We start from the raw sequence: 57003 nt of genomic DNA on the forward strand, positions 1-57003 counted from the left end.
GCACGTGGCGCAATGCCAAATACCCCGCGGATCGCGCCAAACTCGTCGCCGGCGCCGCTACGGCCCCTGCCGCCTCTTCCCGCCGCGACCGCGCCGCTTCGACGGGTCATATCCCCCGCCTCCCGGCCCCATCGGCTCCGGTCCACGGCCTCGCCTGGGACGCATCAATGCGCTCGCCATCGGCGGCGGCGGCAGACCCAGGTCCAACGCCTCCAGCCGCTTGATCTCGTCGCGGAACCGCGCCGCCTGCTCGAACTCGAGGTTGGAAGCCGCGGCACGCATCTCTTTCTCCAGGCGGGCTATCGCCGCCTTGAGGTCCTTGCCGACGAACTCAGTGGTGGCCGCGTCCTTGACCGGCGCCACGGTGACGTAGTCCTGCTCGAACACGCTCTCCAGCACCTTGCCGATGTGCCGCCGGATCGAAATCGGCGTAATGCCGTGGGCTTCATTCCAGCTCCGCTGCTTGTTGCGCCGCCGCTCGGTCTCCTCGATGGCGGTGCGCAGGGAGTTGGTCATCACGTCGGCATACATCACCACCCGGCCATCGACATTGCGCGCCGCGCGGCCGATCGTCTGGATCAACGAGGTCTGTGAGCGCAGGAAGCCTTCCTTGTCCGCATCCAGGATCGCCACTAGCGCGCATTCCGGGATGTCCAGGCCTTCGCGCAATAGATTGATGCCGACCAGTACATCGAATACACCCAGCCGCAGATCGCGGACGATCTCGATCCGCTCCAGTGTGTCCACCTCGGAGTGCAGATAGCGCACCTTTATCGACTGCTCGGTCAGGTAGTCGGTCAGCTCCTCCGCCATCCGCTTGGTCAGCGTGGTGACCAGTATGCGGCCGCCGGCGGCGGTCACCGTCTTGCATTCGTGCAGCAGATCGTCGACCTGGTATTCCACCGGGCGAACCTCGGTGGCCGGATCGATCAGTCCGGTCGGGCGGATCACCTGTTCGGCAAACACGCCGGCGGTGCGCTCCATCTCCCATGGTCCGGGGGTGGCCGAAACGAACACCGACAACGGCCGGAACCGTTCCCATTCCTCGAACTTCAGCGGCCGGTTATCGACGCACGACGGTAGCCGAAACCCGAACTCGGACAGCACCGTCTTGCGGTTGAAGTCGCCGCGGTACATGCCGCCGATCTGCGGCACCGTGACATGGCTTTCGTCCACGAACAGGAACGCGTTCTCCGGCAGATACTCGAACAAGGTCGGTGGCGGATCGCCCGGTTCACGCCCGGTCAGATAGCGGGAGTAGTTCTCGATCCCCTTGCACGACCCGGTCGTCTCCATCATTTCGATATCCCACAGCGTGCGCTGTTCCAGGCGCTGCAGTTCCAGCAACTTGCCCTGTTCGTTCAGTTCCGAAAGGCGCTGCTTCAGCTCCACCTTGATGTCGCGGACTGCCTGGGTCAGCGTCGGCCGCGGGGTGACGTAGTGGCTATTGGCATACACCGTGACCTCGGTCAGGTCGGCGGTCTTCTCCCCGGTCAGCGGGTCGAATTCGTGTACTGACTCGATTTCGTCGCCGAACAGCGCGATCCGCCAGGCACGATCTTCATGATGGCTGGGGAAAATATCGACGATCTCACCGCGCAGTCGGAACGAACCGCGGGTAAAGGCAGTGTCGTTGCGACGGTATTGCAGATCGACCAGGGCCTTGGCCAGATGGTCGCGGTCGACCCGGCCGCCCACCTCCAGCTTCGCCACCATCTTCGAGTAGGTCTCGACCGAGCCGATGCCGTATATGCAGGACACCGAGGCGACCACAATGACGTCGTTGCGCTCCAGCAGGGCCTGGGTGGCGGCGTGGCGCATCCGGTCGATCTGCTCGTTGATCTGGGCGTCTTTTTCTATATAGGTATCGGTGCGAGGCACATACGCCTCAGGCTGGTAATAGTCGTAGTAGCTGACGAAATATTCGACTGCATTCTCCGGGAAGAAGCTCTTCATCTCGCCATACAACTGCGCGGCGAGGGTCTTGTTCGGCGCCAGCACCAGGGTCGGCTTCTGCACCGCCTCGATCACTTTTGCCATGGTGAAGGTCTTGCCCGAACCGGTGACGCCGAGCAGCACCTGGTCGCGCTCGCCGGCCTCGACACCGCGCACCAGTTCGCTGATCGCATTCGGTTGGTCGCCCGCCGGCTGATATTCCGACACCACCTTCAGCGGCCGGGTCATCGACTTCGCCGGCTGTTTCTGCGGCATGAACAGAGGCCGCGGCGGACGGAGCAGGGTCTGGGACATAAGGCGAACTCCTCGACGCGATACAAATGGCGCGTCTAGGTCTCAACGTCGAGGGGGCTCGACTTCGAGATGGCTTCGACGTCGGGGGGCTTCGACGTCGCGGGCTCGACGTCGAAAAGCTCGTTTGGCGGGCTTGCGCGGAACGTTTGTTGGGCTGCGGGAGTTTAGGGAACTTGCCCATTATCGCCGTGCGACAGAAAACGCGGCAGTCGGCTGCTAGTCCGTCAGCACAAGGTTGCGCACAGCCCGGGCCGCCCGCCGGATATCGAACAACAGCGTTCGCACGCTGGTCACCCGCATCCGTGTGCGCTGACGCCACAGATGCACCAGCAGCCCGCCATTTCTACGCCACGCCATCTCCCGTTGCGCCCGAGCGGTACGGTGTTCCGCGCGCCAGGGAAATTCACGCGCCGCGCGGGCAGGCGTCGGCACCCGATCGAAGATCAGCACGTAGGCCATCCGCTCACCATCCGAGAGGTTGGGCCCGGCACCGTGCAACGTCCGTCCGGTATGGATCACACACCATCCCGCCGGGACCGGACACGCAACGGTGTCCCGCATGTCGAAGCCGCCGACGCATTCCAGCGCGTGGATTCTGGAATCACCCCCGGGGAAGCCGTGCGGCAGCACCGGCCCGTGGTGCGATCCGGGCAAGTAGGCCATGCAACTATTAGTCTTATCGACCGGCTGCAGTGCAAGCCAGAAGCTGACCTCGTCATAGTCGAACCGCGGATCCTGGAACGCCTCGTCTTGGTGCCAGGGCGTCGCCTCACCAATCCGTGCCGGCTTCATCAACGAGATGTCTGCCTTGAACCGCACCTCGCTGCCCAGAAGCTGTTCGGCGATAGCGCGGGCCACATGATAAAAACGATGACCGATCAGTTCCGGAGCGAACGACCGTGGATGCAGGATCTGCGGAAACCGAGCCGGTGCCGACCCATCATCCACGCCCATCGCATCGAACAGCGCGCCTTCCTCGAACCCCACGTTCTCGTTGTGAAGCCCCATTAGCGTGCTTCGCAGCGCCGCGATGTCGCTCGCCGGCAATCCGGTGTCGAACGGCAGAAATCCGTCGGCTCGAAACCGATCGACCATGGCCGCATCAAGACGGTTCATCGCAGTTTTCAGCCCTTGTAATACTGGATGCAGTTCTGACGGACCGTTTGCCCGAAAGCACAATGAAACTATCAATTCATGGCGCCCCCAGTCCAATCACGAACCAGCGCTCCCGAAGCCGCAATGCCTAATTTGCGACGATTATCCTCTTTCGAGCGGCAAAAACCTTTGCGGATTTGCAATCCATGAATGTGTCGCAACCACGGGCTAGGCGCACCATGCCCGGCAATACGCTCGGGTCTTCAGCGAATTCAGTTCCTAATGTTCACGTTCCGGTTGTATAACTTCGGGACCGACACGCTGCGCGAGTCAGGATCGAGATCAGAAATGCTTAGGCTCTCAAAAACCACTACCGGGACCATCCTGTTTGGACTCGACCTGATATTGATCCTGGCGGTCTGGCCCGTGGTGCTGTGGCTCAGCCGGCCAGATTTCGCGGCGCTGTTTACTTTGCCCTGGGACTGTCGTGACCTCGGCTACCCCGCCTTCGACCTGCTCTTGCTGTTCGCCATGGGACTATACCAGCGCGAGGCCATCCTCGAGACCGGGCGTTCGCTGACCCGCGTACCGCTGGTCGTCGGGATGGCAGCCGGCCTGACCATCCTGCTCTCCCAGGCGCAGTCTCGGCTGATCGTCGACGTGGCCGGCCCCGGCGGCCGCGACCAGATGATGCTGTTCGGCCTCGCTGTGGTCAGCTTTACCCTGTGCGCCTTCCTGTCCCGCCTGGTGATCGACGTGCTGCTGCGCCAGCACGTGCTGCGGCGACGCCTGCTGATCGTCGGCGTCGGCCGGCGCGCCTGGGACCTGCTGCACATGCTGGGCCGAGAGGGCGGCAGCCTGCATGACGACGTCGCCCTGGTGCAGCACGACCGGGAGGAGGTCGATCCCCGCCTGCTGGCCGAACGCTCCGACCGGATATTCTGCCCCAGCGACTTCAACGTTGCCGCCGTCGCCAAACGGCTGGACGCCGACCTGATCATCGTCGCACCGGATGAACGACGCGGCATGGATCTTGGCCGGCTGCTGGAATGCAAGAAGGCCGGCTTCCCGGTGATCCAATACCTGACATTCGTCGAGCGAGAGATCCGCCGTGTCGACCTGAAGCGCATGGAACTGAGCTGGCTGATCTACGGCGGCGGCTTCAGCTTCGGCGCCCTGGATCGCTTCCTGAAGCGCGGCTTCGACCTCGCGGTCAGTTGCCTGGTGCTGTCGCTGACCGCGCCGCTGATCGCTGCCGGAATGCTGGCGATCCGCTGCGAAGGTCGCGGCCCGCTGCTGTACCGCCAGGAGCGGGTGACCGTGGACGGCAGGATCTTCTCGATCCTGAAGCTGCGCACCATGCGGGTGAACGCCGAGGCGCAAGGCGCGGTCTGGGCACAGGAACGTGACAACCGCATCACCCGCGTCGGCAATTTCCTGCGCCGCATGCGGATCGATGAGTTGCCGCAGTTGGCCAATATCCTGCGCGGCGACATGTCGTTCGTCGGGCCGCGCCCGGAGCGGCCGATGTTCGTCAAGCAACTGGCAGAGAAGATCCCGTTATATAACGAGCGCCATCTGGTGAAGGCCGGCCTGACCGGCTGGGCGCAGATCAACTATCCATACGGTGCCTCGGTCGATGACGCCCGGTCCAAGCTGAGCTACGACCTGTACTATGTGAAAAACTTCTCTATCCTGTTCGACTTCGTTATTCTGCTGCAGACCCTGCGGGTGGTGCTGTGGCCGACCGGGGTGCGATAAGCGGGGACCGGAACAGCAGGAACACAGCGATCAGGAAGTTCAGCGCGTTCCACGCCACGCCATTGGCAAACGCTTCGCGATACGACCCGCTCAGGTCGAAGATCACCCCCGACATCCAGCCGCCCAGCGCCATGCCGAGGATCATCATCATCAGGATCACCCCGACCCGTCCACCGGCCTGCTGCGGCGGAAAGCTTTCACGCACGATGATCGCGTAGCTCGGCACCAGGCCGCCCTGGAACAGGCCAAACAGGGCGGAGATCACATAGAGCGAGGTCAGCCCGTCGGCCATCAGATACAGCGTTAGCGCGACCATCTGCGCGAACGACCCAATCAGCAGCGTTGCCAGGCCACCCAGCCGGTCAGCCAGGAACCCGGACCCGATCCGGCTGACGATGCCGCAACCCAGCATCAGCGACAGCATCTCGGCACCTTTTGCCGGCCCGTATCCCAGATCGCCGCAATAGGCGACGATGTGCACCTGCGGCATCGACATCGCCACGCAGCAGGCCAGTCCGGCGACCGCCAGCAAGCCCTGCAGCACGTTCGGCGGCAGCCGGATCTGGTGGCGCGAAGGCGAGGGCAGCGCCGCCCCGGCGCCGCGAACCGGGGCGCGGCTGCGCAACAGCAGCGCCAGTGGCGGCATCACCAGCAGGCAGAACACCCCCACCGCCAGATGCGCGGCACGCCAGCCCTGGGTCCGGATCACCGCCTCGATCAGCGTCGGCCAAACCGCGCCCGAGACGTAGTTGCCCGAAGCACACAGCGCGATGGCGATGCCGCGGCGGCGTTCGAACCAGAATGAGATGTCGGCCATCAGCGGCACGAACGTGGCGGCGGTGCCGAATGTGCCGATCAGCAGGTAGGCGGCGGCGAACCACTCCAGGCTGGTGGACAGCGAGGCCAGGATGTAGCCGGCGCCCAACGTGGCGGCGCCGATCATCACCGGCAGGACAACGCCCCGGCGGTCCGCCAGCTTGCCCATGATCACTCCGCCGACGCCGAAACCGATCATGGCCAGGGTGAACGGCAATGAGGCAGCGCCGCGGTCGGCGTGGAAATCAGCCTGCACGGCGGGCAGCGCAACCACCACGGACCACATGCCCACGCCGCCGATTGCGGACAGCAGAACCGATACCGCCAGGCGGAACCAGGCGTAGGGCGAATCGATCTCGCGGTGGATCATGATTGTGTCAGTGCGTTTCCGGCGGCCCGTGTTTCGGGTCTTGTCGAGTGTCAGCTCTTTTCGAAGTCGATCCTCTCGACCACCGGCAGCGCTTGCAGGAACCGGCGCAGACAATCCAGTGCCAATTCGACCGCGCCCAGTCGGACCCATTCGCGTCCACCCAAGATTCGGGACCGGCGAAACTCGGCCCGGCTGGCGGTCGCGATTGCCATCCAGATGGAGCCGCCGAAGTCGATTCGATCGGCGCCTTCATCCAGTTCGATCAGCACCGCCAGGGCGTGGGATGCCCCGGTCTGTCGGCGCGCCGCATCGGCAACGGCTTCGGTGGTGAATTGGTCCAGTTGCGGCGGCAGTCGGACGCCGAACAGTTCATCCAGCCGGCGCGTTACGGTGCCGTGCCGAAACACCGTCTCGGCGCCGGGTAGGTGGGCGATGCGGGCGGCGATCTGGCCGGCGGTGAAGCTTTCCACCAGCGTCAGCGTGGCGCCTTCGGCGACCAGCGCCGCCAAGGTGACGCCTTCCAGCGTCTGGTCGTCCTCGGCAAAGATGAAATTGCCGAGACGCTGTTTCACCTCGGCGGTGACCGGGGCCAGCTTGCGGCGGACGTCGTCCATGTCGGTGCCGCGCACCGTCAGCTTGGTTTCAAGCTGCGGGTAATGCGCGCGGAAGCCAAGCTTGACGCCGCCGTCGGGGTCGAGCGCCTCGACCCCGGTCAGCAATTGATCGACGTGCGACTCGCCCAGGCCATAGGTATGAAAACGCTTCAGGTAAATCGACGCCGGTGCGCCGGAGCGAGCCAGGATGCGTGGGATCACCTGCTCTTCCAGCATGCGCCGCAGTTCTCGCGGCACGCCGGGCGTGAAGAAGAAGCGTGCGCCGCCGATGTCGAGGGCGAAGCCACAGGCGGTGCCGACCGGGTTGTCCAACATCTCGGCGGTCGCCGGCAGCATCGCCTGCTTGACGTTGTTCGGCGGCATGGAGCGCATCCGGCGGGTAAAGAACGACTCCATGCGGTCGAGCCATTCCTGGTGCAGCACGAGATCGACGCCGGCGGCCTGCGCGGCGATCTCCTGCGACAGATCATCGACGGTGGGACCAAGACCGCCATTGACGATCACCGCATCGGCCCGGCCGGCGGCCAACTGGAAGGCGATCAGCAACGAGTCGCGGTCATCGCCGACGGTGGTGCCCCAGTGCACCGAAAGGCCGACATCCTCCAGCTTCTGCGCCATGTAGGAGAAGTTGGTGTTGGTGATCTTGCCGGTCAGCACCTCGTCGCCGGTGCAAATGATCTCGATGCGCATGCGTCACCCCCTGGTGCGAGAAGATTACGGGATGTGGGGGCGCGGGCAAGCGCGGGCGGCGGCCCGAATGTCCGGCCAGCGGCATTCGCGGTAGCCGCCAGGAAGGGTCCCGACCCGGCTCGGAGTCGCGAGTTGCCTGTGGCAAGCGGCGAGGCTCGTGGCTTCGGCGGCGACGCGGCTTTCCGGCATTATCCGAACCCACGCAATACGCGCGCCGGATGGTGCTTCATTTATCAGCGGCTTCCCGGCTATACCTCGTGCGCCGAAGCAAGCAGGTGATACACGAAAAATGGCCGCACGATCATCGATTGGGGAACCCCGCAAGTTCGCCTCACCCGCTGTCCGGGCATTGATGAAGGAACGCAGCGCCGAGTTTGGCGGCCTGCTGCTTGGCGTCCTCGGCCTGGCGATCCTTGTGGCCCTGGCGACCTACGATCCACGCGATCCGTCGCTCAATACCGCGACCAGCCGCCCTGTCAGCAACTTGGCCGGACCAGTGGGCGCGGTGCTGGCCGACGCGCTGCTGCAGGGCTTCGGCATTTTCGGAGCATTGCCTGGGGTTGCGATGCTGACCTGGTGCTGGCGCATCGCCTCGCATCGCGGCCTAGGCAGCTTCAGCGGACGGCTGGCGTCGCTGCTAGCGGCGATGCCGCTGCTGGCGGCGGCGGTGTCGGTGGTGCCGTCGCGGCACGCCATCGCCTGGCCGGTGATGGCTGGCCTCGGCGGCTCGATCGGGCAGATTGTTGCCCACGCTGAACTGAATGCCGGGCAGGCCTCGCTCGGGATCGTCGGCGCTGCCTCGATCTGGCTGCTGAGTGCGGCGTTGGCGATTGTCCTGGGCCTGCTGGCGCTGGGGTTGTCGCGATCCGAATGGCGCACGGCGGGCCATGCCGCCGGCATCGCCGCGCGTTACTCGGTGTCCGGTGGTCGCGGCGCTGTCGGGGCGCTGTCGCGCGGTGCCGGCGGCGCGGCCTCGGCCTCCGGCTGGCTGGTCAATCTGGTCAACCGCGGTCCCGGATTAGCACCCGATGATCCGCCACCCGAACCGACCAGCCGGTCGCGCCCGGTGGTGCGGCAGGCGGCGGCCGATCCAGCGTCGGAGCCGAACGCGGTTGATCCGGACAATGGTCCGCTGGGTATCCCGCCGGTGCGTGGGGTAAAGTCGGCGCCGCGTCGGCCGCAGCAGCAAAACCTGCCGCTGCAGGAAGCGGGCTGGAAATTTCCCTCGCCGGATTTGCTGAAAAGCCCACCCCCGCGCGCCAGCACCGGCCCAAGCGAGGAATCGCTGCAGGCCAATGCCAGGTTGCTGGAAACCGTGCTGTCTGACTACGGCGTGCAAGGCGAGATCGTCGAGATCCGTCCCGGCCCGGTGGTCACGCTGTATGAACTGGTGCCGGCTCCAGGCATTCGCAGTGCCCGCGTCATCGGCCTGGCCGACGACGTGGCACGCAGCCTGTCGGTCACCGCGGTGCGCATTGCCACCGTGCCGGGCCGCAACGTGATCGGCATCGAGGTGCCGAACAGCAAACGGGAAACGGTGTTCCTGAGCGAGATCCTGTGCAGCGACGAGGTGCAGAAGTCTCCCGGCCGGCTGTCTCTGGCCTTGGGCAAGGATATCAGCGGCAAGGCGATCGTCGCCGATCTGTCGCGGATGCCGCATTTGATGATCGCCGGCACCACCGGATCGGGCAAATCGGTCGGCGTCAACGCGATGATCCTGTCGCTGCTATACCGGATGTCGCCCGACCAGTGCCGACTGATCTTGATCGACCCCAAAATGCTGGAATTGTCCACCTATGAGGGCATCCCACATTTGATGGCGCCGGTGGTGACCGAACCCGCCAAAGCGGTGACCGCGCTGAAATGGACGGTGCGGGAGATGGAGCGGCGGTATCGCGCGATGTCGCAACTCGGCGTCCGTAACGTCGGTGGCTTCAACGACCGGGTCGCCGATGCAAGGGCCAAGGGCGAAGTGCTGACCCGCCGGGTGCAGACCGGATTCGACCCCGATACCGGGCGCCCCACCTTCGAGGAGCAGCCGCTGGCGCTGGAGCCGCTGCCGTTCATCGTGGTCGTGGTCGACGAGATGGCCGACCTGATGATGGTCGCCGGCAAGGAGATCGAGCAGGCGGTGCAGCGCTTGGCCCAGATGGCCCGCGCCGCCGGGATTCACGTCATCATGGCCACTCAGCGGCCGTCGGTGGACGTGATCACCGGCACCATCAAGGCGAATTTCCCGACCCGGATCAGCTTCCAGGTGATCAGCAAATTCGACAGCCGCACCATCCTGGGCGAGCAGGGGGCGGAACAGTTGCTGGGCATGGGCGACATGCTGTTCATGCAGGGCGGCGGCCGCATCACCCGGGTACACGGTCCGTTCGTGTCCGACGAGGAAGTGGAGAAGGTGGTCGCCTTCCTGCGCGAACAGGGCGAGCCGGCTTATCTGGACGATGTCACCGAAGCGGTGGAGGGCTCAGGTGGCAGCGACGCCGATCCGCTGCTGTCCGGCATCGCCGGCGCCGGCGACAGCGACAAGAGCCTGTTCGATCAGGCGGTCGCGGTGGTGGCGCGCGAAGGCAAGGCGTCCACCTCGTTCATCCAGCGTCACCTGAACATCGGCTACAACAAGGCGGCCAAGTTGATCGAGCAGATGGAAAAGGAGGGCATCGTGGGGGTGGCGAACCATGTCGGCAAACGCGAGATCCTGGTGCGGCGGACGCACGACGACGACATGGATTGCTGAGACCGCGGTGCGCCTGGAGGTGCTGAACCCAGGTGCCGGGGATCGCCTCGGCATCCGGCGCGACGATCGGTCGCGGCAGCGTCGGAGGCAGCACAGTCGCTCGATGATCGCAAGTCTTCGGCCGCGGTGAAGCAAACTTATTACTTCGCCAACTTGTAGCCGGCCGGGATGGTAAACAGCGTCCTGGGCTGTGCGTCAAACACGACGTGCGTCAAGAACTCCAGGTGGTGGACATTGCGGCCGTAGACTCCTGCGTCATATTCACGCCGCATCATGACCCCGGTCCTGGTTAGCCAGTAGGAGCCAGCCGCCGCCAGCGCACCGTCGTCGCCGAACGCATATTTCGTCGTCGCCTGACCCTCGATGGTTTCGGTTCCCACCTTCTTCGCATCCGTCGCGTCCAGCGAACGGGCGATGTAGCGACGGTACAGTTCGTCATCCATTGGCGTAATCAGGTAGGTGTGGTTCACCATCAAGAGGCACTGCGTCTGCGTCGTCAGGTCCAGGATCGTTGAGCTGAAGCCGTTGCCGCGATCGATCCGCAGTTTGCCGTCGGCGTAATGAATCGTCTCGCGAGTTTCGGCCGCACCTTCCTGCTGCACCGCGACCGCGGAAAATGCGACGCTGGGCAGCACAAGACCGTCATAGGCCCAAGCCCAGTTCGCGCAGACCGGGGCGCCCACGATCACCGCCAGGATCAACAGGACATAGCGCATCGACCCCACACCGTAACTCGACCCAATGTTCACGACGATCCTGTCGCTATGTCAACGAAATCGAGCATTGTTGATCCGCCGTCAAGCACCTGATCCGACACCCGACGTGAACCAACGGATACGAGCGATTTCCCCAGCCGCCATCATCCCCTATCATCGCCTGACAGCCAAACGGGGGAATCGTCGCAATGCCAGCCGTCACCGTCGAACATCGCGGCGCTATCGCCATCATCCGCATCAACCGACCGGAACGCCTAAATGCCATCAGCCAGGCCGTCGCGGTCGAGATGCAGCAGGCGTTCCAACAGTTCGACGTCGATCCGGACAGGCGGGTCGCCGTCTTGTCCGCCAGCGGCAACCGATCCTTCTCCTCCGGTGCCGATGTCAACGACCTGCCGGAACTGTGGCGCGCCATCCCCAACGTCGGATACCACACCGATAAGCCGATCATCGCCGCCACCTCCGGCTGGGTAGTCGGCGGTGCCATCGTCATGGTCATGATGTGCGACCTGCTGGTCTCCACCCAGGACACCCAGTTCTATTACCCCGAGGCCAAGCTCGGGACCACCGCGGGCGGCATTAGCTCATTGGCCGCTCGCATGCCGCATCATCTGGCGATGGAGATCATGCTGCTGGGCTCCAAGATCCCCGCCCAGCGCGCTTACGACGTCGGCTTCGTCAACCGCGTCGTGGCGAACGGCGAACACGAGACAGCGGCTCTCGGCATGGCGGAACAACTGCTCGACTCCGCCCCGCTGGTGATCGCGGCACTGAAACGTCTGGTTAATGAAGTCATCCCGACCGGTCCGATCGAGCGTATGGTGGCGATCAGCCAGACTGTCGCCAAGGTGCGCCAATCCGACGATCTGCAGGAGGGTATTCGTGCCTACAAGGAAAACCGCAAACCCCGCTTCACCGGCAAGTAATCCGCGCTCCATGCGGGCGTAATGGACCTGTTTGACCGGCTGCACTGCCCGCAATGCAAGGGGCGCCTGCAGCCCGCCTCGGATGATGTGCTGGTGTGTTCGCTCTGCGACCGGACGGTCCCTGTGGTCGATGGAATCGGAGATTTTGCGGCCGTTGCAACGCCAACCGCCGCTACCGACCGCTACCACGGCGACCCCCGCCGCCACAATGACGGCGCGGCCGATCTGCTCAATCGGATCCAGGCCGCCGCCGGCGATCGCTGGCCGGCGTCGCTGGGCGAGATGATCGAGTTCGGCTGCGGCCGCGGCGAAACCACCCATTCAATCGTCGCCGCGCAGCAATTCCGCCGCCTGCTGGTGCTCGATAGCGATCTCGAAATGCTGCAGGCCTGTCGGTCCCGTATCGATGGCCTCGGCGATCGGCCGATCGCCTACGCAACGCTCAGCGGCGCCCAGGACGCGCTCCGCGACGCGGTGGCAGATACCATACTCGGCACCGGGCTACTGTGCGGCATCGGCGACATCCGCGGCTTCCTGACCATGGTCTTCCGCGTGCTCAGGCCCGGCGGCCGAGGTGGGTTCGTGGTGCCGAATCGGCGCTATTACCAGGCGATGTGCCTGGCGATGGCCGAAGCCCTGGTGCAGCGCCATGCCCGGGACGGCGCCTGGCCCGACGGCCAGCAGATCGCCCTCGAACTGCTGGCGCAGACCCGGCGACTGCTGATCCACCGCGGCGACACCGGCTTCCTGTCCAATCTGGCGGTGAAGCATCTGTTCGACACCGAGGCCTTGCAGGATCTCGGTGCCCAGATCGGCTTCGCCACAGCCGACACGATCCCGCTCGACCCCGACCCAGTCGGCGCCGAGACGACGCGCCGAATCTGCCGGGGCGCCGGCGCCCCGGCCAGTTTCGTCGAAACCTTCGGCACGCTCGCCGCCGCCGTAGGACAACCGTTCTTCAGCCTGCTGAGCCACAATGACTGTTCGGCATCGACGCTGCTGTGGTTGACCAAGCCATCCGGGCCGGCCCTGCGCATCTTCCGTCACCAGCCGCCGCCACCGGCCGACCGACCAAGACCTGACGCGGCGCTGGGCGGCGTCGCACCGCGCTGGTCGGTCGAACTGCTGGCCCGCGACACCGCGGACGGCATCGTGGTCTCGGTTGGCGGGTGGTGCCTGTGCAACACCGACGTCCACTGGGTCCGCCTGACCCTCGCGGACACCGCCCGTCACGCCCCGGTTTGGCGCCCGCGTCCCGACGTGCACGAGGTGCTCAATCGCCACGGGCTGTATCATCCGCTGAACACGCTTTGCAGCGGGATCGCCAACGACCTGCTGTTCGAGGACATCCATCCGGACGCCAACGGTCACCCGTTCAGGCTCGATATCATGCTGGCCAACGGTGTCATCGTGTCCGGCCCAGCCCCAGAGCCGCTGCTGATGGATGAGCCGATGGTGATCGCCCATTAGCACGGCATCATTCCCCACCGCGATGCGCTTGCGACTGGCGGCACGCCGGGCCCGAGTGCGCCGCCTGACCCACACGCTGGCGCTCGCGGTCGCCCTGGCGCCAGCGGTGCTGCTCGCCGCCCCGCCACGCGAGGACGAGACCCGTCAGAACCTGCGCGACGCCGAACGACAGAACAGCGAGCAACTCGCTGCCCGCAAGGATGCCGCCAACCGGGCCGCCGGCGCCGCCGCTGAGGCCCTGCTTCTGGCGCAGCAAAGGGTCAGGGCGGCTGCCCGGCTGGGCGAGGCGGAAACCGCAACCGCCGACGTCGCCACCCGGATCGATGCCCTGGCACAGCGGCGGCGCGACGCCGAACGACGGGTCGAGGCTCGCGCCAAGGCGATCCAGCCGCTGCTGCCGCTGATCGAACGACTCTCACTCTACCCCGCCGAGACGCTGCTGGCGGTGCCGGCTCCCCCCGACGCGGCGCTGCGCGGCGTGCTTGTGCTGCAGGCGATGTCCCGCCAACTTGAAGTCGAAACCGAGGCGCTGCGCCGTGACCAGGCAGAGTCAGACAACGCCGCCGAAGCGCTGCGCCAGGAGGCCCCGCGCCTGGCCGATGCCGAGGCCGCGCAGAAGCGTGAAGCAGACGCGCTCGATCAGCAGATCGCCGCCGCCCACGCCGCACAGGCAACTGCCGAAGCAGAGGCCGACAAGGCCGCCAGCCAGGCCGCCGAGGCGGCTTCGCGCGCCGATACGCTGCGCGCCGCATTGACCGCGCTGGACGCTCAGCGACGTGCCGACGCAGCCAAGGCGCGGGAGGAAGCGGCCCGGGCCGAACGGCAGAAGCACCTGGCCACGGCGCAGGCGGCGAAACAGCGTGAAGCGGTCGCCACCACGCCGACCGGCGCCGGCACCATCGGCGCCAGCGCCGGCCCACACGGCCAGCTACAGCCGCCGGTGATCGGCGTCGTGGTGAAGGGCTGGGGCGAACAAACCGATGGCGGTCCGGCGAGGGGCGTGTCCTACCATGCTCCACCGGGGGCACACGTGATTTCCCCGTGCGGCGGCCGGGTCGTGTTCGCCGCCAGCTTCCGCAGCTACGGCCTCTTGCTGATCCTCGACTGCGGCGGCGGCTATCACGTCGTGCTGGCTGGCTTCGACCACCTTGACGTCAAGCTCGGCCAGAGCCTCGTCGCCGGCGAACCAGTCGGGGTAATGCCAACCTGGGAACCCGGATCGGAGGCCCATCGCCCGGCACTGTACGTCGAGTTGCGCCACGACGGCGCACCGGTGAACCCGGCACCCTGGCTTCGGCCTAGTAGCTGACGAAGGTCACCGCCGAACTGAAAAACCTGCCAAATCAACTTCGCCGAAAGAATCCCGGCGAAATCAACACTAGACGCCCGCCAACGCCTTGCGCCACAACGCCGCGATTGAGTTTGCTCGCTTGCAACCGGCTTTCCGTTTATAAGGTAGTTTGACGCGCCGCGCGTGGTCCGCTGGCGCCAAAGGAAAGAAAGCATGAACTTCCGCGCGCGGCATTGGCGCTATGGGTTGTTGATCGGAACAGCATTCGTGGCCGGCGCCGCCGTCGGTCCAAGCCTGGGCTCTCTGGGCAGCGCTTTCGCCCAGGACAGCAGCCGCACCGACATGTACCAGATGCTGAAGGTGTTTGGCGACGTGATGCAGCGGGTCCGCGCCGAATACGTCGATCCGGTCAACGACAAGGACCTGATCGAAAATGCGATCAACGGCATGCTCACCGGGCTCGATCCGCACAGCTCGTACATGAATGCCAAAGCCTTCCGCGACATGCAGATCCAGACCAAGGGCGAATTCGGCGGCCTCGGCATCGAGGTCAACGAAGACAAGGGCATCATCAAGGTGGTCTCGCCGATCGACGACACTCCGGCCGCCCGCGCCGGCATCAAACCCGGCGACATCATCACTGCGCTGGACGGCAAGACGCTGATCGGCGCCACGCTGAACGATGCCGTGGACAAGATGCGCGGGCCGCCAAACTCGAAAATCATGCTGACCCTGAAGCGGCAGAACATCGACAAGCCTATCGAGGTGTCGCTGACCCGCGAGATCATCCATATCCAGGTGGTGAAATCGCGCATGGAACCGCACGATATTGGCTATGTGCGGCTGTCGCAGTTTACCGAACAGGCCGACGCCGGCATCAAGCAGGCGGTGAAAAATCTGCGGGCGCAGAACGGCGGCAAGCTGCGCGGCCTGATCCTGGATCTGCGCAACAACCCCGGCGGCCTGTTGGATCAAGCTGTTTCGGTGTCGTCCGATTTCATCGACCAGGGTGAAATCGTCTCAACCCGCGCCCGCCACCCCGAAGATAGCCAGCGTTGGGACGCCAAGGGCGATGACATCCTGCGCGGCGCGCCGCTGGTGGTGCTGATCAACGGCGGATCCGCCTCGGCGTCGGAAATCGTCTCCGGCGCGCTGCAGGACCATCACCGCGCCGTCCTGTTGGGCACCCGCAGCTTCGGCAAGGGATCGGTGCAGACCGTGATTCCGCTGCCGGGTGACGGCGCCATGCGGCTGACCACGGCGCGCTACTACACACCCTCGGGCCGATCGATCCAGGCGCTCGGGATCACCCCGGACGTTCCGGTGCAGGAAACCGCCGAGGCCCGTCCAAACTTTGGCGGCGAGCGTGAGTCGGATTACAACAAGATACTCAGCAACCAGGGTGGCACCGGTCCTCAGGCGGTGCCGCCGCGCAACGACCTGCCGCCGATCGCCAAGCAGATCCCGGACAAGCCGGGCGCCAATTTCCCGAAATTCGACCCGGCGAAGCCCGATGACACCGACTTCCAACTGCAGGAGGCGATGTTTCTGGCGCAGGCCATGGCGGCGCAGAAAAGCGCCTCGGCGAACTGAACCTGACCGCCGTGGCGGCCCGTTTGCCAGCAGCCCGGCGTCTCGGCGCCGCGCTGGCGGGCTGGCCCGGTCTGCGGCGGTTCTGGATCGGCCTACTGGCCGTACTTGCGATCGGCGCCGGCGTACTGCAGGCGCTCGGGCCGCCGCCGGGTCCGGCTAACTCCGCCACCGCCCAGCGAACGCCAGCCGAATCGCTCCCGTCTCAGCCCGGACCCAGCGCAGCAAAGCCGTCCTCGCAGCCGACGCAACTGCAAGCCGCCCAGCAGACATCACGCCCGCCACCCGTCGGCCGCACCACACCCGGTCCTGTCGCCGATCCCGATCCGTCCCTGCTGGAAGCCGACCCCGGCGATCCGAACCGCAAGCTGCCGCGCGTCTCCGCTGACGGCCGGGCGCCGATGGCCGCCTATGCCGCCGGGTTCGATCCGACCAGCGTGCGGCCGCGCGTCGGCATGCTGATCGCCGGCATCGGCATGAGCGAGACCGACAGCCTGGCGGCGATCAAGACCCTGCCGGGTGGTGTCACGCTCGCCCTCTCGCCCTACGGCGGAAACCTCGAACATCTTCTGGCTGCCGCCCGTCTGAACGAACACGAATACCTCGTCTCGGTCCCGATGGAGCCGAACGGCTACCCGGTGAACGACCCCGATGACCGCCGCGCCCTGATGACGTCGCTGCCCAGCAGCGAAAACCTCACGCGCCTGAACTGGGTGTTGTCCCGCCTGACCGGCTATGTCGGCGTGACCGATGCGTTCGGTCAAATGCACGGCGACCGGCTGGCCGGCGTGCCAGACCAGTTCTCCCCGGTGCTGGAGGACGTTGCCCATCGCGGCCTGTTGTTCGTTGATGCCCGCCCCGGCCAGCCGGCGTTGCCGTATGCCTGGAGCCGATCGGTGGACGTCGTGATCGACACCGACCCAATGGATGCGAGGCTGCTGGACCAGCGACTGAACCAACTGACGCAGAGCGCCCTGGACAAGGGCTCCGCCCTGGGGTTGGTTCAGGTTCCACGACCGGTAACGCTGGCGCGTATCGCGGCCTGGACCACCACCTTGGCAGCCAAGGGACTGGCACTGGCTCCGGTCAGCGCGCTGGTGTTGCGTCCGGCCAAGCAGGAAGCGGAAAAGTGACTGATCTACCCTATCGGCCCAACGTGGGGGCGGTGCTGTTCAACCAAGACGGCCTGGTCTTCGTCGCCCGCCGCGCCGACATGCCAAACGCCGAGGGACCCGCCGGCGGCTGGCAGTTGCCGCAAGGCGGCATCGACGAGGGTGAACACCCAAGGACCGCCGTGCTGCGCGAACTGGAGGAAGAGATCGGCACCCGCAAAGCCGAGGTGATCGCCGAGCACCCGGACTGGCTGACCTACGACCTGCCCCCCGATCTGCTGGGCATCGCCTGGCGCGGCCGCTACCGAGGCCAGCGGCAACGCTGGTTCGCCATGCGCTTCACCGGCCAGGACAGCGATATCCGTCTCGACCTCGATCCCCACCCGGAGTTCGACGACTGGCGCTGGGTGAAGCTGTCGGCGCTGCCGTCACTGGCAGTTCCGTTCAAGCTCACGATCTACCAGGTGCTGACGCAATCCTTCGCTCGCTACGCCAGCCCATAGCACGCGATCCGAAGTCGTGCGGCTGACGGTGCGCATCGGTTTTTAGCTCGCCAGCACGGTCGGCTCCCGCACCAGATAACGGCGCAGCACCTCCATGTCGGGATCGCGCCCAAGCCCGGGACCGGACGGGACCACGACCTTGCCGCCTCTTGCCTCGACCAGCTCGTGATACGGGCTGGCCTCCAGGTCGACAAACAACCGCTCGAACGGCGCCTCCGGCGACACCGCGGCATTGACATGCAGCGAAGCCAGGTAGCCGGCGCCGAAATACGCATTGTGCGGCACCAGTCTGACCGCGAACGCCTTCGCCAAGGTCGCCACCTCCAGCATCGCCGAAGGACCGCCGATCTTGGTGACACTGGGCTGCGCGATGTCCTGCGCCCCCGCCTCGAACGCCGCCCGAAAGTCGTGCAGGCCGGCGGCGTTTTCCCCGGCGGCGATCGGGAGACCGCCTTCCGCCCGGACCCGCGCAAGCCCGTCGTGGTCGCCCGGCGGCCAGACCGGTTCCTCCAGCCAGGTCAGGTCCAGCTCCTCCAGCTCGCGAGCCATCTCCAGCGCTTGCCATACAGTCCATGGGCAGTTCACATCCACCATCAGTCTGGCGTTGTCGCCCAGCGCGTCCCGCGCCGCGCTGATTTCGGATGTGCTGATCTCGTGCAGCTTGACGTCGCGGTAACCGCGCGCGGCGGCGCGCTCGCAGGCAGCATTCACCGCCGCCGCCTCGCCATAGCGCAGCAGGCTGGCGTAGCAAGTCAGCGTCTCCACCGGTGACCCGCCCAGCAGCCGCCACAGTGGCAAGTTAGCGTGCTTGCCGGCGATATCCCATAACGCGATGTCGAGCGCCGATAGCGCGAAAAGGTGCGGCCCGTTTTGCCCGTACAAGTGGAATGCGTTGCCCAGCCTGTGCCGCAAACCGGCGATGTCGCGCGCATCCTGACCCAGCACGGCGGGCGCCAATTGCGTTTCCAGGACAGCCATCACGGCGGCCGAACTGCCGTGGCCGAAAGCTTCCCCCCAGCCGTCGATCCCGGCATCGGTCCGGATCCGCAGCCAAACCGTGTTCATGCTGCCCCAGTTCAAGCCTGCCATGACCATGGGCTTGCCGCCCATGTCGAACGGCGTTTGCGTCCAGTAACTCTCGACACTGGTGATCTTCATGCGGTTCTTCCTCCTTCGCCGAGTCTGCGCCACGACCGAGCGCAGCACCAGCCGAACAGCCATCTTTCGACAACCCAACGTCACCAGCGACCGACGGCCCAGGATCGCCCGGGCAAACACTACAGTTTGATGGCACGTGCATTGCCACAGCTCGCGACCCGTGCGTCTCTCGCGAAAGTAATATTCGCGCCCGCAGCATCAGCAGGAGCATCAGTCGATGGCGGCACAAGGTCTCATGGCACGTAAATCGGTCGCCGACATCATGTCCAGCGGCGAAGCCGAAGGCCATCGCTTATCGAAAACCCTCGGCCCGTTCAGCATCATCGCCATGGGCATCGGCGCAATCATCGGCGCCGGCATCTTCGTGCTGACCGGAACCGCCGCCGCACGCTACGCCGGGCCGGCCATCATGCTGTCCTTCGTGCTCGGGGGCATCGTATGTTCATTTGTCGGACTCTGCTATGCCGAGCTGGCGGCGATGTTGCCGGTCTGTGGCAGTACATACACCTATACATACGCGACGCTTGGCGAGCTGGTCGCCTGGATCATCGGTTGGGACCTGATCCTGGAATACGCCATGGGCGCCGCCACCGTCGCGGTCGGCTGGTCCGGCTACATGACCAGTCTGCTGCACAACCTCGGCGTCAGTATCCCTCCCGCCCTCGCGGCCGCCCCCGGCACGGCGATCAAACTGCCCGACGGCAGCACCGTCACCGGCATCCTTAATCTGCCGGCCGCCGTCATTGTCGCGATCCTGACCACGATGCTGATCATGGGCACCAAGGAATCGGCCCGCCTCAACAACGTCATGGTGGCGATCAAGCTCGTCGTCGTGCTGGCATTCATCGCGCTGGGCGCCAGATACGTCAATCCGGCTAACTGGCACCCGTTCATCCCCGACAACACCGGCACGTTCGGCAGCTTCGGGCTCAGCGGCGTGCTGCGCGGTTCCTCTGTCGTATTTTTCGCCTTCATCGGCTTCGACGCGGTCTCCACATCGGCGCAAGAGGCCAAGCTGCCACAGCGGGACATGCCGATCGGCATCCTGGGATCGTTGGTAGTCTGCACGGTGCTTTATCTCGCGGTGGCGGCGGTGCTGACCGGTCTCGTGCCATACGCGCAACTGAACGTTGCGGACCCGATCGCCAAGGGCGTCAACGTGATCGGCCTGAACTGGTTCTCGGTGCTGATCAAGATCGGCGCGCTGACCGGTCTGACCACCGTCATCCTGGTATTGCTCTACGGCCAGAGCCGCATTCTTTACACCATCGCCGATGACGGCCTGTTGCCCGGCCTGTTCGCCCGTCTGCATCCGCGGCTGCAAACCCCTTATCTAAGCCAAATGCTGATCGGCCTGATCGTCGCCGTCACCGCTGCCCTGGTCCCGATCGACGTGCTTGGTGAACTGGTCAGTATCGGCACACTGTTCGCCTTCGTGCTGGTCTGCGGCGCGGTGATCTATCTGCGCCGCAGTGCTTCCGAGACATTCCGCCCATTCAGCGTTCCCGGCGTCCCGGTCGTACCGGTCCTTGGCATCCTGTTCTGCCTGCTGCTGATGGCAGGTCTGCCGCTGATGACCTGGCTGCGCCTGGTGGTCTGGCTGGCGATCGGCATGGTGATCTATCTGTCCTACGGAAGAACCCACTCCCGGCTGCGCGGCCGCCCCGCTACCGCGCCGCTGACCTGACAGCATGACAATCAGAACTGTTTGTAAACAATCTCCGGCGACGACAGGTTCAGCACCAACGCCGCGATCACCAGGGCCAGGAACATCGCCGAGGCAAACGCCGTGCGGGTATAGCGCGACCGCAGCACCGCGAGCATCCGCCCGGTCGACGCTCCATGCAGATCTGCCACCGACAGCACCAGGCTCGCGGCAAGTACCGTCCCGACTAACGCCGCGACCGACCCCGCGACCCCCAGTTGGCCGGCGAGCGCGCCGATCTGGCCCCATCGCGCCCAGAACCAAAGCAACGTGAACGTGAACCACGTGAACGTCAGGCCGCGGCAGATCGCGCGATAAATCGGGTTTTCGCCCAACGCGCCATATCCCGCCGCGGTCAGTCGCCGCGCCATGCCCAACTGATAGGCCCGGTTTCCCGCCACCCCGCCGCCCTGCAGCAGCCCGAAGAACAGAAACTCCGAGGTCTGCCCGTGCCACGCGCCGACCAGGAAAAAGGTGATGAAAAACGCCGCCACGGCGGGGTATTGCTTGCCCCGAGCCGAACGATACCGCCGCATCCAACCCAGCAGAAGCGGATTGAATACGTAGCTGCGCAGCCATTGCGACAAACTGATGTGCCACCGGCTCCAGAACTCGATGAAGTTCACCGCGCCGAACGGCCGGTCGAAATTCTCCGGCAGCCGCAGCCGGAACAGCCGAGCCGCGCCGATGACGAAATCGGTATAGCCCGAGAAGTTTGCATATAGGAAAAGCGGATACATCACGACCACCAGCGCGCCGATCAGCACTCGCCAGCCGAACGACAAGCCTGGCGTCTGGGCCGCGATCAGACTCGCCTGCCAAGTGTGCAGCACGTCCGACACGATCAGCACCTTGAAGCCGCCCAACACGATCCGCCAGGCCGCAAGCCCGATGTCCGGCGCCGTCAGAGGCAGCGACGAGTTTGCCTCATAGTCCTCGCGTCGTTGAATCGGTCCAGAAACGAACGCCGGGAAGTTCAGCGTGAAATTCAAAAACCCCACCACCCCGATCGGCTCGGTGTCCCCCTGCGCCGCATCGATCACCAGATGCATGACGCGGAAGAAAATATACGACAGGCCGATCAGCATCGCCCCAGGCGGCAACAGCGCGGCCTGCGGAATGAAGCTGTACCGCTTCAGCCAGACGAACGCCGCCAGCACCAGCACGATCGCCACCGGCCCCGCGCGTCTCCGCCGCGCCGCTTGGGCGCCAAAATAGCCCAACGCCAGAAAACCCGCCAACGGCAAAAGCGGCCCGACAGCATGGGAAAAACTCCAGACGAACACTAGGTTCAGCACCAGCCAAACCGATTGGCGCCACCATCCGGCGGCGCTCGCATTGAACGCCGCCGCTCCAGCCAGAACGAACGCCAGGAACTGCCACGAGGGAACCGTCATCAGGGGTTGGCCGGGCGGCAACGCGCGAATGCCGGAACATCCGCCAACAATGCCTGTTCGACGACGCTCGCCAGAACCGCATGGCCGGCCGCCGCCAGATGGCCATCCGACAGGTAGTACAGCGACTGGAAATCCGCCGCTCCCGCCAGCGCCTCGGTGGTATCAAGAAATCGCACCCCGGCGCGCTCCGCCACTTGCTTCAGCGCCGCGCCAAGAACCAGCGGATCAAGCCCAGGCTGCTTCGTTCCCAGCCGTTCCATCGCAACCGGTGCGCGTCCAGGAACGTAGAACAACAGCACCGGAATATGCCGCGTCTGCCGGGTGATCCGGCCCAGAAGATCGCCGAAATTCTTGACCCGCTGCTGCCACGCCGCACTCAAGGGCCGGCGCACCGCATCCGCTGGGTCGCCATCAAGCAGAAACGCCTTCACCTGAAACGACGGGTCGCGATAAAGTTCATATTGCATCAACTGAAACAATCGGCTGTCCCGCAGCAGTTGCAACGCCCCTCGCGGATTGAAGCCCTCACCTTCCTGAGGCGCCATAGTATCTTTCAGATGTGCGATGTCGAACGGCCCGACCATCATGACGATCGCCGATGGGTGCAGCGCCAAAGCCTCCGGCACCCGCAAGTCGGTGCGATCGACGTCGGCGGCTTCGGTTGCCAAATTCTGGAAATCCACCATACCGTCGCAGCGACTCGACAGCGCCGCCGTGGCCAGCGCCGAGAACGATTGGTCGAAGTTGACCAGCGCGCCCCGAGAGGTAGAGGACCCGAAGACCACCACCCGCAAAGACCCCGCCGGCAGTTGCTTGCACGATGTGGCGGACGGATAACCGCAGGCAGAAAAATGCTGCGTCGTCCACGGCCCTTCCCAAACCTTGGAGCGCGACACGCACATCGGATGAAAGCGATATCCGGCGGGCGTCAAGAATTCGCACGGTTCCGAATCATCATCCTGTACAAAAATCCACCTGGCCGACACTTCGCCCGCAACCAGCAGAACCAACATCGTCGAGACGAAAATCAGCGGCAGCAACAGATAATCCCGCCGCGGCATCCGCCACTGGACTTCAGGGCTGGTCGGTGCCTGGTTCATCGTGTCGCCGGGACCTCGCGGTTGCCGAAAGCGCAATAGCCGATCGCACGTCGCCACGGCGACCACAACCGCGCGATCTTCGGCCCTGTCATCAAACCATGCGATCAGTTATCAAGGTCGCGGAAAAATCGCCACACAGGACCGCTCCGATGGCCAAACCCGCCCATGCCTCCACCTCCGCAACCGAATGGGACCGTGACGCCGCGCTGACCGCCGCACGCATCCTGCTGGAGATCAAGGCCGTCAACTTCCGCCCCGAGGAACCCTATACCTTCACCTCCGGTTGGAAATCCCCAGTCTACATCGATTGCCGCCGCATCATCTATTTCCCCCGCGCCCGGGCTAAAATCTGCGACCTGGCGGTGGAGAAGATCGACCGCCACGCTGGCTTTGAAAACATCGAAACCGTCGCCGGCGGCGAAACCGCCGGCATCCCGTTTGCCGCCTGGATCGCCGACCGCATGGCCGTGCCGATGTCCTACGTGCGCAAGAAGCCGAAAGGCTTCGGCCAGAACGCCCTGATCGAGGGCGACGTCCCGGCCGGCAAGCGCACCCTGCTGGTCGAGGACCTGACCACCGACGGACAATCAAAGATCCGCTTCGCCAACGCCCTGCGCGATGCCGGCGCGATCGTCAATCATGCCTTCGTCGTTTTTTTCTACGGCGTCTTCCCCGGTGCGTTCGAGACCTTGGCCAATATGGATATCACTCTGCACAGCCTCTGCACCTGGTGGGACGTCCTGGAGGCCTGCAAGGACCGGCCATACTTCTCCGATGCCGCGCTGTCGGAAGTGCGCCGCTTTCTGGAAAACCCGGTCGCCTGGTCAGCCGCCCACGGCGGCATCGCCTCGGCCGAGGAAGCCAGCGCGCGCAAGGCCGCCGCTGAGGCCTGAAACCAGGCATGGTTTCGGGACCCGCCTAAGCTGCCTTAAGCTATCCCCGACGCTACGGGAGGTCCGTCATGAAGGTCGGTCTGTTCATCAACACACAGTTCCCCGAAGGCTTCAATATCCCGGAACGAATTTTGGATATCGTCGAACAAGTCAGCGCCGCGCGAGACGCCGGCTTCAGTTCGCTCTGGTTTCCGCATCACTGGCTCACCTACCCGATGCAAATGCTGCAGATCACCCCGATGATGGGTTACGTCGCTGCCCACGCCAAGGGCATGACCATTGGCTCCAACATCCTGATCCTGCCACCGCTGAACCCGGTGCACGTCGCCGAGGAAGCCGCCACGCTAGACGTGCTCACCGGCGGCAACTTCATCCTTGGCGTGGGCCAAGGCTACCGCCAACCAGAGTTCGATGCGTTCCGCATGCCACTATCGGAACGAGCCCCGCGCTTCACCGAAGGCATCGCCCTGATCCAACAACTTTGGACCGAGCGCCGCGTCACTCACCAGGGCCGTTTCTATACGGTGAACGACGCCGGCATCGGTCTGGCACCGCAACGTCTAGGCGGCCCGCCGATCTATATCGCAGCCCAGGCGACCGCCTCGGTCAAACGCGCCGCCCGTATCGGCGACGCATGGCTGATCGTCAACAGCGGCGGCCTGGGCAAGACGGAGCCGCTGATGCGGACCTACCGTTCGGCGCTGGCCGAATATGGTCGCACCGCAAGCGAATTTCCCATCACGATCGAATGCCACATCGGCGACCAGCATGCCGCCGCCTACGAGGAGTGCCGCGGCCCGCTGGAATATAAATACAACGCCTACGCCTCCTGGGGTCTATCTGACCGCCGTAACGAAACCAGTTTCGAGGACTTCGCCCGCGACAAATTCATCATTGGCGACAAAGTTGCGGTCAAGGAAGAAATTGCCCGCTACCAGGAACTGCTCGGTGTCGACCACTTCATCATGCGCTGCAACTGGCCCGGACTGCCGCAACATCGGACCATGGCCACGATCAAGCGCCTGGGCCAGATCTTCCGCTGAAAGCAGACGCCGATGGCGCAGCACAAGGGGACGCAACATGGGCCACGGTTCCGGTATTCGCCAAGTCGGCTGGATCGACATCCCCGGCGGCGGCCAGGTCGTGCTCGACGGCAACCACGCCTATATCGGCCACATGGACCCGCCGTACGGCACATCGGTGCTTGACGTATCGGATCCGGCATGTCCCCGTGTCGTTGCCTCGATCGACATCCCACCCGGACTGCACTCCCACAAGGTGCGCGTCCACAACGGCATCATGCTGGCCAACCGCGAGCGCACCCGCGGCGACAAGCCCACCGACGACTTCGTCGGCCTGCGCATCTTCGACGTCAGTACGCCATCCAGCCCACGTGACATCTGCCACTGGAAATGCGCCGGCATGGGCACGCACCGGTTCACCTTCGACGGCCGCTACGCCTACATCTCCGCCGAGCTGGATGGCTATGTCGGGACCATCGTCATGATCCTGGATCTGAAGGATCCGACCCGCCCCGAAGAGGTCGGCCGCTGGTGGATGCCGGGCCAATGGACCGCCGGCGGCGAGACCCCCGACTGGAAGGGCCGCGATCACCGCTGCCACCATCCGATCCGCCGCGGCGACCGACTCTATGTCAGCTATTGGTACGGCGGCGGCGTCATCCTCGACATCAGCGACATGACCAGGCCGCGCATGATCTCCAGCCTCGACTGGAGCCCACCGTTCGGCTGGCCGACCCACAGCCTGGTGCCGATCGATAAGCCGATCGCCGGCCACCGCTGGATGCTGGTCGCTGACGAACACGTCCAGCCGCTACATCCGGACCTGTCGCCCGAACTGCCGGCCATGGTGTGGATGGTCAACATCACCGACGAAACCCGCCCGATCCCGGTCAGTTGCTTTCAGTTGCCTGAACTGGTTGGAATCAAGACCCCGCTGATGACCGCCTGTCATCAACCGGTTGAAACTATAACCAGCAACGAGGTCCCGGCTGCGTGGTTCGCCAGCGGTCTGCGGGTGATCGACATTGCCAACCCGTTGTCGATGAAGCAGGCCGCTTGGTGGATGCCCGACGTGCCGCCAGGCGCGTCGCGCGTCTGCAGCAACGACGTCTACGTCGACCATCGCGGCCTGATCTACCTGATCGACCGCAACCGCGGCCTGTCGATCCTCGAGCGGGTCTGAAATCTACCGGAGCGCAATCATGCCCAGCATCCCGAAAACCCTGCAGCCGCACATCAACGCCGCCTTCCCCAACGACGTCTGCCTGATCGGCACCGTGCTGCCGAATGACTTCGCCCAGATTACCCCGCGCGGCAGCGCGCTGGTATTCGACGACACGCATTTCTCGCTGTGGGAGCGTGGCAAGGGATCAACCGCGGACAACTTCTCCGACGGCACCAAGGTCACGGTATACTTTCGCAAGCCGCAACTGCGCAGCGACGGCACCCTGCCGAAAGGCGGCATCGCCCGCTTCTACGGCACCGCCCGGCTGCACAGATCCGGCCCGATCTATGAAGAAGTATGGACCCGACTGATCCAGCCGGAGAAGGACCGTGACCCCGACAAGAAGGGTTTCGCGGTGCTGATCGAAGTCGAGCGTGCCGAGGAACTCGACGGCACCCCGCTGGCACTCGATTGACCCGGCTAAATACCCGCGCTCAAGACTTCGCCACAGCCTGCAAACCTGCCACCGGGCGGCGGTCGCTGATCGCCATGACGGCAATGAGCACCGCCGCGATCAGGCTGGACCCGGCCAGCCGGAACAGGCTTCCGGTAAACAACCCGGTGCGGTCGCGCACCATGCCGATCACGTAGGGTCCAATGAAACCGCTCAGGTTGCCCACCGAGATCAGCGCGATGGCGCCGACGGCGGCATGCCGGTCAGGAATGTGGTCGGCTGGGTCCAGAAGATCGCGATCGCGGACCACGACCCCAGTATGATTGCAGTCATGCCCGTCAGCGCCAGGGCGGCCGAAAACGTTGGATCAGGCCGAATCCGATCCGACAGGATATCTCATATAAAACGAAACCGGTCAGTGTCTCGGCTTTCACTTCGACGCGCCCGATCTCGGCGACCCGCGGTGCCGTACTACCCGCGCGGAACCACTCGCAACCAACTCAACCCGGTCGCCACCAAGGCGAACCCCGCCGCCATCCCAAGCGAAATATGCGTCGCACGCACGATCGCGTCGGGACCGCCATGGGTCAGCCCCAGCACCACCGCCACTAGCGCACTCCCCGTGGTCTGCCCCACCAGCCGAGAGGTCGACAGCATCCCGCTTCCCGCCCCCGCCCGATCCGCCGGAGCACTGCTGATCAGCAGCCGGTTGTTGGGTGACTGGAACAGCCCGAACCCGGCGCCGCACAGCGCCAACCGCCAGGCCACATCCGGCCACGACGCCGTTGCCGGCATCAGCATCGTCAGCACCAGGCCACCCACCATCACCGCCATCCCGATCCCGCCGAGGATGCCGGCGGAATAGCGGTCGGCCAGCCGCCCGGCGATCGGCGCCACCACGATCACCACCGCCGGCCAGGGCGTCATCAGCACCCCGGTATCGAATGGGGATAATCCGCCAGCGTACTGAAAATAGAACGGCAGCACCACCAGAGCGATGATCTGTGCCGCGTGGCAACACACCGCGGTTGCCACCGACAACGCGAACACCGGCCGCTGGATCAGCAGATCGACCGGCAGCAGCGGCGGCCGCAGCCGCAGTTGCCGCCGCACGAAAACCCAGCCCATCACCACGCTGCCGGCCAGTTCCGCTACTACCAGCGGCCACCGCTCGCCGTGCCCGATCCCATCCAGCCCGATGATGAACAACCCCAAAGTCACCGCGTTCATCACCGCACTGACCACGTCGAACGCATGGGCCGTCAGCGGTGACCGCGGCAAGAACCGCATCGACAGCAGCAACGACACCACCCCGAACGGCACCTGGATCCAGAACAGAAACGGCCACGACGCCACCGCCATGATCGCCGCCGCCACCGAGGGTCCGGACGCCGACGACGTTGCCACCACCAGTACGTTGTAGCCGATCCCTCGACCCAACTGAGACCGCGGAAAGATGAACCGGATCAGCGCCCCGTTGACGCTCATGATCCCGGCGCCTCCAAATCCCTGCATCACCCGCCCGGTGACCAGTTCCGGCAGCGTCGTCGCCAATGCGCAGCCAACCGAGGCCAGCGTATAGAGCACCAGCCCGCAACAGAAGATTCGCCGATGTCCATGCACATCGCCCAGCGACGCCAGCGGCAGCAGGCTGATCGTCACCGCCAACTGATAGGAATTCACCACCCAGATCGATCCCGCCGGCGTCGCGTGCAATTCCCTCGCGATCGTTGGCAGCGCCACATTGGCGATCGACCCGTCCAGCACCGCCATCGCCACCGCCACCCCCAGCGACACCATGGCGAGCAAGCGCCGGCCTGACGGCAGCCCGTCGGCCGCCTCGGTCGTCGTCGGTCGGCCCATTCGCGGGAAAGCATCCTTAGGCATGCGGCGTAACCAAAATGTACCGCCCCAGGGCTTGCGGCAAGTCAGCCGGTGCCCGACGCTGATCGCCTGGCGTGCGGCGCCGCGTCCGGCCGATCCGCCGCCGGGTTGCCAACCGCCGGACATGTGGCAGGGTGCGGCAGGCAGATGCGAAGGCCGCCTGGATCGACGACAACGGAGGGTCACGAAATGCAGATCGGCGTGGTTGGACTGGGCCGCATGGGTGCGAACATCTCACGGCGACTGATGAAGGCGGGGCACGCCTCGGTCGTCTGGGACGCCAATAAAGCCACCGTCGACGCGCTCGGCAAGGACGGTGCCGTGACCGCATCCGGTCTGAAGGATCTGGTCGGCAAGCTGACCGAAGCGCCCAAGGCGATCTGGGTCATGCTGCCGCACGGCAAGATCACCGACGATACGATAGATTCGCTGTCCGGCCTGCTGAACAAAGGCGACATCATCATCGACGGCGGCAACACCTTCTACAAGGATGATATCCGACGCGGTAAGGCGCTCGCCACCAAGGGCCTGCGCTACATCGACGTCGGCACCTCGGGCGGCGTCTGGGGCCTCGCCCGCGGCTACTGCCTGATGATCGGCGGCGACACCGACGCGGTGAAACACCTCGACCCGATCTTCGCCACCCTTGCTCCCGGCATCGGCGACATCGACCGCACCCCCGGCCGCGAAGGCCGCGACCAACGCGCCGAAAAAGGCTACATTCACACCGGCCCGATCGGCGCCGGCCACTTCGTCAAGATGGTGCATAATGGTATCGAATACGGCATGATGCAGGCCATGGCGGAAGGCTTCGATATCCTGCGCAACAAATCCTCCACCGACCTACCGCAGGATGAACGCTACGATCTCAACATGGGCGACATCGCCGAGGTATGGCGCCGCGGTAGCGTCATTTCCTCCTGGCTGCTCGACCTCGCCTCCGACGCACTGGCCACGGACGACAAGCTGGAAGCCTTCTCAGGCGAGGTCGAGGACTCCGGTGAAGGCCGATGGACCATCGAGGCCGCGATCGAGGAAGCGGTGCCGGCCGACGTGCTTTCCGCGTCACTGTTCGCCCGCTTCCGCTCGCGCAAGCAGCACACCTTCGCCGAGAAAATGCTCTCCGCAATGCGCTTCGGCTTCGGCGGCCACGTCGAACCGACCAAGAAATGAACCTGCCGCGATGACAATCGCCGTGGTGATCGGCGTGTCAGGCAGCGGCAAGACCACGATCGCCCGTGCCCTGGCCGAGCGGGAAGGCTGGATCCTGCTGGAAGGTGACCGGTTCCACCCTGCTGCCAACATCGCCAAGATGCAGGCCGGAACCCCGCTCAGCGACGACGATCGCTGGCCCTGGCTGCGCGCCATCGCCGCCCGACAGGACGAACTGCGTGCCGCCGGCCAGTCCGCCGTGATCGCCTGTTCGGCGCTGAAGCGCGCCTACCGCGATATCCTGATCGGCGGCCGCGGCGACACTCTGCTGATCTACCTCCGCGGCTCGAAGCCGCTGATCGCCGAACGCATGAGGGCCCGTACGGACCATTTCATGCCGCCTGCCCTGCTGGACAGCCAATTCGCCGATCTGCAGGAACCCACCGCCGACGAACAACCGATCGTCGTGGACATCGGCGCGCCGGTCGAGGCGGTGATCCGCGACGCGGTGCGCCAAATAAGGGATCATATCCGATGACCGACAACTTCGCGCCCTATCCCAGCCTGCGCGACCGCGTGGTGCTGGTCACCGGCGGCGCGAGCGGCATCGGCGCCGAACATGTCACCCAGTTCACCCGCCAGGGTGCCAAAGTCGCCTTCCTCGACATCGCCGATACCGAAGCCGACGCGCTGACCCAGACCCTGGCCGCCGCACACCTGCCGCCGCCGCTCTATCTCCGATGCGACCTGAAAAACATCGCCGCCCTGCAATCCGCCATCGCCGAAGCGGCCAATCGGCTCGGCCCGATCACCGTCCTGGTCAACAACGCCGCCAACGATCAGCGCCACGGCTACGAAGACGTCACCGTCGAGTTCTGGGACGAGCGCATGGCGACCAACCTGCGCCACCAGTTCTTCGCCATCCAGGCGGTGGCGCCGATGATGCGCGGCGCCGGCGGCGGCTCGATCATCAATTTCGGCTCGATCTCCTGGCACGCCAGCCAAGGCGGCATGCCCGCCTATACCACCGCCAAGGCGGCGGTCGAGGGCCTTACGAAGGGCATGGCTCGCGACCTTGGGCCGCATGGCATCAGGGTCAACTGCATCATCCCCGGCTGGATCATGACCCAGCGGCAGATCGACCTCTGGCTAACCCCAGAGGCCGAGACCAAGCTGCTAGCGGCGCAATGTCTGAAGACCAAGCTGATGCCGGCGGATGTCGCCCGCATGGTGCTTTGGCTGGCCTCTGATGACAGCCGTATGTGCAGCAGCCAACTTTGGGTGGTTGACGGCGGCCGGCTCTAGCCCAGGTTGCGGGATCGCCCCAGATCCAAGTAATGTGCGCGGCTGCTCGCCTGGGGAGAGGCAAGTGCAAAGCAAGCCGGCATCAACGGTTGCACCACCCGAGCGCCGGTTTGCGGCGATCCTGGCGGCTGGCATCGACGGCTCCGCGTTCGATCCAGGCCGTCCTGAACATCGTCGGGTCGACCAGGAAGTCGACCGACTGCGTTCGGCAATCCGAACCGCATCTGGAACTATATTTTCCTTCGCCCGCAATGCATTGATGGCCGAATTCGCCAACGCCGCCCAAGCGCTGAGCTGCGCCATAATGATCCAGGCCGCGTCCGCTCGTCGGATGTCCGGCGCAGCCAAGCCGATCCGCTTTCGCATGGCGGTCAACTCTGGCGAGATCCTTGCCGGGAACCGCCACGTCGGCGGCAGCGCCATCAGCGTCGCAGCCCGGTTGCAGCGCATCGCTCCACCTGGCGGCATCATTCTGCCCGCCACCCTGCACGACCAGCTTCGCCACGCCGTCGCGATACCGGCGGCAACGGTAAACCAGCACGAAACACCCTATCAGGCCGAACCGATCGCGGTCGTCGCCATCACCGCCGATACCTGTCAGGCGTGGAGCAACCGGACCGGCCCAATGCCCAGGTCGGCCCCGATCCGCTCCATGGTCGATCCCCGAGCCGCATTGGCCATCATCCCGTTCGCCGGCCGTGGCGATCTAGCGTCGTTCGCCAACGCCGCCACCGACAGCGTCATTCGGGCGCTCGGCGGGATGGCGACATGGATCGCGGTCAGCCGTGTGCCGCCCGGCACGTCGCATGTGCCGACCGATCTTCGCCATGTCGGCCAAGCCACCGGCGCCCGCTATGTCCTGCAAGGCTCAGCCGACGCCGAAGCCAACATGCTGCGCCTGACGGTGGAATTGAACGAGGCGGACACCGGCCGTGTGATGTGGTCGGACCGGTTCGACCATCTACGCGACCATCAGGTCGAATTGCGTGACGACGCCGCCGCGCGCATCGCCCGGGCCGCCCCAGCGTTCCTGCTGCAACGAGAGCTTGATCGGGCGGCTCTTGTCCCGGCCGATATGCTGACCGCGCACGACCTCGCGCTGCGTGCTTTTGCCGCGATCATGCAACCCCAGCGAAACAGCTTCGCCGACGCCGCCCTGATGCTGCGCCATGCCCAACAGCGCCCCGGGCCCCACGCCAGCACGCGGTTCGCCCAAGTGTGGTGGCACTTCATGGCGATCAGCCAGGGCTGGAGCCCCGATCCCGCCGCCGAGGCGCACGCAGCGGCCGAAGTCGCTGGTCGCATGGACCGCAACGATCCCGCCGCGATGGCGCTGCTGGCATTCATGCACTCGGTGCTGCATCGCGACCACGTACTGGCGTCCGCCATGCTGGACCGGGTCATCGACAGCACACCATGCTGCGGCCTGGCCGAGAGCCTGAAAGGACTGACCTCAAGTTGGCAAGGCGACCCGCGCACCGCGATCCTTCACACCGAACGGGCCGACGCCCGGCCAGCACTGGCAATCGAAAGCGCCTGGCGCGCGCACGTTGCCGCCGGCGCGCATTACATCGCCGGCCGCTATGGCGACGCCGCGCGATGGAGTCGGGTGTCGGCGATGCACCATCCCGGCCTGGCCGCCAACGCCCGCATCCTCGCCGCCAGCCTCGCTGTTCTCGGCCGCCTGGACGAGGCGCAGCAAGCGGCGCGGCAATTGCTGGCGATCGATCCGGATTTCCGCATTGACCACTGGCGGCGACGCGCGATGCTGCCAGAGGATAGCCGCGAGACACTTGCCCAGCGCATGCGGCTCGCGGGCCTGCCGGTATAGCTAGGATCGGGTTTCGGCGTCGGTCCGCCATGACTGGGCTGCAAGGGCCAGGTTCACATCCCCCGGCGGCTATGGATTGCATATTCGGCGCGCCAACTATCGGTCGGCGTTGTTCTGGCGGTCGCGGCCTACGGCGCAGCGGCAGTTCGCCAAGTCACCGAAGCCTGATCGGGAAGACGTCGAAACAACCGAAGATGGCCGCATTCCAGCAACCCAGCAGATAGACAGAACCGAGGCGCCGAGGCAGGATCTTCGATCTTGCAACGATCTGATGACCGAAACGTTGCTAGTCGCCCCGTTGAGCGTAGCAACGCTGCGGCAGAGTCAATAGCCCGGCGGCGGCCGACGATCATAATCCGGCGGCGGATAGCGGCGGTCGTAGTCACGCGGCGGCGGGGGCGGCGGACGGCCGTATTCCACCACCGGCGGCGGCGGCGGCCGGCGCGGCGGCCCCTCGAAAACACAGCCGGTCAGCCCAATCGCTGACGCCAGGATCAACACGAAGCCGGGAAAACGCATGCGGTGGTCCTTGAGCTTGGGTTTGGCGCAAGATCGCGCCCGAGCATGATCGCGGTCTGCGCGGAACGACTTCTGCCGACACTGCTACCGACAACGCGTTTCAGCACATCGGGGTTTCGTTCCAGGACCCGTTTGCCGTGACTGCGCTATCGAAGCATCGCCCTGGCGTCCTGCCAAAGGTCCCGGACCAGGTCAGCCGCTGGCCGCGCCTGCGCCAACGCACCCGACTGGCCGCACCATGCCTGCATCCGGTCGATGTCGCCGGCTCTGGACGCGGCGTCGCGCATCGGCTGCGTCAGGGCGCGCTGCACCGGGTAAGGCGCCGGTGGCGGAGCGCCGGGCGCGGCCGCCGCCCGCGCGTAAGCCGTCGCCACACTGCGGCCAGCACGGCCGGAGAACGCCCGGCTGACCAGGGTCGCCTCCGGCCGGCTGCGCGAGATCGCATCGGCCCAGACCGGCTGAAGTTTCGCTTCCGGAGTGCGCAGCAAGCCGGTGCCGATCTGCACCGCGGACGCACCGAGGATCAGCGCCGCGGCGACACCGCGGCCGTCGGCGATGCCCCCGGTGGCGATCACCGGAATCTGCACGGCATCGACGACCGCGGGCAGCAGCGAGAACAGCCCGACCATGCTGGCCTCGGCTCTCGCTGCCTCGAATGCACCACGGTGGCCGCCGGCCTCCATGCCCTGCGCAACAACAGCGTCGGCACCGGCGGCCTCGGCTTCCAGCGCCTCCTGCACGGTGGTGACCGCGGCGAACCACCGGATGCCCCGGGATTTCATCCGGCTAACGAACTCCGCCGGATAGACACCCATGATCGACGAGATCACCGCTGGTCCGGCCTGAAGCAACGCCTCGCACTGGGCGGCGAAATCCATCGGCGCCACATCGCCGGCCGCGGCTTCGACCGCTGGGCCCCAGCGGCCGAGGAAGCCCCGAACCGCGGCCTCGACTGTCTCGTCGCGTGTTGGCGGCGGGTCGGGAATCCATAGATTGATCTGGAAACCGCCATTGGTGGCGGCGCGGACCTCGGACACCCACTTCGCTATCGCCGCCGGTTTCAGCAACAATGCGCCGCACGCGCCCAGGCCACCGGCGTTGGCGACGGCAATCGACAATGACGCCGGACAGGCGCCCGCCATCGGCGCGAGTAAGATCGGCACACGGAGGTCATAGGCCTGGCAAAATGCTTCGGTGCGCGCAAAGGCAGTGTGGTGCGAAATCGGCACAGCGATCGTCTCCTTCCGTGGGAGCCCGACGAACGCGATCTAACGTTCGCGCAGGAAATCCTCGGTATATTCGCCGCGAGAGACCTTGACCGTGATGCCGTCCTGGGTGCCGCAATCCAATGACTCGGACCCTGCGACACGCCCCGGGTCGGCCAGATCATCCAAGCGATCGGCAAAGCCCGCGGCCGACTCGGGCTGAACCCGCCAGATGAAGGCGTGATCCTCGCAGCGCACGCCGGACGGACCCGCCGCCGCGGTCAGCAGGACATCGGTGCCGACGACCTGACAGAACCCCAGATCGGCAAACGCAACGTCCTGCCCGTCGCGGGCGAAGCGGCGCAGCACCCCGCCAAGCGCTCGGCAGTCCTCTGCTTCGCCCAGCATCAACACCATCGGGTTGAAGTCGCTGGCCAGGAAGCCGACGCGCATCATGCCAGGTCCTGCACATCGGTGGCGTGGCACAGCTCCTCGACGCCGGTGTCGGCGCCGGACAGGATGCGGACGCGCAGCCATTCGCCGTCGCCAAGGTTCTCGATCACCTCGGCGGTCAGGCCACCGGCGAGCAGCAGTTTCCGCCCGGGTGCGATGTCGTTGACTGCCAGCACGTCCCGCGCTCCCTCAGAACAGAATGCTCAGGTTCTTCGCCAGCAAGACGTTCTGCTCAAGCAGCAATTCCCGTTTGGCGATCAGCCACGAGTCTCCATTTCGGCGCAGCGTGTCGGTGCGCCGCCCGACAAACGTGTTACTCTCGTATTCGACACGATTCTGATACACCAGAAAGCGGCATCCGACCACGACATCGGTCGGTTGTTCCACCGACGGGGCCACCTCCTGCAGGCGGATATTGCTGACCATGTGGGTGACGCGCGACAGCGGTTCCTCGGCGTAGTGAACCCCGGTCAGGATTTGCTCCACCCGCTTGCCCAGCGTCCACTTATCCTCATCGAACCAGGATATGCCCTCGCCCTGGCGGGTATTTTCCTTCTCGGCGTGCTGGCCGAATTTCACGTTGCGGCGGATCGGCATGAAGTACACGATATCCTCGGCCAGCAGGTCGAGCCATTCGTGGAACCGCCGCTGATCCAGCAGGTCGGCCTCGGTGTAGAGGAAATCCTCGATTTCCTGCTTCAGCGCGAACCAGGCCGGCCCGCGCGCGACCGGCTTGTCAGCGACCGCGGTCATTCTGCCGCCTGCCGCACCGAGTTATCGCTGCCGAGCAGGGACTCCCAGCCGTCTCCCTTCAGGTAGCGGGTATAGGCACGGTAGTAGTTACGCGCGTTCTGTTCGGTCATCTGCAGGCTGACATCGCCCGGAACCGGTTCGTTGTGCTTGTACACACCCAGCGACTGCTGATAGTTGAACGGATACTGGCGCGCGATGGTGCCGGTGCTGGCCTTGGTTGCATACAGCCAGTTTTCCATGTCATCCTGCTCGGTCATCCCCGCCGGGCCAGAGTAGCGCATGTAGAAGTGGCGTAGCACATCCTTAACCTCGGCGGGCGCATCGGCATCAACCAGGAAGAAGCGCCAGGCTTCGGTTTCGGTCGGGCCATGCGGATGCCAAACGCACAAGGCACGCGGCTGGCGACCGTGGTACGAGGTGTTGGGGAACAGGTTGCCGGTGAGCGGCATCAGCCTTGCCTTCTCTCCCAGCCGCTGCTTGCGCTGCTCGAAGCAGTGGCGGAAGTATTCGTCGACGATCGGATATTGCGCGTAGGAAGGCTGGTATTCGAATGCCTGCGGCATGTGAACGCTGTGCATGCCGTGGCCCTGGGGAAAACTGACCCAGACGTGCTGGCCGTTGTTATACTCGTTGTCTCGCCGCCCGCTTTGCCCGGTGCGAGCGCTGGGGCCGATGCCGATCATATCGACCGATCGATGCGACGGATTGTGGTAGCTGTCGCCGCAGAAGTTTTCTGCCGCAAACTTCCAGTTGGAGGGCAGGATCCATTTATGGACGCCGATCACCTCCGACCCTCCCGGCCGGCCATCGCGGCAGTCCAGCACCTGGTCCAGATGATCCACCGCGTCGCCGAGGTAGCGCATGAAGTCCGGCGCGTCGGCGTCCCATGACGCCCATACGGTGCCTTTATACTGGTGCAGCCTGGGGACTTCGATCAGCGACCATTCGGCGCGGTCCAGATGACCTTCGTACAACGCACGATAGAGCGGCACGCCCTGCAACTTGCCATCCGTGGTATAGCTCCACGAATGGTATGGGCAGACGAACAGCGAGGTATTTCCCGATTCGTAGCGGCAAACCTTCATGCCGCGATGGCGGCAGGAATTCAGGAACACGTGCACCGCGCCGCGGGTGTCGCGGCAAAAGATGACGGATTCTTCGCCCATCCTCGAAATGAAAAAGTCGCCTTGGTTGGGGATTTGGCTTTCATGGCCGACGAAGAGCCACGCTCGGGTAAACAGACGTTCAAGTTCCTGCTGATGGAATTCCGGCGCAACAAAGATTTCCCGGCTGATCCGGCCGCGGCTGATGTCGATCATTTCGTCGATCGGTTGTTGCATTGTCATCCGCCTCTCCTGCGTTGATTGCGTCCGGTCAACCCCAGCGGGATGCCGCCGCTTCATCATCATCACGCGCTTCGACCCAGGCACCACCGCCGTCGGCAAAGTCCTCGCGCTTCCAGAACGGAGCCTTGGTCTTCAACCAGTCGATCAGGAATCCGGTGGCGTCGAGCGCGGCCTGGCGATGCGCCGAGGTGGCGATCACCAATACGATGTTTTCACCGGGGCGCAGCGGTCCGACACGGTGGATCACGGTGCAGCCCAGCAACGGCCAGCGCTGGGCCGCCTGATCGGCGATCCGGGCAATGGCGCGTTCGGTCATGCCGGGGTAGTGTTCCAGGGTCATGCCGACGACAGGGGGGCCAGCCGTCCCGACGTCGGCCCGGACAGTACCGACGAAACACCCGATGCCGCCGATATTGGTGCGCCCGGCTGTCAACGCGGCGATCTCCGCGCCGACATCGAAATCCTCGGTCTGAACCTTTATGTGGGCCATGGCGATTGAACGCTAGACCGGCCCGGACAGTTTGTCATGCGGCACGGCGCGAGCTTCAGGGCTGGAACCGCCGTGGCGTCCTACCCACTGTGACCAATGCGCGGTAGAACCCGCCCAAACAGCGAAGCGACCGATCATGGCCAGTTACCAATACGTCTACGTGATGAAGGATTTGACCAAGGCCTTCCCTGGTGGGCGGGAGGTGTTCAAGGGGATCACGTTATCCTTCCTGCCCGGCGTCAAGATCGGCGTGCTGGGCGTGAACGGCGCCGGCAAATCGACGCTGATGAAGATCATGGCCGGGATCGAGACCGAGTATGGCGGCGAGGCTTGGGCGGCGCCAGGCTCGACGGTCGGCTATCTGGCGCAGGAGCCGCCGCTCGATCCTGACAAGACGGTGGGGGAAAACGTCGAGGAGGCGTTCGCCGAGCTGAAGGCGGCGCTGACCCGGTTCAACGAGATTTCCGCGCGGTTCGCTGAACCAATGAGCGACGATGAGATGAACGCGCTGCTGGTCGAACAGGGCGACCTGCAGGAGAAGATCGACTCGCAGGACGGCTGGGAGCTGGATCGCAAGGTCGATATCGCGCTGGACGCGCTGCGCTGCCCGCCGGCGGAGTCGGCGGTGACGATGCTGTCCGGCGGCGAGAAGCGACGCGTCGCGCTGTGCCGGCTGCTGCTGGAGAAGCCCGACCTGCTGCTGCTAGACGAGCCGACCAACCACCTGGACGCCGAAAGCGTCGCCTGGCTGGAGCACACGCTGCACGATTACGCCGGCACCGTGATGGTGGTCACCCACGACCGCTACTTCCTGGACAACGTCACCGGCTGGATGTTGGAGCTGGAACGCGGCCGCGGCTATCCGTTCGAGGGCAATTACTCATCCTGGTTGCAGCAGAAGCGCAAGCGGCTGCAGCAGGAGGAGAAAGAGGAATCCGCCCGGCAGCGGGCGTTGGCCGCTGAGTCGGAGTGGATCGCGGCGTCGCCTCGGGCGCGGCAGACCAAGAGCCGAGCACGGATCTCGAAGTATGAGGAGATGCTGCAGAAGTCGCAGGAACTGGCGACCGGCGTCGCCGAAATCGTCATTCCGCCGGGGCCGCGGCTGGGGCAGATCGTCATCGAGGCGGAGGATCTGCGAAAGGGCTACGGCAACAACGTCCTGATCGACGGGCTGGACTTCAAGCTGCCGCCGGGCGGCATCGTTGGCGTGATCGGGCCGAACGGTGCGGGCAAGACCACACTGTTCCGGATGATCACCGGCCAGGAGCAGCCCGACGCTGGGTCGTTGCGGATCGGCGAGACCGTGAAGTTGGGGTATGTGGATCAGTCGCGTGACAGCCTGGACCCTGACAAGACGGTCTGGCAGGAAGTCAGCGGCGGCGAGGAGGTGATCTACCTCGGCAAGCGCGGGGTGCAGTCACGGGCCTATGTAGCGGCATTCAACTTCAAGGGCGCGGATCAGCAGAAGAAGGTGGGCATCCTGTCTGGCGGCGAGCGCAACCGGGTCCATTTGGCCAAGATGCTCAGGGTCGAGCACAACGTGCTGCTGCTGGACGAACCGACCAACGATCTGGACGTTGATACCTTGCGGGCACTGGAGGAGGCGCTGACCGAGTTTGCCGGGTGCGCGGTTATCATCAGCCATGACCGGTGGTTTCTCGATCGGCTGGCGACTCACATCCTGGCGTTCGAAGGCGACAGTCACGTCGAATGGTTCGAGGGCAACTTCCAGGCCTATGAGGAAGACAAGCGGCGGCGGCTTGGGGCGGAAGCAACCGAACCGCACCGGATCAAGTATCGGCCGTTGGCGCGGTAGCCGCCGTTTGCGTGGCGCCACACAGTATGGAAAAATAACCGCAATCATTACTAAGTCGCATCGCCGAGGCGCTGGAACGGCTTGCGCCGCTCCCGGCAGCCGCGGCCGACCTGACGCAGGCTGACGCTCTTGTCTCGCTTGCCTCGCCGACTAGGCTTGCCCCGGTGCCCAAGGATGCAGGGGTCGATTAACCCGCTCAAGGGTGGAGCGGCAGGTGGCGATTCTGGTCGGCGTGCCCCTGGCCGAAAGGCCGACGGGTTGACCTGGAGGACGTGATGTTCGCCGTCATCCCGAGACGTAGTCCCGGACACGTCAGGGGCTAAGTCAGATTGATGCCCCAGTCCAACGATGCTGCCCAGTTTGGCGTGAAGTCCGGCACGGACCATCTCGATTCGTTACGTGATGGCCGCGCCGTCTACCTGGACGGCGAACGCGTGCGGGACGTGACCGAACACCAGGCGTATCGCAACGCGGTTGCTTCGGCGAGCGGGCTCTACGACTACCAGGGCCCGCCGGATACGATCGAGCGAATGACCTTCGATATCGGCGGCGGCCGGCGAGTCAACCGCTGCTGGCAGTTGCCGCGCGGCTATGGCGAACTGGTGCAGCGCCGCCATGCACTGGTTGCCTGGGCGGAGCAGACCTGCGGCTTCATGGGCCGCTCACCCGATCACGTCGCCTCGGCGCTGGCTGGCCAGGTGATGAGTATCGAGGTGTTCCAGGCCTACGATCCGGCACGCGCCCGCACGTTGCTGGATTATTTCGATTATACTCGCCGTAACGATCTGTTCCTGACCTACGTCATCAACAACGTCCAGGGTGACCGGTCGAAAGCGTTCGCCGATCAGGGCGAGGGGACCGACGCCTGATTGCCCATATCGTCGACGAGGATGCCACCGGCATCACCATCCGCGGCGCCAAGCTGTTCGCCACCAGCGCGATCATGGCGAACGAAATCTACGTCAGTTCCGGCCAGCCGCTGAAGCCTGGCGAGGAGCATCTGGCATTTTCCTGCGCGCTGCCGATGAATGCACCGGGGCTGCGCATCCTGTCGCGCAAATCGTATGAGGCACATGCGGTCAGCGAGTTCGACAACCCGCTGTCCTCGCGGTTCGATGAAAACGATGCGCTAATTTTTTTCGACGACGTTAAGGTCCCGTGGGAGCGGGTTTTCGTCTATCGCAGCACCGAGATGTGCCGAGCGCAGTTTCATGACACGCCGGGTCATATCTTGCAGAACTACCAGGCGCAGATACGCCTGTCGGTGAAGCTGCGGTTCCTGGTCGGGCTCGCCCGCGGCGTGGCCGATACAATCGGCACAACGGCGTTTCCGCAGGTGCGAGAGACGCTGGGCAGACTGGCGTCACAGGCGGCGATGATTTCGTCGATGGTCTACGGCATGGAGGCGGCCGGGGGGATGCGCGGGGCCTACTTCCTGCCCGACCGGCATCTGCTATACGCGGCGCAGGTTCAAGCGCAGGAAATCTATCCGCAAATCATCCAAACGATCCGCGAGTTGGCCGGAGGGGCGCTGCTCATGCTGCCGTCCTCGGTGTGCGATTTCGCCGATCCCGATCTGGCTCGGATCATTCGCAGCACACAGGTCTCACCGGCGATGAGCGGGATGCAGCGGGTCAAATTGCTAAAGCTGGTGTGGGACGCGGTGGGATCGGAGTTCGCTTCGCGGCATGTGCAATACGAATCGTTTTATGCGGGGGCGCAGTTCGTGACGCGCGGGCACAGTTTCCGGACCTATGACTGGGATGCCGCGGGGGCGATGGTTCGCACGGTGATGGGCCGCTATCCGGCGCCTGACGGATCGGGAAAGGCGTAGACGTTCAGCCTCCGCATTTCGGACACCCGCCCCGGTGGCACGCTCGGCAGAACGCTCGGCCGCACCCGGTGCAGGGTGCGAGTCCGGCCGGCACCACCAGGTGCAGCGCCTCGTCGCACAACAGTCGGGGCCGTTCGATCCCGGCGGTTGCGTCGCAGGCTGGCGGCTCCAGCCGGCGCGCCAACGGGTTCCAGTCCAGCGCGATGGTGCGGTCGGCCTTGCGCCGACGGATCTGTACGGACAGCCGATGCACCGTCATCACCACGTCCTGTGTCTGCACCCATTCGACCGTCACCCGGGTCGCGTATTGTCGAGCAAGGTCGTCGAGCTTGGCGCGGTATTCGCGGCCGATCGCGGCAGCTCGATGTTCTTCGCGCAGCCGCTTCGGATCACCCTCAGGCAGCACTACCGCGCGGCGCATCGCCTCGTGATGCAGATCGTTATGGTAACGATGCAGCCGGTCCTGATCTCGAACCAAGCGGCGCCGCAGCCCCCTGACGAAAGGGTCCAACGCCACCTCGAGCCTGAGCGGCAATGCCTGCCCGACCAGTCCGACCACGCGCTCATGGTCCCACATCGCCGGTAGGTCAGCATCGAGCGGCATTGCCGCGGCCTCGTCGTTTCGGTCAAGATACGGATCAAGCGCCATCACGACCGCATCCGACAGTGCCCCGGTCGCCAGGTTGACGCCCAGTCGGGTGATGAAGTCGCGTTTGTCGTCGGACACCGCCGAGGCGCGGAAGTCCATGATCAGATAGCGCGTCCAGGCGGGCGTCACGCCCAGCAGCCGGAACGTCGCGTTATCGAGCACCAGTTCGTGCCCCAGCACGCGTTCCGGATCGCCCGGCATCCGCACATCCGCTGCCAGCACCCGCCGCGTCCAGCGGCCCCGCGCGCCCAACAGCCGGCCGAAGCGGTCGAGCCAGTCGCCCTCCATCCCCACCCGCACAGCACTGGACGGCAACGTCGCGCCAAAACCCAGCCGGGACAGTTCGCCGATCCCCAGCGCCTGCTGCATGCCAGCCGGCGCCAGCACCTCCAGGCCCTCCGGCTCGATCGGCTCCACCAATGCGGCCTCGTGGCGCAGCAGATCGGCGACGAAACTCTGCAGCCGGCTGGCTTGCGGGGCTTCAAGCAGCATCGAGTTCATTCCCGAACAGCGCCTCGTCGAGCTGTTTCACTCCCTCGTAGTCGCTGCGGGCAGCGAGCAACTGGCTCTCCAACCCGGCGAAGGCGTCGGCACGGCCCTGTTCGGTGCCTTGCAGCCAGGCGTCGAGCACCAGCGTGGAGAAATCCTGCTGCTCATCGATCTCTCCCAGGATGGCACCAACCTCGCCCACCACCAGTTCAAACATGTTGATCTTCTCGTCGAGGATGCGCAGCACCTGGTCCTCGATCGTGCCGGCAGTGACCAGATTGAAGATGAACACCTCGCGGGTTTGCCCAATCCGGTCGATGCGGCCGATACGCTGCTCGATAGCCATCGGATTCCACGGGATGTCGAAGTTGATCAGCGTGTTGCAAAATTGCAGGTTGCGACCCTCGCCGCCAGATTCGCTGCACAGCAGGATGCCGACGTGGTCGCGGAAGGCCTCGACCGCCGCGTCTTTCTGCGGCCCGGACATGTCGCCCGAAAACAGCGCGAACGGCGTCCTCTGCTGACGCAACCGCTCGGCCAGATGGGTCAGGCTGTCGCGATGGTGGACGAAGACCAGTTTCTTCTCCGCCGGGTTCTGCGCCAGCAGCCGCAGCAGCGCCGCCTCCTTCGCCCCAGCGGCGATCGCCAGGGTGCGCGCCTGGAGTTCGGTCCAGCGTTTGTCCCGTGGGCGGCATTCGGCGAAGCGGGCGATGGCAGCCGCGGCAGCGGCTGGAGAAGAACCAGCGGCGGCCAGCAGATGCTGCAGCGACAGGCGGTGCGCGCCTTCCCCACCGGTCGCCGCCTCGCGAACCAGCGCCGTGAGGTCCTCGTAGCAGGTGGCTTCGACGGGATCGGGGACCGCGCGTAGCGTCGATGCTTGCCGCCTGGGCATCCGCAGCGCCGGCAGCGCTCTCGTATTGCGCACCATGACGCCGCGCATCAGGTCGCGCAGACGTTCGCGGTTAGCCGGCTCACGCGGCTTGCCCGGCACCATGTAGACCGAGCGGAATTCCTTCTGGGTCTTGAAGATGCCGGGCTGCAGCAGGGTCAGCAGATTGTATAGCTCCAGCAGGCTGTTCTGCACCGGCGTTGCCGACAGCAACAGCAGGAAGCGCTTCTGCAGCCGGTTCACCAACTGATAGCTCGCGCTGGACTGATCGCGTAGATGATGCGCCTGATCGACCACCACGACGTCGTAATCCAGGCCCGCCAGCAGCTCGGCGTGCTCCTTGCGACGCGCCGATGCGATCGAGGCGATCACCAGCGGCTGCGCCCAGAACGCCGCCGGGTCCGTGCGCAGCAACGAATCGTGGCTGGTGGCACACGCGATGCCGAACTTGGCCGCCATTTCGTCGCGCCATTGTCCAACCAGCGAGGCTGGTGTCAGGAACAGGATGCGTTCGGCCATCCCGCGCAGGATATACTCCTTCAGCACCATGCCCGCCTCGACGGTCTTGCCGAGGCCGACCTCGTCGGCCAGCAGCACCCGGCCGCGATACTGCTTCAACACCTTGCGCACGGTCTCGACCTGATACCAATGCGCCTCCACCCCCTGCAGCGCCGGCAAGCAAAGCAGTTCGTCGAACCCCTCGAAAAGGCTCAGCCGCACCAGTTCGCCGCGCAGCCGAAAGGCCGCGGCGCCCGGTTCGGCGGCCGAGGTCGCGATCGCGTCCGGATTGGCGATTTCGAACGCCATGTCGAAGCGCGCCTCCAGCTTCGGCAGATCGGCGATCACTGGCAGCGCCGGGAGGCTGGGCGCCGGGCGGGCGGGTTGGGATTTCGCCGCGGGGTTTTGCGCCACGGGCTTCGGTGCGATCTTGGCTCGCGGTTGGCGTAGCGCGGCGTTGCCCATCAGCCGTATTGTGGCCAGGCGGGCGCGCAGCCATTCGCCCATCACTTCGTCGCCGACGAAGTGCCGCAACGCCGCCCGATCGCTCTCCAGTCCCTCGGCCCGCAGCACGGCAAGCGCCACGGCATACTGGTCCTGGGCGCCAAGCGCGAGCGCGCTCAGCAGCGTGGACTCCTTGTTTGGAACGTATCGCTTGGCGTAACGCTTCAACAGCGCCAAGCCGCGCTCCGGGCGACCAGAGGCGATCGCGGTCAGCGCTCCAAGCAGCAGCAATTCAGGATCGAGTGGGCAGCTACGCAGGGACTGTTCGGCGATAACGAGCGACCGGGGGGAGCGCTGCACCAAGGCTTCGCGAATGCCACGACGCCAGAATTCGCCGTCATCCACGACAGGGGCGCGGCTTGCGGGCGCTGGTTCGAGATCGGCAAACAGCGCTGGTTCGGTGGCGCGCTTCGATGCCTGGCGGCCACCGCGCAACGGCGTTGCCTGCGCAGCGAATCGGGTGTCTGTGATCGTCATTCGGAAACGTCGCTCAATCGGACATCAGTACCAAGAGACTTCACAAGAAATCGATCGAAACCCCTCACCCAGCAGCGATGCTCAATTGAGTCGCTCGACAAACGCCGCCAAGCCGTTCAGCCGGGCGGTTGAATGGCGCGCCGCGTGCAACACGGCGCGGACCGATTCGGTAGCCGCGTGAAGCTCCTCGTTCACCACGACGTGATCAAATTCGACCCAATGGCGGATTTCGTCCTGGGCGACCCGCATCCGGCGCTCGATTTCGTCGCCGCGATCGCCGGCACGTCCCACCAAGCGGGCGCGCAGCGCCATCAGGTTGGGCGGCAGAACGAACACACTGACCACATCGGCCGGGAGTCTTTCGCGCAACTGCGCATGGCCCTGCCAGTCGATGTCGAACACCACGTCGCGGCCGGCGGCCAGCGCGCGTTCCACCGGGACACGCGGGGTGCCGTAGGCGTGCGAGCCCTGCAGCACCCGCGCCCATTCCAGCAGCGCATTATCGCGCAGCGCCTGCTGGAACCCATCCTCGGTAAGGAAATTGTAGTGCACACCGTCGATTTCCGCCGGCCGGCGGGCGCGGGTGGTGACGCTGATCGAGCGCTCCAGTCGCGGCTCGCTGGCCAGCAGGGCATCGGCGATCGCGGTCTTGCCGGCCCCGGATGGCGCCGACAAAACCAAACAGACGCCGCGGCGCGCGATTTCGATCATTCGATGTTCTGCACCTGCTCCCGCAACTGTTCGATGGCGGCTTTCAACTTCAGGCCGGTGGCGGTCAGGCCGGGCGAGGCGGACTTGCTGCACAGCGTATTGGCTTCGCGGTTGAACTCCTGGATCAGGAAGTCGAGCTTGCGCCCGATGTTCACCGCCTCGCGCAGCAGATCGTGGGCAGCGGCGATGTGGCTGGACAGCCGGTCCAACTCTTCGCGCACGTCGGAGCGGCTGGCCAGCAAGGCGACTTCCTGCGCGATGCGTTCTTCGGGCAGGTTTGGCGTCTCGCGCAACAACGTCTGCAGGTTTTCCAGCATCCTGGCGCGCTGGGCGGCCGGCTGGCCGACGGCCTGGGTAGCGGCCGTTTCGCAAAGCGCTGCGATTTCATCCAGTTGACGGCGCAGGACAGTCGCCAGCCGACTGCCCTCGGCTTGGCGGGAAGCGACCAGGTCAGTCAGCGCTGAGGTGAATCCCGTCTGCACATCGGCCGCGGCGGCCGCTCGTTCCTGTTGCTGGTCCGCTTGCGCCTGACGTAGCACGCTCGGCAGCGCCAGCAGCGCCTCGGGTGACGGCGGCGAGCTTCCGGGAATGCGGTGATGCAGATCAGTGGCGATTTTCAGCACCTGTTCCAACGCCGCCGGGTCGAGTTCCAGGCGGCTCTCGGATTGACGCTTGATAGTCAGGTTGGCGGTGACGTTACCACGCTTAAGCGCCTGCCCGGCGAGCTCGCGCCAGCCGGCCTCAAGGCTGTCCCAACCGTTCGGCAAGCGGAATCGCAGTTCCAGAGTGCGACCGTTGACGCTGCGCAGTTCCCATGCCCAGGCCGTGCCGGCATCGCCCATGATACCGTCGGGGCTGGTGATGGTGCCCTCGGCGCGGGCGAATCCGGTCATGGAGGCGATCGCGGCCATGCGCGGCTTCTACCAGCGCCGGGGGCGGATGCGAAGCATGTTGTCCGATACGCCGGTGGCGAAGCACGGCCACTGCCAAGCGTTCGCTTCCACGACTCGGCAAAGTTTTGGTAATGACCGGCAATGCCCAGTCTGGAAATGGAACTGGCTGCCGGAGGGCGGGTTGCGGGTGTCGATGAGGCTGGTCGCGGGCCGCTGGCCGGTCCGGTGGTCGCGGCCGCGGTGATCCTACCAACTGATACCCTATCCGAACTGGCCGCCTTACTGGACGATTCCAAGAAGCTGACCGCTGAGCAGCGACTGGCGGCGTTCCTGGCTCTGCGGGCCTCGAACGCGGAGATCGGCGTCGGCGCCGCCTCGGTCGGCGAAATCCTTCGGCTCAATATCCTTCACGCCTCGATGTTGGCGATGCGCCGAGCGGTGACCCGATTGGGCCTGACGCCGGACCTGGCGCTGGTGGACGGCAACTATCCGCCGAAGCTCGGATGCTCGGTACGCTGCGTAGTAGGCGGGGACGCGTTGTGCCTGTCGATTGCCGCTGCCTCCATCGTTGCCAAGGTGGTCCGCGACCGCGCGATGGCACGCCTGGCGGCACGGTTCCCCGGCTATGGCTGGGAGGCGAACGCGGGCTACGCGACGCGGCCGCACCGCGAAGCACTGCTGCGGCTGGGCCCGACCCGACACCACCGCGAGGCGTTCGGCAGCGTTGCTCACCTGCGGCTGGAACTGACGATTGCAGGTTGACGCACCCTCGAATGGACCGTCACGATGCGGCAAAGATATTGATAAAGTTGGAAACCGAGCTTGGACCTGTATCACGAGTTGCCGCTGGACCAGATCTTGCGGGGCGACTGCCTGCCGTTGATGCGGATGTTACCCTCCGCCTCAGTGGACTGCGTGTTCGCTGACCCGCCGTACAACCTGCAACTGCGGGGGGAGTTGCGGCGTCCGGACGATAGCCTGGTTGATGGCGTGGACGATGACTGGGACCGGTTCAACGATTTCGCCTCGTACGACGGGTTCACCCGGGAATGGTTGACCGAGTGCCGCCGACTGTTGCGCAAGGACGGCACGCTGTGGGTAATTGGCGCCTACCACAACATCTTTCGGATCGGTGCCATCCTGCAGGACCTCGGGTTCTGGATCCTGAACGACGTGATCTGGCGCAAGTCGAACCCGATGCCGAACTTCCGGGGCCGGCGCTTCACCAACGCCCATGAAACGCTGATCTGGGCGGCTCGGGGGCGGGATTCGCGGTATCGGTTCAACTATCAGGCGATGAAGTCGCTGAACGACGATATCCAGATGCGCAGCGACTGGTTTATCCCGCTGTGCACCGGGCCTGAGCGGCTGCGCAACGAGCACGGGTTGAAGCTGCACCCAACCCAGAAGCCCGAGGCGCTGTTGCACCGCGTGTTGCTGGCCAGCACCAATCAGGACGATATCGTCCTGGACCCATTCGCCGGCACCGGGACCACAGCGGCGGTGGCGAAGCGGCTGCGGCGGCACTTTATCGGTATCGAACGCCACCCCGCCTACGCCGAGGCCGCGATCGGGCGGGTCCGGCGGACCAAGGCGATCTCGGTCGAGGGCGCCACGTCGCACGCAACCAAGCGGGAGGCACCGCGGATCCCTTTCGGCAGCCTGGTCGAACAGGGTCTGATCGCGCCCGGCACCGCGGTGTTCGATCGCCGACGGCGGGTCAGCGCGACCGTCGGGCCGGACGGGTCATTGAGTGCGGGGGAGATCCGCGGTTCGATCCACCAGGTTGGAGCCCTGCTGCAGAACGCGCCTAGTTGCAACGGCTGGACATTCTGGCATTTCGAGCGGGATGGCGCCCTGCTGCAACTGGATACGTTGCGCACTCGGTTGGCAGCGCAGCCGGGGGATACCGATCCGTTGCCGGCGTGACGAGGTGCGCCGGATCGGCAAACGGTGTCTGACCCGCGTTCGTTCGGCGAAACCGGATAAGCGATTGGTCTGAGGGATGTGCTATTTGACTCGAAGACGTCGGACCAGCGCGCGGATGCTCTGCGGCAACGGCGGTCGCGCGCTGGACTGTACTTGGCCGGCGTGAGTCGAAGCTGCGCGATGCGGTCACCGCCGGACAAGCCGCGTCGTGCGTGATCGCCGACGTTACCGACACGGCCGCCACCGTCGCGGCCTTGGCCCAGGCTGGCGCCTCGTCGGGTCCCATCCTGCTCCTGGTCAACGCCGCCGGCGCCGCCGAGACCGCCACGTTCCAGAAGACCAACCTGGCGATGTTCGAGCGGATGTGGCGGGTCAACGTCGCCGGCGCGATCACCACAACCCAGGCGGCGCTGCCGGCGATGCTGCGGGGTTCGGCCGCATTATAAACATAGCCTCGACCGCCTCGCTGAAGGGCTATCGCTACATCAGCGCCTACGTCGCGGCCAAACACGCGCTGCTGGGCGTCACCCGGGCACTGGCGCAAGAGGTGGCCGGCAGCGGAGTAACCGTTAACGCTATCTGTCCCGGATTTACCGACACCGAGCTGGTGGGGCAGAGCATCGATCGGATCGTCGCGCGCACAGGTCGCTCGCCGGCACAGGCGCGGTCCGAACTCACCCAAGCCAATCCACTCGGGCGGCTGATCCGGCCGGACGAGGTCGCCGCTGCCGTAGCCTTTCTCTGCCTGCCGGAAGCGGGCGGCGGTGAACGGACAGGCGCTGGCCGTGGACGGCGGCGAAACATGATCCGCCGGCCGGCGACGTACCGACGTCCAACGGGCGTTGCGGAATAACCAAGCGGGCAGGAGGACGACGCGATGCCGGAGTTGACCATCCTACAGCCGCCGGGCTGGCCAGTGCCCCGCGGCTATAGCAACGGGGTCGCCGGAACCGGCCGCGTGGTGATGGTTGGCGGGCAGGTCGGCTGGGACCAGGACGGCCGTTTCGCCGAGGGTTTCGTCGCCCAGGCGGCACAGGCTCTGCGCAACCTGCTGACGGTGCTGCAAGAAGCCGGCGGTAAGCCCGAACACATTGCTCGGCTGACCTGGTACGTTGTGGACATCGAGGAGTACCGGATCGCGCTGCCAGCGCTTGGTGCAGCCTACCGCGAGACGCTGGGTCGCTGGTACCCGGCGATGACGCTGGTGCAGGTGTCCGCCCTGGTCGAACCCGACGCACGGGTCGAGATCGAGGCAACGGCGATCATCGGCTAAGCCGTTGCGGTTCGGCGCGGGCGGTGACTCATTCGTGATCGGGAAACCCGAACGCTACCAGCGCCAGGACCAGAGCGACGGCCCACCCCAGGTAGATCGCGATCAGCAGGTCGCGCGGCTGCAACCGCCGTGACAGCCACCATCCGGGCGGGATGCCGGCAGCCAGGGCAACGCCGGTCGGCAGCGGCCCGAACGTGTCGCCGGCATAGATCGCCATCACGAAGCCCATGATCAGCGCGACGAAGACCGGCGGAATACAGGCCAAAATCAGCATCTCGTGCCGGAGCAGCGCGCTGGCCACGGTGACGAAACTGAACAACGCCAACGTCGGCAGGTAAACCAGGGCCTCGGTCACGCCGGGTCAACTTCCAACCTTCAAAGTCGATACCAGGCCGCGCAGACAGGCCAGCAGCGACAGCGCGGTCAGCCGCCCGGTGCGCGGGTTGGCGGCGGTGGGCACGTTCTCGATCGTCATGCTGAAGCGCGCGGCGTCCGCCTCGACGCGGATTATATGGATGTTTCGGGTGATGCCCGGATCGGCCCAGATCTGCACCTGGGTTCGGATCGGCCCGACCCCGGCCAGGGCCAGCGCCGCCGCGACGTTGACGTTGGCCGGAAAGCCGGCGGCGGCGTCGAGCGCATTGCCCTGGAACACCAACAGCGGCTGTTTCAGGTCCATCACGTCGATCCGGTGCCGCTCGAGGTAGGGCGCGCCAAGCAGCCCCGCCGGCGGCTTGCGGGTTTCGATCGTGACGCTCTCGATCGGTCCCTCGGCCGCCGCTCGGACCGCATCCAGGCCCAGCAACGCCCCAGTCGGCACCACGATCCTGGCGCCCGTGGTGCGCGCCAAACGGGCCAAGTGCATCCGCGGCAGCAGCGCGCCGGCCGAGCACGGCACGAACACGCGCCCCGCCTCCAGCGCCGGCAGGGCGATACGTTCAAACAGCGCTGACGGCGCTGCTTCCACCACGATTTCAGCTTCCGCCAGTTCCGGGATCGCCACCAGGCGCGGTGTCGCCTTGAACCCGGCCAGGTTGGCCTTGCCCTTGACCGGATCGCGGCAGGCGACGGCAACCAGGCGCAGACCGTCTACGCCGTTATCAAGGGCTCGTGCCAGCGGCAACCCGATGGCGCCCAGGCCGGCGATGGCGACCGTCATGCCCATGTTGTCATCCCTGTGCCGGATCGATGCCGTCCGGCGTCTCGATATCGCCCGGGCCTGGTCTTGCACGGACTCTAGCCAAATCCTCATACGTATTGACATTATCGAATGGATCACGTGTCCGCATGCCAAATTCCGCATATCGCATGCCGATTCGTTCCGCGAAGCCTGCCACCCGTCGCGAGCCCGGCGCTGACAACAGCGCGCGCAGCATATCGGCGCAGTCCACCGGCCAAAGCGCGACCAGATGATGCCGGCGTCCGGCGCTGGTCACGCAACACGGCGCCGGCGCCAGCCATTCGGCCAAACCGCGTGGCAGGAACGGCGTGTCCCCCGGCGCGGTCAGCAGCGCCGTCTTGCCCAGCGAGGCCGCCCAGTCCAGTCCGGCAAGGACACCCGCCAACGGGCCCTGGCCGAGAAACGCGCCATCGCCCAGCACCGGCAGTCCGAACCCGGCATAGCGGGCCGGATTTCCGTTGGCGCTGATGGCGACGGGCCGGATCTCGAGCGCCGCGATCACCAATTCCAGCATCGACCGGCTGCCGACCGTCAGTAGCGGCTTGTCGCCGCCACCCATGCGCCTAGCTGCGCCGCCGGCCAGCACCAGGGCGGCGGCGTTGGCGTCGTTCATTGAAAAACCGAGCTCCTGACCGCGGGGCAGGGGCTGACCACGCGGCATGGGACGGGACGTGACACCGAGGCAGGGCGTGAAACCGAAGCAGGGCGTGAAAACCCGCCGTTGGGGCGAGCAACGGGACTCGAACCCGTGACATCCAAGACCACAACCTGGCGCTCTACCAACTGAGCTATGCCCGCCATCCAGCGGCCGGCGTGTAGGCCGGTTGCCGCTTAGTCGTCAAGATTGGGCACGCGTCAACATCGGACGTCGGCTTCAATCCCGCAGGGAAATGCACGATAACCACGGGCCTTGCCGACCGCCATATAATGATGCGCGAACTCGGCGTAGTCGCCTTGCGCCACCTCAAACCCGGCAAGCGGGTATTCGCTGGCGTACCAAACCGGGTCGAGCCGCATCGGCAGGCGCCGCTCGTGAAACCCATGCCGGGCATAGTGCGCGCGGGCAAACCCAGGTCCAAGGTTTTGCCCGACCGCCGCCACATCGGCGTTGGTTTCCAGATAGAACGCTTCGTCGAACACCGCGAGCGCCCGGTCGAGGTCACGCGGGAAGCGGGGCGCCGCGACGAATTGCTGGCGCAGCGCGGCATGTGACATCAGCCGCCAGTACGGCGCGATGCGCCGATGCAGCTCAGCGTGCCGAACCAGCGGCACGGCGTAGTTGATCGGGAACAGCCAGAACCTGAAGCGCGCATCACCGAACGGCAGTAGGTCGACCTCGGGTTTCTGCATCGGATTGAACAGGCCGCTGACCGCCAGATCAATGGTCTCGGCGGTGCGCGACAACCACGCGGCGAGCCAGGAATAGGTGGAAACTCCGATCGCCAGGTGGCGCGATTGTCGTATCGTTTCGAAATCGACCAGCGGATGGTGCTGCGGCGGACGATAGATCGCATCCGGAAATGCCGCCCTGATTCGATCCATGTAGGCGTTTGGCCCAGTCTGGCCTATGAACACCGGCCGCAGGCCCGTCATCGCGGCGATGTCCCGGTAGAATTCCATCGGGGTCAACGTGTAGTCCGGATTCGGGCCATGCAAAACGTCCTCGGCGCGGATCGGACAGACCAGGTGTTCGGGGCCGAATCCCATGGCGGTTTCGAACGGTGATCGGAAGACGTCCTGGTATCGATCTGGAGTCAGAAAATGTTCCAGCCGCTGTCCAAACCCGGCCCATTCGACGCGATTGATCCGCCCGGAACACACCTGATCGGCGAGCGCCGCCAGATCGATGTGCTGCTCACGGCTTTCGACCGCTGCCGGTCCGGGCGAGTCCAGCGCCGGGTGATCGATATCCCAGGCCGGCATGCTGATGTTCGAGAGGCGGCAATCGCGCACCATGTCGGCGAATTTCAGCGCCACCATGTACTCGATCATCAAGTTGCCCAGCCGCCCCATGGGCTGTAGGTGGAACACTGGACCGGCCATGCTCTCACTCTCCGTGATGCCGACGGCTCGGACCATTCCGCGCTCCCCGGCGTATCCGCGCTCCCTTGTGGCGCGGGCCCGGTCATATCATCCCGTTGCGATCAAGCCTATTTAACTGTACCGAATTATTCTTGCTTGTCGTCTAGAGATTCCCGTCGCGGCGGCGAAACTGCTTGCCGCAACGGCGGTCTCCGGGGCATCTACCGATCATGAGTGGAAACGATCCCGTTCAGCAACTGGCTGACCCCCAGGCTCCGGCTGCGCCGCAGCAACCGGCGCCGGCGCGCCCGACCGTCAACGGCGAAACCGTGGAGCAGGCGCTGGCCCGAGCACAGGCGGCAGCGCAGGCCAAGCGGCTGCATGAGGCCGGTGGCATCTGCGCCGATGTGCTCGCCGCGATGCCCGAACAGCCCGCGGCGCTCGCCCTTCAGGGTATCATCGCGGCGATGGCGGGCGATGCCGAGCGCGGTATTTCGTTGCTGCACCGGGCCATCCAACTACATCCAGGAAATCCGACCTGGTATGCCCATCTCAGTTCTCTCTGCCGCAACACCTACCGCATGCAAGAGGCATTGGAGGCCGGCCAGGAATCGATTCGGCTGGACGCGGGCAATCCCGAACACCTGGTCAACCTGTCGCTGGTGTTCGTGGATGTCGACGACCGCGACCGGGCGATGGCCTGTTTGCTGCGCGCGCTGGGGCTGAAGCACGACCATGCCGACGGCCACCTGGCGATGGCGCAGACCCTGCTGTCGATGGGCGATTTCGACGCCGGATGGATGGAATACGAATGGCGCAACCTGACCGGGGCGGGCAAGGCGACGATGCCGGCGATGACCTCGGCGCCGTGGAACGGCATGCGGCTGGCCAACGGTCGTCTGCTGTTGGTGGGCGATCAGGGTTACGGCGACACCATCCAGTTCGCCCGTTACATCCCGATGGTCGCCGAACGCTGTCAGGAGGTGATCGTCGGCTGCAGTGCAGAGATGGCGCCGCTGTTGGCGAAAATCCCCGGGGTTTCGCAGTATTGCCATCGCTGGACCGACATTCCGGGTCACGCCGCACACTGCCGGCTATCCAGCCTGCCGTACTTGTTCCGAACTCAGACCGATACCATACCGTCGCGGATGCCATACCTGCAGGCGGACCCGGCTCGGGTCACCTACTGGCACGACCGGTTGGCGGCGACCCTACCCAGCGGGGTGAAGCGCATCGGGCTGGCATGGACCGGCCGCCCGACCCACCCGAACGACCGGCGGCGGTCGATGCCGCTGGCGCAATTCGACGCCTTGGTCGACGCTGGACCAGCGGCGTTCGTTTCGTTGCAAAAGCCACTGCCCGCGCGGGACCAGGAAGTGATGGAGCGGTTTCCCGGGATGACCGATCTGGCAGGCGAACTGACCGATTTCGGCGAGACCGCGGCGTTGATCGAGAACCTGGACCTGGTGATCACGGTGGACACGTCGATGGGCCATCTCGCCGGCGCGCTGGGCAAGCCGGTATGGATCCTGATCCCAAAAGCGGCCGATTGGCGCTGGATGCTGGAACGTGAGGACAGTCCCTGGTATCCGTCGGCGCGATTGTTCCGCCAACCGAGGCCGGGCGCCTGGGACGAACCGATCAGCCGGCTGCGCGCCGCCCTGGCCCGATCGCTGGCAGAAGCGCGGATGGAGCCAGTCGGCACCGAGTGACGCCGAACCGGATGGCAGTTGCCTACCTGACCTGGCAAGACAGCATCCGTAGACCGCTTGCCCGGAAACATCGGCCGCGCCTAACCTATTGACCGCCAAGGCCCCAATGACCAAACCCAGGACGAGGTGCGGATGCGCGTTGCAGTGATCGGCGACGGTCCGGCGGGGCTTTATTTCGCAATCCTGCTGAAGCGGGATCGGCCGGAGGCCGTTGTCACAGTGGTCGAGCGCAATCGGCCTGACGACACATTAGGCTTTGGGGTGGTGTTCAGCGATCAGACGCTGGACGCATTTGCCGCCGCCGATGCACCCAGCTACCGCGCATCATCGAGAATTTCACTTACTGGGATGACATCGAGATCCATGCCCGCGGCACGGTGCGGCGGATTAGCCGCAACGGATTCTGCGGCTGCGCGCGCCGCTCGCTGCTGATGCTGTTGCACGATCGGGCGCGAACGCTGGGTGTCGAACTTATCTTCAACCGCCAGGCAACACCGGAAGACTTTCCCGATGCCGACCTGATCGTCGCCGCGGATGGCATCAACAGCGCGATCCGATCGGCTGACCAGGCACGCTTTCAGCCCAACACCGATCTGCGGCCAAACCGGTTTGCCTGGATGGGCAGCACTCGCCCGTTCGACGCCTTTGCGTTTTTCTTCAAGCAGCGCGCCGAGGGCATATTTATCGCGCATTGCTACCAATACGAACGGGACGCCAGCACCTGGGTGCTGGAAATGGAGCCGGAGACGTTCCGGCGCACCGGGCTGCAACAGGCGACCGAGGCGGAGTCAGTTCGGTTCATGCAGGACGTATTCGCCGAGGAGCTCGCCGGACATAAGCTGATCACCAACCGCAGCCATTGGCGGCGGTTCCCGATGATTCGCTGTGCGCGATGGACTCGCGGCAACGTCGTGCTACTCGGCGACGCCAAGTCGACAGCGCATTTTTCCATCGGATCGGGCACCAAGCTGGCAATGCAGGACGCCATCGCGCTGCATGCCGCGATCGTCGCCGGCGGTTCGCTGGCGGACTGCTTGACCACGTTCGAGCACGGCCGGCGTGAGGCTGTGGAGAAAATTCAGCACGCCGCCGATGTCTCGCTGGTTTGGTTCGACCATGTCCAGCGATTCTGGCCGATGCACCCGACGCGGTTCGCATTCGGCCTGATGACCCGGTCGAAAGCGATCACCTACGACGACCTTGCGTTGCGGGCACCTGCGTTCGTCCGCGAGGTGGACGCGCTGTTCGCCGCCGAGGCGGCCGGCAACGCGCCGCCGTCCATTGCCGGCCAGCGACCCGCCGATAGCCAAAGCCCGTCGATTTTCCAACCGTTAAGGCTGCGCGGCATGACGCTTATCAACCGGGTTATGGTTTCGCCGATGTGCCAATACAGCGCGGAGCAGGGAACGCCGACGGATTGGCATCTGGTACACTACGGCGCACGCGCGACCGGCGGTGCCGGACTGGTCTATACGGAAATGATCTGTATCTCCGCTACGGCCCGCATCACGCCCGGTTGTACCGGACTATGGAACGACGAGCAGGAAGCCGCCTAGACCCGGATCGTCGGCTTCACCCATGCGTACGGATCGGCGAAGATCTGTCTGCCGCTTGGTCATGCAGGCCGCAAGGGTGCAACGCGGCTGATTTGGGACGGCATGGATCAGCCGCTGCCCGAGGGGGCGTGGCCAGTGATGTCGGCCTCGGCGATCCCATACAGCACGGAAAGTCAGGTCCCGCAGGCGATGGACCGCGCCGACATGGATTGCGTTGTCGACCAATTTCGCCAGGCGGCGCGGCGCGGCGAACGCTGCGGCTTCGATATGCTGGAGCTGCACTGCGCGCACGACTATTTGCTGGCCAGCTTCCTGTCGCCGCTGACCAACACCCGGCGCGATGACTATGGTGGTTCAGCCGACAACCGGCTGCGTTTCCCGCTTCAGGTGTTCGACGCGATGCGGGCGGTGTGGCCGGACGACAAGCCGATGTCGGTGCGGCTGTCGGCCACCGACTGGGCCGATGGCGGCATCTCCGAGGCTGATGTCGCGGCCATCGCGCGGACCTTCGCCGAACATGGCTGCGATCTGATCGACGTATCCACCGGGCAGACGGTGGTGGACGCGGCCCCGGTCTATGGCCGGATGTTCCAGGTGCCGTTCTCCGAAACGATCCGCAACGAGACCAGACTGGCGGCGATGTGCGTGGGTTCGATCACCTCGGCGGATCAGATCAACACCATCCCGGCCGCCGGGCGCGCCGACCTGGCGGCGCTGGCGCGGCCACACCTGGTGGATGCGGGGTTCGCGATGCGGGCGGCGGCGGATTACGGGGTGACCGATGTCGCCTGT

Annotated in this window: 49 protein-coding genes, 1 tRNA gene and 2 pseudogenes (1 of these 52 running past the window's edge); 26 read left to right on the forward strand and 26 right to left on the reverse strand. The window is 65.3% G+C overall.

The window, feature by feature from the left end:
• Nucleotides 1-57: 57 nt before the first annotated feature.
• Both uvrB and ACQY4T_RS03695 read right to left on the reverse strand, forming a co-directional pair.
• On the reverse strand, nucleotides 58-2250 hold the full coding sequence (uvrB, locus tag ACQY4T_RS03690; RefSeq protein ID WP_428537843.1) for an excinuclease ABC subunit UvrB: 2193 nt from the start codon (nucleotides 2248-2250) through the stop codon (nucleotides 58-60).
• 216 nt (nucleotides 2251-2466) lie between these two features.
• Complete coding sequence (locus ACQY4T_RS03695) at nucleotides 2467-3366, reverse strand: phytanoyl-CoA dioxygenase family protein (RefSeq protein ID WP_428537846.1); 900 nt, start codon at nucleotides 3364-3366, stop codon at nucleotides 2467-2469.
• Nucleotides 3367-3693: 327 nt separating this feature from the next.
• Between ACQY4T_RS03695 and ACQY4T_RS03700 the strand changes: the two genes are divergently transcribed.
• Nucleotides 3694-5106: a TIGR03013 family XrtA/PEP-CTERM system glycosyltransferase gene (locus ACQY4T_RS03700; RefSeq protein ID WP_428537849.1), complete on the forward strand. Its 1413-nt coding sequence runs from the start codon at nucleotides 3694-3696 to the stop codon at nucleotides 5104-5106.
• Here the strand turns inward: ACQY4T_RS03700 and ACQY4T_RS03705 are convergent.
• The gene (locus ACQY4T_RS03705; protein ID WP_428537852.1) at nucleotides 5054-6292 is read right to left on the reverse strand and encodes an MFS transporter; all 1239 of its coding nucleotides are present in this window, start codon (nucleotides 6290-6292) and stop codon (nucleotides 5054-5056) included. The genes ACQY4T_RS03700 and ACQY4T_RS03705 overlap by 53 nt on opposite strands.
• A 50-nt stretch (nucleotides 6293-6342) precedes the next feature.
• Complete coding sequence (locus tag ACQY4T_RS03710) at nucleotides 6343-7596, reverse strand: CinA family nicotinamide mononucleotide deamidase-related protein (RefSeq protein WP_428537855.1); 1254 nt, start codon at nucleotides 7594-7596, stop codon at nucleotides 6343-6345.
• 352 nt (nucleotides 7597-7948) lie between these two features.
• Between ACQY4T_RS03710 and ACQY4T_RS03715 the strand changes: the two genes are divergently transcribed.
• On the forward strand, nucleotides 7949-10339 hold the full coding sequence (locus ACQY4T_RS03715) for a DNA translocase FtsK (protein ID WP_428537858.1): 2391 nt from the start codon (nucleotides 7949-7951) through the stop codon (nucleotides 10337-10339).
• 140 nt (nucleotides 10340-10479) lie between these two features.
• Here the strand turns inward: ACQY4T_RS03715 and ACQY4T_RS03720 are convergent, their stop codons facing one another.
• Nucleotides 10480-11055 carry a hypothetical protein gene (locus tag ACQY4T_RS03720; protein WP_428537861.1) on the reverse strand — a complete coding sequence of 192 codons (576 nt, stop codon included), beginning with the start codon at nucleotides 11053-11055 and terminating at the stop codon, nucleotides 10480-10482.
• A 188-nt stretch (nucleotides 11056-11243) separates the two neighbouring features.
• Here ACQY4T_RS03720 and ACQY4T_RS03725 point away from each other — a divergent pair, with 188 nt between their 5' ends.
• From ACQY4T_RS03725 to ACQY4T_RS03750, 6 genes are all read left to right on the forward strand, one after another.
• The gene (locus ACQY4T_RS03725; protein ID WP_428537864.1) at nucleotides 11244-11981 is read left to right on the forward strand and encodes an enoyl-CoA hydratase/isomerase family protein; all 738 of its coding nucleotides are present in this window, start codon (nucleotides 11244-11246) and stop codon (nucleotides 11979-11981) included.
• 21 nt (nucleotides 11982-12002) lie between these two features.
• Nucleotides 12003-13451 (forward strand): methyltransferase, encoded by a 1449-nt coding sequence (locus tag ACQY4T_RS03730; RefSeq protein WP_428537867.1) that lies wholly within the window; start codon nucleotides 12003-12005, stop codon nucleotides 13449-13451.
• Between the two features lie 55 nt (nucleotides 13452-13506).
• The gene (locus ACQY4T_RS03735) at nucleotides 13507-14760 is read left to right on the forward strand and encodes a murein hydrolase activator EnvC family protein (protein WP_428537870.1); all 1254 of its coding nucleotides are present in this window, start codon (nucleotides 13507-13509) and stop codon (nucleotides 14758-14760) included.
• A 195-nt stretch (nucleotides 14761-14955) separates the two neighbouring features.
• Nucleotides 14956-16335: a S41 family peptidase gene (locus tag ACQY4T_RS03740; RefSeq protein ID WP_428537873.1), complete on the forward strand. Its 1380-nt coding sequence runs from the start codon at nucleotides 14956-14958 to the stop codon at nucleotides 16333-16335.
• A gap of 23 nt (nucleotides 16336-16358) precedes the next feature.
• Entirely contained in the window at nucleotides 16359-17465 is a 1107-nt protein-coding gene (locus tag ACQY4T_RS03745; protein ID WP_428537876.1) for a divergent polysaccharide deacetylase family protein, read from the forward strand.
• Nucleotides 17462-17947: an RNA pyrophosphohydrolase gene (locus ACQY4T_RS03750; protein WP_428537879.1), complete on the forward strand. Its 486-nt coding sequence runs from the start codon at nucleotides 17462-17464 to the stop codon at nucleotides 17945-17947. Before ACQY4T_RS03745 ends, ACQY4T_RS03750 begins: the two co-directional genes overlap by 4 nt.
• Nucleotides 17948-17989: 42 nt before the next feature.
• Here the strand turns inward: ACQY4T_RS03750 and ACQY4T_RS03755 are convergent, their stop codons facing one another.
• Nucleotides 17990-19105 (reverse strand): mandelate racemase/muconate lactonizing enzyme family protein, encoded by a 1116-nt coding sequence (locus ACQY4T_RS03755; RefSeq protein ID WP_428537882.1) that lies wholly within the window; start codon nucleotides 19103-19105, stop codon nucleotides 17990-17992.
• 217 nt (nucleotides 19106-19322) lie between these two features.
• On the opposite strand from ACQY4T_RS03755, the gene ACQY4T_RS03760 reads away from it, so the two are divergent.
• Nucleotides 19323-20792, forward strand: a complete 1470-nt coding sequence (locus ACQY4T_RS03760; protein WP_428537885.1) for an amino acid permease — start codon at nucleotides 19323-19325, stop codon at nucleotides 20790-20792.
• Nucleotides 20793-20803: 11 nt separating this feature from the next.
• Here ACQY4T_RS03760 and ACQY4T_RS03765 read toward each other — a convergent pair whose 3' ends face one another.
• Together ACQY4T_RS03765 and ACQY4T_RS03770 are read right to left on the reverse strand one after the other, a co-directional pair.
• Nucleotides 20804-22207, reverse strand: a complete 1404-nt coding sequence (locus tag ACQY4T_RS03765) for an MBOAT family O-acyltransferase (RefSeq protein ID WP_428537888.1) — start codon at nucleotides 22205-22207, stop codon at nucleotides 20804-20806.
• Nucleotides 22207-23307, reverse strand: a complete 1101-nt coding sequence (locus tag ACQY4T_RS03770) for an SGNH/GDSL hydrolase family protein (RefSeq protein ID WP_428537891.1) — start codon at nucleotides 23305-23307, stop codon at nucleotides 22207-22209. The genes ACQY4T_RS03765 and ACQY4T_RS03770 overlap by 1 nt, the downstream gene beginning before the upstream one ends.
• 149 nt (nucleotides 23308-23456) lie before the next feature.
• Between ACQY4T_RS03770 and ACQY4T_RS03775 the strand changes: the two genes are divergently transcribed.
• The 4 genes from ACQY4T_RS03775 (at nucleotide 23457) to ACQY4T_RS03790 (ending at nucleotide 26862) form a co-directional block, all read left to right on the forward strand.
• Nucleotides 23457-24200 carry an orotate phosphoribosyltransferase gene (locus ACQY4T_RS03775; RefSeq protein ID WP_428537894.1) on the forward strand — a complete coding sequence of 248 codons (744 nt, stop codon included), beginning with the start codon at nucleotides 23457-23459 and terminating at the stop codon, nucleotides 24198-24200.
• Nucleotides 24201-24268: 68 nt separating this feature from the next.
• Nucleotides 24269-25243: an LLM class flavin-dependent oxidoreductase gene (locus ACQY4T_RS03780; RefSeq protein WP_428537897.1), complete on the forward strand. Its 975-nt coding sequence runs from the start codon at nucleotides 24269-24271 to the stop codon at nucleotides 25241-25243.
• A gap of 37 nt (nucleotides 25244-25280) precedes the next feature.
• Nucleotides 25281-26405 (forward strand): LVIVD repeat-containing protein, encoded by a 1125-nt coding sequence (locus tag ACQY4T_RS03785; RefSeq protein WP_428537900.1) that lies wholly within the window; start codon nucleotides 25281-25283, stop codon nucleotides 26403-26405.
• 19 nt (nucleotides 26406-26424) lie between these two features.
• Nucleotides 26425-26862: a hypothetical protein gene (locus tag ACQY4T_RS03790; RefSeq protein WP_428537903.1), complete on the forward strand. Its 438-nt coding sequence runs from the start codon at nucleotides 26425-26427 to the stop codon at nucleotides 26860-26862.
• Between the two features lie 19 nt (nucleotides 26863-26881).
• On the opposite strand, the gene ACQY4T_RS03795 is transcribed toward ACQY4T_RS03790, so the two are convergent.
• Entirely contained in the window at nucleotides 26882-27151 is a 270-nt protein-coding gene (locus ACQY4T_RS03795) for a hypothetical protein (protein ID WP_428537906.1), read from the reverse strand.
• 161 nt (nucleotides 27152-27312) lie between these two features.
• On the reverse strand, nucleotides 27313-28704 hold the full coding sequence (locus ACQY4T_RS03800; RefSeq protein WP_428537909.1) for an MFS transporter: 1392 nt from the start codon (nucleotides 28702-28704) through the stop codon (nucleotides 27313-27315).
• Nucleotides 28705-28914: 210 nt separating this feature from the next.
• Between ACQY4T_RS03800 and gnd the strand changes: the two genes are divergently transcribed.
• From gnd to ACQY4T_RS03820, 4 genes are all read left to right on the forward strand, one after another.
• On the forward strand, nucleotides 28915-29898 hold the full coding sequence (gnd, locus tag ACQY4T_RS03805; RefSeq protein WP_428537912.1) for a phosphogluconate dehydrogenase (NAD(+)-dependent, decarboxylating): 984 nt from the start codon (nucleotides 28915-28917) through the stop codon (nucleotides 29896-29898).
• 10 nt (nucleotides 29899-29908) lie between these two features.
• On the forward strand, nucleotides 29909-30415 hold the full coding sequence (locus tag ACQY4T_RS03810) for a gluconokinase (RefSeq protein ID WP_428537915.1): 507 nt from the start codon (nucleotides 29909-29911) through the stop codon (nucleotides 30413-30415).
• Complete coding sequence (locus ACQY4T_RS03815) at nucleotides 30412-31182, forward strand: SDR family NAD(P)-dependent oxidoreductase (protein WP_428537918.1); 771 nt, start codon at nucleotides 30412-30414, stop codon at nucleotides 31180-31182. The genes ACQY4T_RS03810 and ACQY4T_RS03815 overlap by 4 nt, the downstream gene beginning before the upstream one ends.
• Before the next feature lie 64 nt (nucleotides 31183-31246).
• Nucleotides 31247-33013 carry a hypothetical protein gene (locus ACQY4T_RS03820; protein ID WP_428537921.1) on the forward strand — a complete coding sequence of 589 codons (1767 nt, stop codon included), beginning with the start codon at nucleotides 31247-31249 and terminating at the stop codon, nucleotides 33011-33013.
• Between the two features lie 324 nt (nucleotides 33014-33337).
• Here ACQY4T_RS03820 and ACQY4T_RS03825 read toward each other — a convergent pair whose 3' ends face one another.
• From ACQY4T_RS03825 to ACQY4T_RS03855, 7 genes are all read right to left on the reverse strand, one after another.
• On the reverse strand, nucleotides 33338-33532 hold the full coding sequence (locus tag ACQY4T_RS03825; RefSeq protein WP_428537924.1) for a hypothetical protein: 195 nt from the start codon (nucleotides 33530-33532) through the stop codon (nucleotides 33338-33340).
• Between the two features lie 146 nt (nucleotides 33533-33678).
• Nucleotides 33679-34761, reverse strand: coding sequence for an NAD(P)H-dependent flavin oxidoreductase (locus ACQY4T_RS03830; RefSeq protein ID WP_428537927.1), 1083 nt, complete (start codon nucleotides 34759-34761; stop codon nucleotides 33679-33681).
• A 39-nt stretch (nucleotides 34762-34800) separates the two neighbouring features.
• Entirely contained in the window at nucleotides 34801-35193 is a 393-nt protein-coding gene (locus tag ACQY4T_RS03835) for a hypothetical protein (RefSeq protein ID WP_428537930.1), read from the reverse strand.
• Nucleotides 35190-35366 (reverse strand): hypothetical protein, encoded by a 177-nt coding sequence (locus ACQY4T_RS03840; RefSeq protein ID WP_428537933.1) that lies wholly within the window; start codon nucleotides 35364-35366, stop codon nucleotides 35190-35192. The genes ACQY4T_RS03835 and ACQY4T_RS03840 overlap by 4 nt, the downstream gene beginning before the upstream one ends.
• Nucleotides 35367-35379: 13 nt before the next feature.
• Nucleotides 35380-35943 carry a 3-phenylpropionate/cinnamic acid dioxygenase subunit beta gene (locus ACQY4T_RS03845; protein ID WP_428537936.1) on the reverse strand — a complete coding sequence of 188 codons (564 nt, stop codon included), beginning with the start codon at nucleotides 35941-35943 and terminating at the stop codon, nucleotides 35380-35382.
• Entirely contained in the window at nucleotides 35940-37289 is a 1350-nt protein-coding gene (locus ACQY4T_RS03850; protein ID WP_428537939.1) for an aromatic ring-hydroxylating oxygenase subunit alpha, read from the reverse strand. Before ACQY4T_RS03850 ends, ACQY4T_RS03845 begins: the two co-directional genes overlap by 4 nt.
• Nucleotides 37290-37317: 28 nt before the next feature.
• A complete protein-coding gene (locus ACQY4T_RS03855; protein ID WP_428537942.1) occupies nucleotides 37318-37779 on the reverse strand; it encodes a molybdenum cofactor biosynthesis protein MoaE in 462 nt (153 codons plus the stop codon).
• A 136-nt stretch (nucleotides 37780-37915) separates the two neighbouring features.
• Between ACQY4T_RS03855 and ettA the strand changes: the two genes are divergently transcribed.
• The 3 genes from ettA (at nucleotide 37916) to ACQY4T_RS03870 (ending at nucleotide 41429) form a co-directional block, all read left to right on the forward strand.
• Nucleotides 37916-39595, forward strand: coding sequence for an energy-dependent translational throttle protein EttA (gene ettA / locus ACQY4T_RS03860; protein WP_428537945.1), 1680 nt, complete (start codon nucleotides 37916-37918; stop codon nucleotides 39593-39595).
• Nucleotides 39596-39927: 332 nt separating this feature from the next.
• Nucleotides 39928-40464, forward strand: coding sequence for a 4-hydroxyphenylacetate 3-hydroxylase N-terminal domain-containing protein (locus tag ACQY4T_RS03865; protein ID WP_428537948.1), 537 nt, complete (start codon nucleotides 39928-39930; stop codon nucleotides 40462-40464).
• Nucleotides 40465-40496: 32 nt separating this feature from the next.
• Nucleotides 40497-41429 carry a 4-hydroxyphenylacetate 3-hydroxylase C-terminal domain-containing protein gene (locus tag ACQY4T_RS03870; protein WP_428542687.1) on the forward strand — a complete coding sequence of 311 codons (933 nt, stop codon included), beginning with the start codon at nucleotides 40497-40499 and terminating at the stop codon, nucleotides 41427-41429.
• Nucleotides 41430-41433: 4 nt separating this feature from the next.
• Here ACQY4T_RS03870 and ACQY4T_RS03875 read toward each other — a convergent pair whose 3' ends face one another.
• The 4 genes from ACQY4T_RS03875 to ACQY4T_RS03890 all read right to left on the reverse strand — a co-directional run bounded on the left by ACQY4T_RS03875 (nucleotide 41434) and on the right by ACQY4T_RS03890 (nucleotide 46557).
• Nucleotides 41434-42570: a hypothetical protein gene (locus ACQY4T_RS03875; RefSeq protein WP_428537951.1), complete on the reverse strand. Its 1137-nt coding sequence runs from the start codon at nucleotides 42568-42570 to the stop codon at nucleotides 41434-41436.
• Entirely contained in the window at nucleotides 42560-44935 is a 2376-nt protein-coding gene (locus ACQY4T_RS03880) for a DEAD/DEAH box helicase (protein ID WP_428537954.1), read from the reverse strand. Before ACQY4T_RS03880 ends, ACQY4T_RS03875 begins: the two co-directional genes overlap by 11 nt.
• Nucleotides 44936-45016: 81 nt before the next feature.
• Nucleotides 45017-45646 carry a guanylate kinase gene (gmk, locus tag ACQY4T_RS03885; protein ID WP_428537957.1) on the reverse strand — a complete coding sequence of 210 codons (630 nt, stop codon included), beginning with the start codon at nucleotides 45644-45646 and terminating at the stop codon, nucleotides 45017-45019.
• Nucleotides 45643-46557 carry a YicC/YloC family endoribonuclease gene (locus tag ACQY4T_RS03890; RefSeq protein ID WP_428537960.1) on the reverse strand — a complete coding sequence of 305 codons (915 nt, stop codon included), beginning with the start codon at nucleotides 46555-46557 and terminating at the stop codon, nucleotides 45643-45645. The genes gmk and ACQY4T_RS03890 overlap by 4 nt, the downstream gene beginning before the upstream one ends.
• 123 nt (nucleotides 46558-46680) lie before the next feature.
• Here ACQY4T_RS03890 and ACQY4T_RS03895 point away from each other — a divergent pair, with 123 nt between their 5' ends.
• The 4 genes and pseudogenes from ACQY4T_RS03895 (at nucleotide 46681) to ACQY4T_RS03910 (ending at nucleotide 49741) form a co-directional block, all read left to right on the forward strand.
• On the forward strand, nucleotides 46681-47301 hold the full coding sequence (locus tag ACQY4T_RS03895; protein ID WP_428537963.1) for a ribonuclease HII: 621 nt from the start codon (nucleotides 46681-46683) through the stop codon (nucleotides 47299-47301).
• A 120-nt stretch (nucleotides 47302-47421) separates the two neighbouring features.
• The gene (locus ACQY4T_RS03900) at nucleotides 47422-48468 is read left to right on the forward strand and encodes a site-specific DNA-methyltransferase (RefSeq protein ID WP_428542690.1); all 1047 of its coding nucleotides are present in this window, start codon (nucleotides 47422-47424) and stop codon (nucleotides 48466-48468) included.
• Between the two features lie 173 nt (nucleotides 48469-48641).
• A pseudogene (locus tag ACQY4T_RS03905) lies at nucleotides 48642-49321 on the forward strand (SDR family NAD(P)-dependent oxidoreductase).
• A 24-nt stretch (nucleotides 49322-49345) separates the two neighbouring features.
• Complete coding sequence (locus ACQY4T_RS03910; protein ID WP_428537966.1) at nucleotides 49346-49741, forward strand: RidA family protein; 396 nt, start codon at nucleotides 49346-49348, stop codon at nucleotides 49739-49741.
• A gap of 28 nt (nucleotides 49742-49769) precedes the next feature.
• Here ACQY4T_RS03910 and ACQY4T_RS03915 read toward each other — a convergent pair whose 3' ends face one another.
• The 5 genes from ACQY4T_RS03915 to ACQY4T_RS03935 form a co-directional block, all read right to left on the reverse strand.
• Nucleotides 49770-50096, reverse strand: a complete 327-nt coding sequence (locus ACQY4T_RS03915) for a hypothetical protein (RefSeq protein WP_428537969.1) — start codon at nucleotides 50094-50096, stop codon at nucleotides 49770-49772.
• A 6-nt stretch (nucleotides 50097-50102) separates the two neighbouring features.
• Nucleotides 50103-50906 (reverse strand): aspartate dehydrogenase, encoded by an 804-nt coding sequence (locus ACQY4T_RS03920; protein WP_428537972.1) that lies wholly within the window; start codon nucleotides 50904-50906, stop codon nucleotides 50103-50105.
• A gap of 4 nt (nucleotides 50907-50910) precedes the next feature.
• Nucleotides 50911-51534: a molybdenum cofactor guanylyltransferase gene (locus ACQY4T_RS03925; protein WP_428537975.1), complete on the reverse strand. Its 624-nt coding sequence runs from the start codon at nucleotides 51532-51534 to the stop codon at nucleotides 50911-50913.
• A gap of 109 nt (nucleotides 51535-51643) precedes the next feature.
• A tRNA-His gene (locus tag ACQY4T_RS03930) sits at nucleotides 51644-51719 on the reverse strand.
• A gap of 57 nt (nucleotides 51720-51776) precedes the next feature.
• Nucleotides 51777-52964, reverse strand: coding sequence for a hypothetical protein (locus ACQY4T_RS03935; RefSeq protein ID WP_428537978.1), 1188 nt, complete (start codon nucleotides 52962-52964; stop codon nucleotides 51777-51779).
• A gap of 209 nt (nucleotides 52965-53173) precedes the next feature.
• On the opposite strand from ACQY4T_RS03935, the gene ACQY4T_RS03940 reads away from it, so the two are divergent.
• Together ACQY4T_RS03940 and ACQY4T_RS03945 are read left to right on the forward strand one after the other, a co-directional pair.
• Nucleotides 53174-54655, forward strand: coding sequence for a glycosyltransferase family 9 protein (locus ACQY4T_RS03940; RefSeq protein WP_428537981.1), 1482 nt, complete (start codon nucleotides 53174-53176; stop codon nucleotides 54653-54655).
• A 431-nt stretch (nucleotides 54656-55086) separates the two neighbouring features.
• Nucleotides 55087-57003: pseudogene (locus ACQY4T_RS03945) on the forward strand (FAD-dependent monooxygenase); it runs 141 nt beyond the window's last position.

It is taken from the genome of Rhodopila sp. (genome assembly GCF_965277825.1).
Lineage (GTDB): Bacteria > Pseudomonadota > Alphaproteobacteria > Acetobacterales > Acetobacteraceae > Rhodopila.

Excerpts from the sequence above, each read along its gene's own strand:
- uvrB (WP_428537843.1), bottom strand. The coding sequence starts at position 2,250 with ATGTCCCAGACCCTGCTCCGTCCGCCGCGGCCTCTGTTCATGCCGCAG.
- ACQY4T_RS03695 (WP_428537846.1), bottom strand. The coding sequence starts at position 3,366 with ATGAACCGTCTTGATGCGGCCATGGTCGATCGGTTTCGAGCCGACGGA.
- ACQY4T_RS03700 (WP_428537849.1), top strand. The coding sequence starts at position 3,694 with ATGCTTAGGCTCTCAAAAACCACTACCGGGACCATCCTGTTTGGACTC.
- ACQY4T_RS03705 (WP_428537852.1), bottom strand. The coding sequence starts at position 6,292 with ATGATCCACCGCGAGATCGATTCGCCCTACGCCTGGTTCCGCCTGGCG.
- ACQY4T_RS03710 (WP_428537855.1), bottom strand. The coding sequence starts at position 7,596 with ATGCGCATCGAGATCATTTGCACCGGCGACGAGGTGCTGACCGGCAAG.
- ACQY4T_RS03715 (WP_428537858.1), top strand. The coding sequence starts at position 7,949 with ATGAAGGAACGCAGCGCCGAGTTTGGCGGCCTGCTGCTTGGCGTCCTC.
- ACQY4T_RS03720 (WP_428537861.1), bottom strand. The coding sequence starts at position 11,055 with ATGCGCTATGTCCTGTTGATCCTGGCGGTGATCGTGGGCGCCCCGGTC.
- ACQY4T_RS03725 (WP_428537864.1), top strand. The coding sequence starts at position 11,244 with ATGCCAGCCGTCACCGTCGAACATCGCGGCGCTATCGCCATCATCCGC.
- ACQY4T_RS03730 (WP_428537867.1), top strand. The coding sequence starts at position 12,003 with ATGGACCTGTTTGACCGGCTGCACTGCCCGCAATGCAAGGGGCGCCTG.
- ACQY4T_RS03740 (WP_428537873.1), top strand. The coding sequence starts at position 14,956 with ATGAACTTCCGCGCGCGGCATTGGCGCTATGGGTTGTTGATCGGAACA.
- ACQY4T_RS03755 (WP_428537882.1), bottom strand. The coding sequence starts at position 19,105 with ATGAAGATCACCAGTGTCGAGAGTTACTGGACGCAAACGCCGTTCGAC.
- ACQY4T_RS03760 (WP_428537885.1), top strand. The coding sequence starts at position 19,323 with ATGGCGGCACAAGGTCTCATGGCACGTAAATCGGTCGCCGACATCATG.
- ACQY4T_RS03765 (WP_428537888.1), bottom strand. The coding sequence starts at position 22,207 with ATGACGGTTCCCTCGTGGCAGTTCCTGGCGTTCGTTCTGGCTGGAGCG.
- ACQY4T_RS03770 (WP_428537891.1), bottom strand. The coding sequence starts at position 23,307 with ATGAACCAGGCACCGACCAGCCCTGAAGTCCAGTGGCGGATGCCGCGG.
- ACQY4T_RS03775 (WP_428537894.1), top strand. The coding sequence starts at position 23,457 with ATGGCCAAACCCGCCCATGCCTCCACCTCCGCAACCGAATGGGACCGT.
- ACQY4T_RS03780 (WP_428537897.1), top strand. The coding sequence starts at position 24,269 with ATGAAGGTCGGTCTGTTCATCAACACACAGTTCCCCGAAGGCTTCAAT.
- ACQY4T_RS03785 (WP_428537900.1), top strand. The coding sequence starts at position 25,281 with ATGGGCCACGGTTCCGGTATTCGCCAAGTCGGCTGGATCGACATCCCC.
- ACQY4T_RS03790 (WP_428537903.1), top strand. The coding sequence starts at position 26,425 with ATGCCCAGCATCCCGAAAACCCTGCAGCCGCACATCAACGCCGCCTTC.
- ACQY4T_RS03800 (WP_428537909.1), bottom strand. The coding sequence starts at position 28,704 with ATGGGCCGACCGACGACGACCGAGGCGGCCGACGGGCTGCCGTCAGGC.
- gnd (WP_428537912.1), top strand. The coding sequence starts at position 28,915 with ATGCAGATCGGCGTGGTTGGACTGGGCCGCATGGGTGCGAACATCTCA.
- ACQY4T_RS03810 (WP_428537915.1), top strand. The coding sequence starts at position 29,909 with ATGACAATCGCCGTGGTGATCGGCGTGTCAGGCAGCGGCAAGACCACG.
- ACQY4T_RS03815 (WP_428537918.1), top strand. The coding sequence starts at position 30,412 with ATGACCGACAACTTCGCGCCCTATCCCAGCCTGCGCGACCGCGTGGTG.
- ACQY4T_RS03825 (WP_428537924.1), bottom strand. The coding sequence starts at position 33,532 with ATGCGTTTTCCCGGCTTCGTGTTGATCCTGGCGTCAGCGATTGGGCTG.
- ACQY4T_RS03835 (WP_428537930.1), bottom strand. The coding sequence starts at position 35,193 with ATGATGCGCGTCGGCTTCCTGGCCAGCGACTTCAACCCGATGGTGTTG.
- ACQY4T_RS03845 (WP_428537936.1), bottom strand. The coding sequence starts at position 35,943 with ATGACCGCGGTCGCTGACAAGCCGGTCGCGCGCGGGCCGGCCTGGTTC.
- ACQY4T_RS03850 (WP_428537939.1), bottom strand. The coding sequence starts at position 37,289 with ATGACAATGCAACAACCGATCGACGAAATGATCGACATCAGCCGCGGC.
- ACQY4T_RS03855 (WP_428537942.1), bottom strand. The coding sequence starts at position 37,779 with ATGGCCCACATAAAGGTTCAGACCGAGGATTTCGATGTCGGCGCGGAG.
- ettA (WP_428537945.1), top strand. The coding sequence starts at position 37,916 with ATGGCCAGTTACCAATACGTCTACGTGATGAAGGATTTGACCAAGGCC.
- ACQY4T_RS03865 (WP_428537948.1), top strand. The coding sequence starts at position 39,928 with ATGCCCCAGTCCAACGATGCTGCCCAGTTTGGCGTGAAGTCCGGCACG.
- ACQY4T_RS03875 (WP_428537951.1), bottom strand. The coding sequence starts at position 42,570 with ATGCTGCTTGAAGCCCCGCAAGCCAGCCGGCTGCAGAGTTTCGTCGCC.
- ACQY4T_RS03880 (WP_428537954.1), bottom strand. The coding sequence starts at position 44,935 with ATGACGATCACAGACACCCGATTCGCTGCGCAGGCAACGCCGTTGCGC.
- gmk (WP_428537957.1), bottom strand. The coding sequence starts at position 45,646 with ATGATCGAAATCGCGCGCCGCGGCGTCTGTTTGGTTTTGTCGGCGCCA.
- ACQY4T_RS03890 (WP_428537960.1), bottom strand. The coding sequence starts at position 46,557 with ATGGCCGCGATCGCCTCCATGACCGGATTCGCCCGCGCCGAGGGCACC.
- ACQY4T_RS03895 (WP_428537963.1), top strand. The coding sequence starts at position 46,681 with ATGCCCAGTCTGGAAATGGAACTGGCTGCCGGAGGGCGGGTTGCGGGT.
- ACQY4T_RS03900 (WP_428542690.1), top strand. The coding sequence starts at position 47,422 with ATGCGGATGTTACCCTCCGCCTCAGTGGACTGCGTGTTCGCTGACCCG.
- ACQY4T_RS03910 (WP_428537966.1), top strand. The coding sequence starts at position 49,346 with ATGCCGGAGTTGACCATCCTACAGCCGCCGGGCTGGCCAGTGCCCCGC.
- ACQY4T_RS03920 (WP_428537972.1), bottom strand. The coding sequence starts at position 50,906 with ATGGGCATGACGGTCGCCATCGCCGGCCTGGGCGCCATCGGGTTGCCG.
- ACQY4T_RS03925 (WP_428537975.1), bottom strand. The coding sequence starts at position 51,534 with ATGAACGACGCCAACGCCGCCGCCCTGGTGCTGGCCGGCGGCGCAGCT.
- ACQY4T_RS03935 (WP_428537978.1), bottom strand. The coding sequence starts at position 52,964 with ATGGCCGGTCCAGTGTTCCACCTACAGCCCATGGGGCGGCTGGGCAAC.
- ACQY4T_RS03940 (WP_428537981.1), top strand. The coding sequence starts at position 53,174 with ATGAGTGGAAACGATCCCGTTCAGCAACTGGCTGACCCCCAGGCTCCG.